A 57,671-nucleotide genomic window follows, 5' to 3' on the forward strand; every position below is an offset into this window, starting at 1 on the left:
TATAACTGCTCAAAGCTCATTCCGCTAACTTTTGCAATCAAGTCCCCCAAAATCTCGTAGCCTATATTACTGTAAGCAAAACAGGTACCCGGTTCGCTCAAAAGCTTGTAGCGACGAATATTTTTTACATATCGTTCAAGACTTTGCTCGTCGTATTCCGGGCGGTCCCAAGCATAATCTTCTTCATCCGGCATGCCGGAAGTATGATTCAGAAGCTGTCTTACAGTGATATCCTGGTACCGCTTATCCTCCATCTGAAAGTAAGAGAGATATGTCGTAATCGGTGAATCCAGCTTTACTTTTCCACACTCAACCAATTGCATAACGGCCGTAGCAACGAATGTTTTGGAGACGGAGGCTTGATGGAACAGCATGCTGCGGACAGCAGGATCACCAGTCGTTAAATTCGCTGTTCCGTATTCACCAGTAAAGTACACCTGGTTATCCTTCACTATGCCAACGGCTAATGCCGGAAAAGGTCCATTTTTAATAAAATCAGTTATCATTGTGTCAAGTGGAAGATCTTTCTTCTGATATGTATGCATATGTTGTCCTCCAATCAGTCAGCATCATCATTTCATATGTCCACGATATCATTTCCTGTATTCCTATCAAATAGAAAAAATGGTTTGAGTTAAACTCATCCGTAGGATGCCTGGGCACAACAAAAAACCACAAATGAACGTCGTTCATCTGTGGCTCCAAAATCTGCTGAAGAGTCTGTACCGTTAACATACATATGTAGCTGAAAAGGCGTGTGATGTCCTAAACTTTAACCCTCCTCATCATTTTTGTATTCTAAAATATCTCCAGGCTGACAGTCTAATGCCTTACAAATGGCCTCTAAAGTGGAAATCCGGATTGCTTTTGCCTTTCCATTTTTTAATATGGAGAGATTCGCCATTGTAATTCCAACCCTCTCGGATAGTTCGGTTACGCTCATTTTCCTCTTCGCCAACATTACATCAATATTAATTATAATCGCCATGTGATTCACCTCAAACCGTTAAATCATTTTCTGATTTTATATCGATGGCACTTTTTAATAATTTTTGAAGAACAGCAGCAAAAACCGCGATTACGATTGCGGCAAAAACAATGACGAATCCAATTGCCAAAATACCTGGAGCGTCATCCTGATCTGCCATGAAATACAAGAACGGGAGAGCAGCGATGTACAAAGCGCTGATTGCAAGGGCACAGTATTTAATTTTCTTGAGGGCCTTTACAGATAACTCAGAGAAAGCGTTGTTGTTGTCAATATAGCTTAACAGTCTTAAAGCCTGATACAATGCAATGAAAAACGGAATCGCTGCTGCATACATAATGCTAAAAACAGGATATAGCCAGTAAGCCGGAAAATGTTCGGCTGCTTCACCAGCAATCGATGGCAAGCCAAAAATACATAAGGCAAGAACCGGAATGGCTATAAGAAAGACGGTTACCTTTAAAAAGAGTGTTGTACCTCGTTCCATAATGCGCACCTCACTTGATTGTTTATCTATTTGAATGTAACACATTATTTATCGTTTTACAATATATTTTAACTGTTATCTAATATATTTCGATTGTTTTTGAAGTGTCAATATGCTGTGCGCCCGCTACACACATGGAGTCCTTTCGCGTCGCATTTCAGCGACACAAAAGGACTATTGTGACAGTCTGATCAAATGCGATCCAATTGATTTTTAAGACGTTCTTCCTCCTCCTGAATCTTATCCGTAGAGATTCGCTCGAACAAGTGAATGACGTTTTTAATCGCTCTCCCTGCCGGCACTTGAACAGTTTCCCACTTTGGATCATACAGAGAGAGAAATGATCTAACTTTTCCACTTGATTCCGGTATAAAAGGGTCCAGCAGATTTCCCAGGTTGGCGATGATTTGAGTACAAATGAATAAAGTCTGGCCGCAGGCTTTGGGATTTTCCCGGTAAGTCACCCACGGCCGTTCCTCGTCAAAAAATTTGTTCGCCTTTCGGATGAAGACAAAAATGAATTCCAACGCTTCCTTGAACCGACCGCCTTCTATCCGTTCTCCCGAATCACAGTATAGGGCCTCAAATTCCGCTGACCATTCAGAATCAAGGATTCCCTCCGGTACCCGGGAGTCGAAAGATTTTACAATAAAAGCTAGCGTCCGGTTCACGAAATTGCCGAATGCTCCGAGCAGCTCGCCATTGTGGCTGTGTATGAACTCTCTCCATGAAAAGTCGGTATCCCGTTTCTCCGGCCCGTTGGCAATCAGGAAATAGCGTATAGAATCTGACGGATAGCGCTCCATAATATCGGGAACCCACACAGCCCAATTGCGGCTTGTAGAGAACTTTTTGCCCTCCAGTGTCATATACTCGCTGGAAATGATTCGATCAGGCAGATGCAAACCACCGACTGCTGACAAAATAGCAGGCCAAATTAAGGAATGAAACGGGATGTTGTCCTTACCGTGAACATAATAGGCAACAATATCCTCCCCGTTCCCACTTTCCCAAAATGGCTTCCAGTCCTTTCTCTGTTCTTCTGCCCATCGAATGCTTGCCGACAAGTAGCCGCTCACGGCTTCAATCCAGACGTAAATCTTTTTCCCCTCGAAGCCTGCAACCGGAACGTCAACTCCCCAATCCAAATCCCTGGTTACTGCCCGATCCTGGAGTCCTTCATGCAAATACCTTTCGGTCAAATGAAGAGCATTTTCCCGCCAGCCGGCAGCGCTTCTATAATAGTTCTCAAGTTCCCCCTGCAGCTTGGATAAAAGCAAATAGTAATGCTCAGTCGGCCGGTCAATTGGTGTATTCCCACAGAGCTTGCATCTTCTGTCTTTCAGGTCAGAAGGGTCCAGCAGTGTAGAGCAGAAGTCGCATTGGTCTCCGCGTGCTTGCTGGCCACATACAGGGCAGGTTCCCTCTACATAACGGTCAGGGAGATACCTGGCATCTGTTTCACAATAGGTTTGCAGTACATGCCTTGTCTCCAGATATCCGTTTTTCAAAAGTCTCAGGAATAAATCTTGTACGATACGGTGATGTTGTTCTTCATCTGTTCTTGTATACAAATCAAATGTGAAGCCTAATTTGGAAAAGCATTGGACAAACTCATTATGATACTGATCTGCAATTACCTTCGGTTCAACCCCATTTTGTGCAGCCTGAACGGCCACTGGAGTACCGTGGCAATCGCTGCCGGATACGTAGAGCACATGGTCACCTTTTGCCCGATAGTACCGGGCCAGTACATCTCCAGGCAATATGCTCGCCAGTCTGCCCAAATGAAGCGATCCATTGGCATAAGGCCAGGCGCCTCCGATAAAGATATTTGTCATGGTTATGAACCTCCTAGTGTAATTGAAATAAAAACAAAAAAGACCCTCATCCCAAAAGGGACGAGAGTCTATAGCTCACGTGGTACCACCCAGTTTCATCAATGTCTTGCGACATTCACCTCTTCAAGTACGCCGCGGAATGCGGATATACTCTAGCACGATAACGGGTGCAGGTACCCGGCGCAGCCTACTTCCTGATGAGGGTTCGATGCGCGGCTCAGAGACCATATTCACAAGAGATACCTTAACTCCTTTTCACCTGACGGAGCTCTCTGGATAAGTTACCTTCCTGTTACTCTTTCTCTTCCATGCCTTTATTTTATTGTTATTTATTGGATAGTGTAGATTATATAAAATCATTTCAGGAAATGTCAAGTTGTTATGTTATATCTCCTTCCTATCCCGCTAAATATTCGGATTGTAAACTACCATCAAACTTAAACTGGTAATCTTCGTTGATCCGTATATATCCAAGAACGCAATGCTTTCTATCCCTGCGAAAAACACTGGAGTAGTTCTTATTATCTCTATTACCTTCTGCAACTAGAATTTCGTTTTCATCACAAGCTAAAATAATTCCGATATGATCGTGAGCGTGGTCAGATAAAAGCTTCTCATAGATAACGATATCGCCGCGCTCTGGTGTGAAGTCCTCCTGCCCGTCATAGCTGAAAAATTGATTTTCAGGGAGTTGAGCCCACTCCAGCCATGCGCCTACGCCAGCAAACCGGCAAAAACCGTTTGGATAACGAATGGGCAATTTAATCCCTGCTTGCCGGGAACAATGATACACGAAGGCTGCACACCAGCTGCCTCTAATGGCTTGATAGATGCCGGTATCCGGCCAGTACTTGCATATTTCACGATATTGCTCGTCTCCCGGCAAGCCGATAATGTTGCTCCCCGCGAGCTCTTCTGCTATATCCGCCAGCTTACGGCGTTTGTTGCCCAAATGATCAAGCATCCCTGATTTCTCATTCTGACAAACTTCAAATTCGCCTGGAATATCCAACTCAGGGAGCAGTTTTTGCAGTCTTGGTGCATCTGGCCCGGATATGTTCTTGCCCGCTGTCTGAAAGAAGCTTTGCAGTACAATCGCATCTTTTATGATTTCTTCCTCTGGCCCGTGAACTTGATTTCTATCGTCATGATAAAAAATGGCCCGAAGAATGATTATGCGTTCTTCTTCTGAAAAAAGCTGGCTATCCCTTAATAAAGGTCTCACCGCTTCTGCGCTATTAGCGCCTGCAAAATCGGTAATTCCTGTCTTATAGCCATAATACCGGTGAAGCAAGCCAGCGATTGCAGCGAGTTCGGTATTCTGGCCCCTCTTCATTGCAAGCATAGAAGCAAAAGCGGATACCCCGTAAAGATAAATACCCGCTTCTTGTCTTTCAGTAAGGCTATCCATCGTTTGCAGCATTTCATGAACAAGCACTCGAATACTTTCAAGCCTTGTTGCAGCATGATGCTCTAATTTTCTAATCGTATCCATGTCTGCCTCCATCTTTAATTTCATCCGTCAGGTATGAACGGCTAATCATTCAACACTTAATAAAAATACGGGAAATTTTGGAGAAAGTATAGACTTATAATTTTCTGGCGGTTATAATACTATTATGGATGTCAAGGACACCCTTGTTGTATTAAATTATGCCAAAATTAGATATGTACGAAGCTGTAGTGCCAATGGCATTGCAGCTTTTTGTGTTTTTCAAGCGAAACAGCGACAGCCCTGGACACATAAATCAAGTCCTGGACCATCGCTGTTTTCTTCATTTTTCGCCACGTTTCCAGCCTGGGTTACCCATCCCAAACATTGCCACCGTCACTTACTTGAATTCATCGAACCGGTTTATTTCGTTTTATTTACACCGCCCGTTAGAAACGGCAGTATACGATCCGTCAAATTGATAAGAACATGACCATATTCATGCAGAAGATTAATGTTGGCATCAGGCAATATTCTGGATAGTCTCTCGACTGTCTTTATGGAATCGAGCATAACGTCTTTGGCGCCAACGATCAACATTACAGGCATATTCAAGCCACTAAGCTCTTCATCTTTAAAGATAGGCACAGTTTCAGACCGATAATTGAAGTTAGCCGCGATTACTTTCGTATTTTTTATCGCTTCTTCCGGAACCTCCGGGTTGCCATTTACGAGACGTGAAAGCTTATCTCTTCCTTTTTCTCCAAACAGCATATAAGGGATAGCCTTAAAAATAAATGAAGCTCTCTGGGGGCCAATCCCCGAAGGAGAAATGAGCACGATTTTCTCCACTTTCCCAGGGTGCTTCACAGCATAATTTACAGCCATCCAAGCTCCAAGAGAAATGCCAATAAAAGTTGCTTTTTCAAGCTGCAACGCACGAAGAACATCATCCATCCATTCCGAATATGCCGTACTTTTGAGGGAATATTGTTTTTCTTCACTCTTTCCGGGATCGCCGGGGATATCTACGGCAAAAACGCTGTAATGTTTGGAGTACTTTGCAATATCTTTAATCCACATCGTTGCATTTGAACCGGAGCCATGCAATAGAATGAGCGGCGGCAATGAGGGGTCCCCGCTTGCCAGGACATGAGTTGCTCCATAACCCGTGTTCAAAACGAATTCTTCATATGGAACCGTAAATTTTGCTAACAATTGATTATATTGATTTAGAATGGCTGCTTTCCCTGCTTCTGATTTGTACAGCGATTTTTGATGCATGATGTATATCATTCCTTAAAAATTCAAATTTGATATCAATACCATATGTTAAAGATAACATATGGTATTGATAATGTAAATGAATAGAAAGAAAAAAATTACCGGACGCCGGGTGCCCACCAGTTCCATTTGCCAAGCAGCTTCATTAAAGATGGAACCAGAATCATTCTTATTACCGTTGCATCAATAAAGATCGCAATTGCAATGCCGATCCCCAATTGTTTCACGCCAATCACCTCTCCGAATGCAAACGGCACTGTAACTGCGATCATAATGGCGGCTGCCGAACTGATAATCCGGGCAATTGACGCTAGCCCTTCCTGTACTGCATAATCATTATCCCGGGTTTCCTGATAGATCTCGAAGATCCTCGATATCATGAATACTCCGTAATCCATGCTGATTCCAAACACCAGGCCGAAAATAAATACAGGAATCATGATTGCAATGCTGCCCGGTTCGATACCAAACTGCCCCTCCCGAAATATCCAGCTCAAGATACCGAATGATGCCCCCAGGCTCAGAAGATTCATGGCTATCGTTTTTAACGGAATAAGTATGGACCGGAAAGCGATAAACAGCACAATATAATTGGAAACTAAAATAAACAGGAGCACGTACTTGATATTTTGAAAGATAGCATCAAAAACCTCCTGCTGGTATTTCGCTTCTCCCCCTAACAGAAAATGAACGGCGGAAGATGCTGCCTCCCCCTCCCAATGTCTAAGCCAATTTCTAACCTCTTTCGATGACGGTTCTCCCTTTAAAGTGACTTGAATGAGCATTTGATTTCCCTTGACATATTGCTCCATGGCCGGTTCATATTTCATTTCAGAAGGTTGGCGAAGGCTCGAAAAGATAGAATCCACTTTGTCTACATCGGGATCGATCTGTAATTTACGGACAAGGGAATGAATATTCAACAAATCCTCTTTATTCAACGCATCTCTTCTCCCTTGTACAACGATATACACATCAGTCTGGTTTGGAGACACGAATCCTGTCTGATAAGCTTCAAAGGCCTGCCGTGAAGAATAGCCTTGCGGCAGGGAGGTTGCATCCGGTATAGCCAGTTCCATCTTGCTCAAAGGCAGGAGCCAACAGATTAACAATATGGAAGCGAGCGCCCCCATTCGTACAGGCCTTCTCATCACATACAGGGAAACGGTGTGCCAAACGTTCTTTTTCTTCCGGTTATATAATGTTTTATTTTCTGCCAGAATAGCACGCCAAAATAGGAACAAGAGTGACGGAACTAATGTTAAACTTAGCAACACCGAAACCGTTAACACCATCATGGCTCCTAAAGCAATGGAAGAAAACATAGGAAGCGGAATCAGCAGAATTCCCGTTAAACCCAAAAAGACACTAAGTGCTGAGAATAGGACAGCTCTTCCGGCCGTCTGCATCGTGGTCACCAGTGCTTGTGTCGCAGGCTGTTTATGCAGTTCTTCGCGAAAACGGCTGACCAGTACTAACGCAAAATCAATACTAAGTGCAAGTCCCGCCATCGGAATGACATTCAACACAAAATTAGACAACTCGATCTCTTGGCCCAGCCAATACATCATTCCCATTGTACCGCTAACTCCAATCACCCCAATAAATATGGGGATCATAGCGGATACCAGGCCTCCAAAAGCAAGCCAAAGGATAATGAAAGCAGCTGTGATGCCTATCCATTCTGCTTTTTTCAGATCATTTTTACTCGCCTGGTTCACATCTGCCTGAACGACAGCTTTCCCCGTCATATTCACCGAAATTTCATTATGCATCGGCAGTCGTGTTTGCATATCGGCAAGCACAGGGTTCATCTTATGGGATTCTTGTTGAAAAGCAAGCAGCGCATAAGCGAAATTGCCTTTGAGCATCCCTTCCCTTTGCAGCGGTGTTATGATTTCGGTCAGACCGTCCATTCCATGGAGTTGAGATAATGTGTGCAGAATGTAGCGCTGAAATTGTTCCTTAGATATGAAATCTTTTTTTTCAAACACAAGAATTACAGGGTCCTCGGGAAAGTGGAATTCAGAAGAAAGGATCTGTTGGACCTTGGCATAAGATCCATCCGGAAATAAGCCATGATCCTTCAGGACGGTAGACAATTTCGGGGCAGAAAAGCTGAACATGAGGACAAACAAAGTCCAAAACAGGATAATCGTTTTGGGATATCGAAGCGAGATATGAAGAAGATTTGGAAATCTCATCACGATGCTCCTTTTACACTGTTCTGGACACTTATGATCCGCTTTCTTTTAGCCTCGTAGCTTGAACCAGTTTATATGCGAGTTCCGGTGCAAAGTGTGCGGCTCCTAAGAGCAGCCTGGGCAAAAACGGTACGCCGAACAGCCATTGAAGCCTGCGTCCCCATTGTAAGGGACCGTTAAACTGGTGCTGAATCGACCGCGAATACGATTCCTGCCACCCTGCGAGTGTCAGGTTCCCGGATAAAAAACTGTCTGCCAGCGGAGCGCATAATTGGGCTGACCGGAGCGCCATCGACATTCCATCCCCGCACAACGGCGGTAGCATTAGCGAAGCGTCCCCCACTTGAGGAATCAACTCCCAGGAAAGCGGCTTACGGTTCAGCTCGACCGGGGCAACGGCTGCCTGCGTACCGGGAACGGGAATGGCATGAGCCAGCTTTTGAGCCAGCTTCGAATTTCTGCGGCAAGCGGCTTCAATCAGTCCAGAGACAGACTTCCCAGTTTGCTCTAGTGTATTTCGTTTCAGTAGCGCAGCAACATTGACGGAACCATCTTCGACCGGAGATATTCCCAAATAACCGCCATCAAACAAATAAAGCTCAACCACCGGCTCCATATCTATCCCTTTAAAATGAGATTTCACACCGATATATGTAGGCTTCAAGTTGCCTGAAGGACGGTGGCCAGGAAGTCCGGCACGGCAATTCGCGCCCCATGCAGCAATAACAGCCCGCGCTTCGTACGTTTGGGTTTTCTTCCCCTGTTTGGTCTCCACGGTGAATCCTCTACGGCTGGGATATACCGAAGTTACCGTTGTCCCAGTCTTCACATGCACACCGGAGCTGGTTGCCGCTTTATGAAGCGTGGAGTCCAGCGCATACCGGCTCAAGCCCAAAGCAGTGCCCGGCAGCGGAATTTCCAGCGGCGTCCCATGATCGAAGATTAACCGTGCCTTATTGATCAAACGGGGCTGAAGCGATCTCACAGCTTCATGGAGTCCAAACTGCTGCAGCATGCTTTGGGATTCAGGAGAAAGGAACTCTCCGCATACCTTATGCCTGGGAAAATGCTTGCTGTCGATTAGCACGGTCTCCCAACCGCGGTCCGCTAATGATTTTGCCAAACTGCTGCCCGAAATTCCTGCACCGAGAACAGCTACATCTTGAATGTGATTCATCCGATTCAACTCCGATGGTTTGAATTGGCTTTGCTTTTCCGAATGACAACCGCATACCGGAACAAAGGCCTCCAGGCATAGAACAGGCTGGATACCCCCGGAACAGTCTCGAGATTCTTCCAGTCCTCTGATCGAAAGCCTTTGGCAACGGACAGCGGGCCGTCGTTCAAGATATACCGGTTATTGGAGATCAATCGTGTGGTCAGCCATACTGCAGTCCAGGGAATCCAGTGCCGGTGGATGTCATTGACTACGATACCCCATCGGGACGCCTTGAGCATGCTTTCGATAACGCTTGGAAGCTCATGATCAGCAAAATGGTGCAAAAATTGCGTCCCCGTTACCACATCCACATTATTTTCCGGAAGCTCAAATAAATCACTTTGCATCACATGGATTCGCGGCTCGTTATGAAAAAGCTGTCTCGCCTCATCGCAGGCTTCTTCTGTCATGTCGGCCAGCGTAATTTTGAGGTCGATCCGGTTTCGGTCCGCCCATTTCAGGATGTGCCGGTTTACATCTCCGGAACCTGCTCCAATATCCAGGATGGAGAATTGACTTGGCTTGCCTGCCTCCACCCATAAACGCCGCACTCCGTATAAGGTAGGCGAAGCAGCAGCAAAAATCCGGTTGAGCCTGCGAAGATGCTGCAGTGCTTCCCGCAGCTCCAGTTGGCCTGTTGAAAAATCATCCATTAATTCATGCTCTACTGCACGCTGCTTAAGACGATTAAACATAGGCTTTACCCAGAGGCTGATGCTGAATCGTCATGGATGGCAGATACGTGATTTGGATCATCTCACAGGTAAGGCCCGGCCCGAATGCAATGGATACACCGTGGACGGGTCCGGATTCACGCTGTTTAAGCTGCTGTCTCATTTCATGAAGTACAAATAATATCGTAGCAGACGACATATTCCCATAGTTGCGCAGCACGCTGCGGCTGGGGCCCGTTTGTTCATCTGTTAGTCCGAACATGTCTTCAAGTGTATCGATGATCCCCTTGCCGCCGGGATGAATGGCCCATAATTGAGGCTTCTGATCTTCGGTGATCAGGTGTGCAACTTGCTCTGGAATAAATTTGCCTATCATTTTAGGAATGTTTGGGGAAAGGTATAAATCGAATCCATGATTTCCCACCTCCCAAACCATTTCCCCCGCAGAGTCCTGCAGAAGCACAGAATGTTCCTTGCCTAATTGAAAGACGCCATTGTGCCCAGCTCCGACAGTACCGACAATACAGGCTGACGCTCCATCACCGAAAAAGGAAGCGCCGAATAAAGCCTCACGCTCTGTAGACGGCTGAATGTGCAGCGTACATAACTCCACGCAGACGATTAAGATTTTGGCTGCAGGGCTGCCCGATACGATTTGACGTGACATGCAAACAGCTTTAAGGCCCGCAGCACATCCTAAAAAAGTAAGCGGAATACGGTTAACGTTTACAGATAACCCCAAACGCTGCACTAATTCTGTATCCAATCCCGGGAGGAATTGTCCTGTACAACTAACCGTGATCAGATGCGTAATCCCGGATGCATCCACATTCCCGTCCAAGAGGGCTTGTCTCGCAGCATGTAAACCAAGCGGGACAGCCTCCCTCTTATAGACCTTCATTCGATCAGCAGTTGATGGAACTTGCCGATTGGATACCCGGGGGAAATAATGACAAGCGTCAGCAGGCTCCAACAAGTTCGATTCACAGGTATATCTTGTCTCCACTCCACATTGCTTGAATATACGCTTTGCCCAACGCATGGAGTCGGGATGCTCACTTAAAGCTTGGGCTAATCTTTGTGAAGTATCCGTTTGATCCAGGCGATAGTCCGGTACAGCAGTTCCGATTCCGAGGATCGCAGTCAGTTGATTGGCTTGTTCCATCCCTGATATTCAACTCCTTTTACAATCATCTTGGCTTAATTGGACAATCTTTACTTAACTATATCTATTCGTATATTCATATCAATATGATAGGAAACAAAGTGATTTATAGTAACACATCCGCAATATCACGCCGCGGGCTGGGCAAAGCCTCCGCTTCAGGATATCCAATGCGGAAGGTGAACACGCTCTCTTTTCCTGTGTGCCCCAATAATTTGCGATAATCTGAAGCAACTGCCTCTGCCAGCCCCAGCTGTCGCTCACGGTCTATTCTCTCATTAGGCTGGTTCATAGGCTGCATGGCCAAACCGTTGGCTGTCCCCCACAAATGCATCCGTTGCCATAGTCTGCCCGTCTCGATCAACTGCCTGCGGTCTGATGCATCCTGGATCGTAATGCTTCCAAATGCTGAAGCTGTCGGGATCTGTATGTCCTTTGTTGCCCTATACCAATATTGATTGGCGGTCTGCTCCGAGACGGGAATCATCTTGCCAAAAGCACGGATCAAAAAAGAGTTCCCCGTCGCATCCAAAGTTGTACCATCTCTGTGAATCTGTAATTCGTCCCAATTTTGCCGATACCAGCGATGGCTGTCTCTTGCCTGATCCGGATCATTAACTATCGTTTCTGTAGCCATGTCAATAAGCTTGCCAATATTCTCCTTGTCAGCTTTCTCATGCCACCAGATTACCTCAGGATCATGGTTTGCAATTTTAAGGGCACTTAACTTATTTAAAGTTTCCAGGTTGACCTTCTTATCCGTATAAGCGCCCCGATTCGTATGGCGGAGCGGAATGGCTTCATACAATTCAGGATGGGCTCCTTTGCCAGGCTTCATCGTTACGTTCCCCACGTGCACCTCATTAAAGGCCCCATTATAAAGAGATTCATCTAATATGTAGCCATGTGCGGCAGCTGTTATATGCAGATTTTCCAAAAAGCATCCCAAGCTGATATACATCTCTCTATAAAATGGATCCATCGTTCCAATGTTACGGGAGAGGTCTGCATACAAATTGAGTTCATTCTCCTCTACTTTTACTAGCCATGGTTGCGTGTTATGGGCATTGGATGCCAGGATTGAAGGATATATAAAAGACTTGAGCAGACTGTCATCACCAGTTTCCTCTGGCCTCCAGTTTGCCCAGCCTTTATAAGCAGGTCCCTTGCCTGTCGAAAATACCCCTTTGCCAACCGCACCCCATAAACCTCCAGCCGCAAGTAAAATACCCCCGCCCGTCAGTGCTTTCATAAACGTTCTGCGGGACATCTGCTGTTCCGTCTTATGCTCAGGCTTTCCCATTATTGTCCCCTCCTTTTTTCAAATAGGGACGCAAAACAGTCATAAGAACTGCAATGCCTTCATCCATTTGTTCTGTAGTGATCTCTCCTCCATTCATCTCTACAAAGGCAAGCCAGTTATTCGTAATCAGCCAGCACGCAGAGAGCAGCCTTTCCCTCTCTTTCGGGTCTGTAGGTCCTGTCAGGATACCCGCTCTAATAATGTGGGTTGCAAATTGATCCTGATCAATTAATCGCTGTTTTGTGATCGACATGTGGCGGTATTTAAGCTCTTCATCCATTTCAAGCAAAATCACAGCTTCCCGGTAAAAAAAGCGATACTCCCATAACAAACCAAAGTTGTGTTTTAATCTCTCAAAAAAAGATTCCAGCGTAAGCGGTTGATCCTCCGCAAAGTACCATACTTCATCCCATCGAACATACATCTGTTCTAATATGGAATGAATAATCTCCGCTTTATTTTTGTAGTGGTAGTACAAATTTCCCGGACTGATGCCTGCTTCGCGTGCAATATGATTCGTGGATACCTGGGCAGTTCCCTGTTGGTTAAATAAATGTATAGCCGCGGCAAGGATGCGTTCTTTCGTATTCATAAAGCCCTCCAAATCAATTAGAGTAATTGCTCTAATTCTATAGAGTAACATTTTGATTGTCAACAGGCTATTCCTCCACACTTTGGATGAATCAAGACGACTTTCGTTAATTTAACGTAAAAAAGCCCTTAAACAGAGGGCTTTTACATACAGATTCAAGCGAAGTATTCCCTTTACGGGATTCCGCTGCTCCGCCTTCAAAGTCGATCCAGCATGTACCTTCTCTCACCTAACTTGCAACAAGCAGCAATAAAAATAAGCAGCCGCTTCCCGATTAGCGTCGGGAAATGGCTGCAGTTTTATTTATGTTTTTTAATGATCGAATTTAGAGTTTTATGAGACGTCTTTCTTTTTCAATAAATGAACATACCACTTCAATCCTGCATGATGATTGAACAGGCTTACCTTGTCCACAACATCAAAATGCTCATACTGTTCGATTTCTTCAATTTTGCGCTCAATCATTGTATAATCCGGATCTTGCTTATTTTTATGAGAATACAGAGAAGAAATGATTACGCCATCGGGGGTTAAAAACCGGGAATATTCAAGCAACTTCTGTGGGGTGTTTGGTACATACTGTAAAGATTCATTAAAAACAATGACATCGTAGTGCTTCTCAGGGATATATTCATTAATGTCTCCGCAGCGAAAATTTTCGGCCGAAGACTTGGCAGTTGCGATTTTAACGGCCTCATGAGAGAGGTCCACACCCAGATACCCTTCCTTTTCCTTGTCCAATAGCATATCAAATAATATACCCGTGCCGCAGCCCATATCTAGAATTCCTTCACTGGAAAGGAATTTACGGATATATCCGTAAACGACCGAGTATCTGGCATACTCTGTTATGCCGGAAAGATAATCCCACATTTGCGACTGATACTCCTCATCCCATTGCTGCTGCGTGCTTTCGATATAATCGGGTACTTTCATGCTTTCCATTACGATTCCTCCTGTCTGATGGTGAAATGAATTTTTCATGATACCAATGAAATAGAGAAAAGATGGGTTGAAGCATACTGTCGAAGAAAATTGGAAGGTAAATGAAAAAATGGGGTGTTAAGATTATAGTTCTAAATTCTATGATAGATACATAGTCATGCTTTGTCAAATAATGGGTAGATTTGAACGGATATAAAAAGACGCAGTTGCTCGCCTTTGGCGAAACAACCGCGTCTTTTTTTAAGTCAGGACTATCGTGTATTCATAATACGACGAATAATTTCATGCTCCTTCTCATTGTTCAGATTCTCAATTCGTCCGTTCAAAAAGATCGCATCAACCCAACTCCATATTACAGAGCCAATCAGCATAATAACGGATAGCCACAGAAAGAAAAGGGCAGGTCCATCCCCGCTATCTTGCATAATCAATATCATGATAATTACGATTGGGGCAGCACTAGTAAATAACATCCAGGACGCATAAACATAATTTTCAGTGTAAAATCTGTGCGCTCCAAAAAAGGACATGCAGAGCCAAAGTGCCCACGCAGCTTCCTTAGTCTTTCTTAACTTATGCATCTCTGTGTCCAAAATACCTAATTCTTCTAATGTAAATGTACGTTTGTCATGAATATTATCTTTCATATGTCTACCTGATTATACTTGAGCTGCAGCTCTGGAATTAGCTTCAGCACGCTTAATCAGACGGAGTTCTGATATAATTTCATTCTCAATCTGTTCATTAGCGTTCCGAATCATGCCGGACAACAAGAACAAATCAATCAAGGACCAAATTCCCAATAGGCCCAGCGTCAATAACATCAGTACGCCAGTCCCGTATTTTCCAAGATAAAAACGATGTCCCCCAATACCGCCGGTGAAAAACCAAAGCAACCAGGCAACACCGTTTGATTTTTTTCTCTTGCTCATTTCAGATGCAAGCAATTGAAGCTGCTCTGAGGTTAAATTCTGCTTTTGCAACAAAGATGACATGTTAATAAAAACTCCTTTTTATAAAGTTATCCATATTATACATGCAATAGTTTCCAATAGAAAGGAATATTTTACAAAGTATAAAATGTTCATAAATTCGACAAATAATCCACAAGGTCTGTTCTTATATACCTAATTTCTCTTGCTATTTATCTTATTATTATTCTTTAGAACTATAATATTTTTATCTTTTTCATTCTTAAACTATTTATTTGATCTTAAAAGATTAGTTCTTTAGAATTATCGGTAAAGAAGAGAAAAGTTCTCAATTTCCAGTTAGTAATTTATATATAAACTAAAATTTGATTAATATCAATTTAGTCAGTATGAGATGAGAAGTTCAATCTTTTTATTATATGCCGCGGTTCAGTTATTACCAACAAAAAAACCATAGCTCATGAAATTCATGAGACTATGGCTCCTATGGTTGTGGGCATCTTTTCGATTTCTAATGTCAGCGAAGACATCTTTATATTATGCCGCTCATTTCTTGTTCCAAAATGACATAAACGCACCCGAGAATGAGTTATGCCCCGGCCTCAACAACCCGATTCTTCTGAAATCCATCAATAATCATCCGAATGGAAGCAATTCCGCAGCCGCGTTCTTGCCAATGCTCTGCATCCTTTATACTTTTGAATCCCTGCAAATCAGCATGATTCAAATCAGCCTGCTGCGTGTAAAACTGGAACCGGATAAGAGACTTTTATGATTTCTTGCTGTCCATTCATGCCCAAGATGATAAATGATGACCTGCGCCGCGGCGGTATACACAATCATGTTGTGAATAACACGAAAATCAGGTATGTTAAGGGGATATAACTCTTTTATCTATCATCCAGAGAAATTGGAGGGATCACTTTGTCATTTTCAGTCATTTTTGATATGGACGGTACGCTGTTTCAGACGAATAAAATACTGGAACCGGCGCTTGATGCAACCTTTGATCATTTAAAAAGCTTGAATATGTGGGATCAGCCTGCGCCCATCGAAATCTATCGTCAAATTATGGGAGCGCCGCTGCCTTTTGTCTGGGAACGCTTAATGCCGGATCACTCCGAGACAGACAGACAAGCCACAAATAGTCTGTTCCATGAACATCTGCTGGCCCATATTTCGTCAGGCAAAGGGGATTTATATCCGGGTGTAGAGGAAGTGCTGCAACACCTGGTGGATAAGGGATACCCGATTTATATTGCGAGTAATGGACAAATCGAATATTTGAAGGCAATCATAGATTATTATAAATTGGACCGATGGGTAACGGAAACATTCAGTATTTCGCAAATTGCCTCATTGAGCAAATCAGATCTGGTCCGCTCTATCAAGGATAAATACAAGATTGATAACGGCGCCGTTATTGGAGACCGGTTGTCAGACATTCGGGCAGGACAAGATAACGGATTAATATCGATCGGCTGCAATTTTGATTTTGCGCAAGCGGATGAACTTGCACAGGCTGATGTTGTCATCAACCGCATTGTGGAATTAAAAATCGCCATAAAAGAATTGACCCGCAAATCGTCGTGATTCTCCCCAAGCCAAACGGCCATACAATAAAACAGGAACATCCGGTATGAAGTCTCCGCCATTAGGCAGATCATCTCCGTCAGAATGTTCCTGTTCGTTAATATAGAGCGTGCTGGCTCACATTGCACTTCTTTATCATGCAGTGCTTGAATGGCTCAGTAGCCAGGCTCCAGGTCTTCTTTTATTCCTGTATAGCGGGAAGAATATGGTCTCTGATTAGCGTCCACCTGTCGTGTGGATTCAACATAAACGTTGATGAAACAGCAACGACTAGCTCCTTTTCCGGGATGCAGCAAATGACATGGCCGCCGTCGCCGAGTGCCAGGTATGCCGATACGCCGTCCTCTTGGCGCAGCCACCAGAGATACCCGTAATGATTAGCGTTCATTGTCGTTGATTCGTCAATCCAGCTCTTCGGGATAATAGACTGCATACCCCAGACCCCACGGTTCAGATACAACTGTCCAAACCGCGCCATGTCCCGCGTACAAAGGGTAAGTCCCCATCCGCCTGTGGAATGGCCGCCGGGATCATGAACCCACCCTCTCACGTATTTTCCGAACAAATCCTCGAATCCATAGGATTGCATCTCATAATCCGGAATTTCCCGCATGCCGACCGGCTTGAACAAGTGTTCATTGGCAAATTCACGGGCATTTTTTCCTGTACTCCGGGAAATGATGGCTGACAGCAGATGCGCGCCGGCAGAGGCATATTTAAAGGCTCCGATGTCTCCATCTTCACCAAGCATATCCAGCGCATAGTCCACCCAGTCAGGCTGCATGCACATCTGATCCAGCGGTTCTCGCCAATCCTCAAATGAATAGGGAGCTGTCATCGTAAGAAGATGGCGTATTGTAATTTCATGCTTTTGTTCATTTGCTGCGTCAGGCACATATTCAGGGAAGAAATCCAGTACCTTTTGATCTACATTCGAAATGTATTGCAGATCAATGGCAATGCCAATCAAGGCAGATATCACACTCTTCGTTACGGACGCTACATGATGGACATCATCCGGACCGCAACCGTTATAGTAATTCTCATAAGCGATAGATCCATGTCTCACAATGACAATGCCGTTTATATTGCTATATTCGGAATGGATGACAGCTTCAAGCTCTGCAAGCTTCCCGGCATCCATTCCCAAATTTGCAGATTCAGAGCAATTCAAGCTGATATTCGGCTTCTCGTTACGATTCATTTCGTTCCCCCTATTTCTTCTTTACCGGAAAATAAACCTCGGTTACCATAGCATCAGGATCAGCGGCTTGCCCAGGGTCGGTCATATAGACTTCATAGGGAGATTTCACAAGCGTATATCCTTCATGCTCCACCCATTCCCTCAGCTTTGCATATACCGAGGTCAATCCGGAATACGGCCCCTTGTGTACCGATTTTGCACAAAGGCCACCGGGTAAATCCCTCGTTCCTTTTACGGCCTCCTGAATGGGGATCGCGAACTCCGTATCATTGCCTGAAGGATTGTATTCAGCGCTGTGATAGATCGTCATCGGTGTACCGAGAAGGGTAAGTTTTTCCGTTGCAATCCGGACATAAAGCCTGCTGAAATACAGTCCAAAGCCTTCAGAATAATGATCACGGCTCAAGATCTGGCGAACATATAAGATATTCAGAGGCTCTGTGTCCACAAGCTGCACTTCGATCTGGTCCAGATATGCCATAAGGTGAACACCCTGCTCTACTTTGAAAATATCCTGGCTAATCTGCTGCAGTTTAAAATCCAATGCATTGCGCTGCTCCTCGATTTCCTGCCGCTTGCGGTTCAAAGCAGCATGCAATCGCTCTTCATGTGCATCATCTTTCGTCTCCATAATGTCTTTGATTTCATCCAGAGAAAATTGATAGCCCTTCAAACGATTGATAAAAAGCATGTTCTTAAGCTGATGAATGGAATAATACCGGTAACCATTGTCCGGATTGATATCGTCCGGATGAATCAGGCCAATTTCGTCGTAATAGCGGAGCGTTTTTGCAGATACCTCGCAGATCTTTGAAAATTCCCCAATCGACAGCATGCGTTCACCTCCATTGCTTTGCTCCATTTCACTATACACATTGCCCTAAGGGGAAAGTCAATCCGAAAATATGCGCAGCTTTGCTCGACTTTCTTTTCCTGCTGCTGCACGCCAAACTGTGAAAAAGCCCTCCCATCCCGTTTTAATTCAATGAAAAATGACTGCCCTCCGGTTATAAACCGTTGAGCAGTCATCTTGAAAAATCATTCGCTTATTTTTTCTCCAATACCGCAAAGTAATTGTCTTCGTGATCTGCGAAGTTAAATACTCTGCCTGATGGCATCGTTATGATGTCGCCAACTTTAATATTTTTATTGGACAAATCGTGATGCAAGTCATCCAGGTTGTCCGTAAAGAACATTAATGACGGTGTACCCAAATTTAAACCGGGTGACATTTTCGCCACAAAGTCCTTATTGTGCAGAATGATGCTTGTTTCGGCAGCCTCAGCCGGGGCAACTTCAATCCATCTCATGCCCTGGCCGTTGTTTTCTTCGGAGATTACCTGGAACCCCAGCTTTGTTGTCCAGAAATCCACTGCTGCATCCTGGTCATTCACGTACAGCATCACTTGGCCAAGCTTGCTAATCATAGACCTGTCCACTCCCTTGAATGAATTCATTTCCAGCTCATACCCCTAACTTGTCCAACAAGAAGGGATCTGATACTTTGACAGCTTTTTCACATGTGTTATGAACTCTACAGCCGCTGCCATTCTATTATACGGGATTTGTGTGGATTTATATAGCGGCTTGCTGTGAATGACTGGCCCGTCAGCCTTATCAGGTTTTCCACGCCATAATCTGCTCCCGGAAGTAACGCCCGATCTTTTCCATTTCGTTCCCGCCATCATAGGTTGAATGCCTGTAGCCTTCAACACCTGATTTTTCTTGCTCTATTATCCTCTCCTGTCTTTTAAATTTCCTGCACAAATCAAGCCAATATTGACATTTGATATTGAAATTGTTATTTTTAAAGGGAACGTATATTCGCTTTTGATGGATTTGTACGACGCTGAGGCACTAAGCCTTCTTTCGGGTATGTATGATGAACAATATTTCAGCAGGTTCAGTTTTTAGGAGGAAACAATTGTTGGAGACCAGGTTAGCAAGGGCTTATGAGGCTCCGGAAGTGTTGCGTTTTTTTCAGAGCTATATACATGCCCATACAGAGGGGATCTATAGCATGGAGTTCGTCTGCCCGGATGGAATAAGAGCAGCAGTGTACAGACAACAGATTATTGCTGCTCTGGATAACGGAATTGTAGTTGCGGCGCTGAGGTTTTACATCAAGAAGAACAGAGAAACAGCCTCCCTCTACCAATTTGCTATACAGGAACCATACCGGGGGAAGAGGCTGCTGGCACAGATGCTGGGATTGCTTGAGATACCTCATGTTCTTGCTCAATGCAAGGAAGATTCAATCTTTAATGACTACTACATGAAAACCGGCTGGACACGAATAAAGACGGAGCGAAATTTGACGACCTGGTCATTGGATAATACAAGTAAAAGTATAATGACTACATCCCCTCAGGGTACAAGGCTCCAAGAATGATATCGGCGCATTCATCCGCTGTATACACGCTGGTATCGACAGAGCAGCTGTACATAATGTTTTCAGACATAATTTGATGTTGTTCTTCAGATTGATTTAACCCGCGGTCACCACGCGCAATGTTCCGCTGGCGGCAAATGTCCAAAGGACAATACACCTCGACGATTTCTAACGGATATCCTTCAAAAATGGCTTTTACTTGTTCATAATGAGGCTTCAATTCAGGCCTCTCAACAATTATTCCATCAATAAGAACGGGCTTTCCTTGGTCGGAAAACAGCTTTACCGTCTGGTACATCATCAATATAATTTCACTTAGATATTTCCAGTAGTCCTCATGCAAATATTTATCGCCTATCATTTGTTCAAAAATGTCGTTTGCGGCTACATGAAAAAATTTCTTGGACTGGATTGCATCCACGATTGATGTCTTCCCTGAACTTGTCACTCCATTCAGGAAGATGATTTTTCCTTTTTCCATTTGTCGTATTCTCCTTATCAAATGCATACAAATCACACCTATATGGTGAAATCTGATTTCAGTCTAGCATTGGTGAGCAAACAGGTACCAGATACACTTTATTTTTAATCATTTTTTACAATAACTCTTCTATGCAAAAGCACAAGAAAAGGTACGTCACCCGTCGTGCCCTTCTTGTGCTTGATATCTATTTTTATTAAGTTTTTGCTTCTCTTGAAGCTCTTCCCTACTCATCTGAGTTCCTTGATCATTCCTTACCTGTTTCTCATTCGAATTGCTTCCCTTGCGACTTCACGGTCATCAAAATGGATCGTTCGATCTTTTAAAATTTGATACGTTTCGTGGCCTTTGCCTGCAAGGATGATGATATCTCCCGCCTCTGCCATCTCCACCGCATGAATAATGGCATGTCTACGATCCTCTATCATCATATAAGAGCTGTCAGAGGCTCCATAATCCAATATACCCTGTTCAATATCCGTCAGAATTTGACGGGGCTCTTCGTTGCGGGGGTTATCTGACGTCACAATAACGAAATCGCTATATGCAGCAGCAAGCTTTCCCATCAATGGCCTTTTCGTCCGGTCCCGGTCTCCGCCGCAGCCAAATACCGTAATGACCTTGCGTTTTGCCAATTCATGCAGTGTAGAGAGTGCTTTCTCCAGACCGTCCGGCGTATGGGCATAGTCGGCAAGCACAAGGAAATCCTGCTGCTCATTAATAACCTCCATCCGTCCGGCAACGAATGCAAGACCTGCAATTCCTTGCCGGATAACCTCCAGCGGGATTTGTTCTACAAGTGCTGTGCTGATAGCAGCCAGAGCATTATAAACATTAAATGTGCCTATCATCTGAAGCTCTATCGTGGTGGAACCAGCAAAAGAATGCAAGGTGAAGCTTGTTCCCTTGGCAGTAAGCCGGATGTCTTCTGCCCGTATATCTGCCGTGTTCTTGATTCCATAGGTCACGACTTGCGCTGCGGTAATTCCAGAAAGATAAGCAGATGCCCCATCATCGGCATTTAAAATCGCGAACTTTCGCTTGGACGGTTCGGGCGTGAAAGAATTCCCCAGACCGGAAAAAAGCGTCCCCTTGGCAGCCAGATACTGTTCCATTGTCTGATGGTAGTCCAAGTGATCTTGCGTCAAGTTTGTAAAAACGGCAGTCCGAAAATTACAGCCAAGCACTCTTCCCATATGCAGACCTTGTGATGTTACTTCCATCACGCAATAATCAACCGCTGAATCCTTCATCCTTCTTAGATTGGATTGCAGCCTGTGGGGGCTTTGGGTATTTATATCGGTTTCAAATTGTTCAGAGCCGATCTTTGTGCCGATATTCCCCATTAAGCCAGTGCGATAACCGGCATGCGCAAAAATTGCTTCAATCATATGACTAGTTGTTGTTTTACCGTTGGTTCCTGTAACCCCAATCAGTGGAAGCTCTATGCTTGGGTATCCATAGAATTGTGCCGCAAGAAGTGCTAATGCATAGCGTGCATCCGGTACCTTGATCGTTGGCACATTCGTGTATACATCCTGCTCGACAATCAAAGCGGCTGCGCCGGCTTGAATAGCATCATTAATATAGGGATGACGGTCCTCCTGAAAGCCTGGAATGCCGGGAATACATACGAATAGCTCGCCATGTTTTATATGCTTGGAGTTTGTATGAATCCCTGTAATCTCAATATTCAGATCTCCATGTATTTGGGCAATGGTTAATGGTTTGATAAGCTGACCTAATTTCAAAGCGTCATCCCCTTTATAATTCACTCTTTGTTTTATAGTATTCTATGATATGGGGTGTTTTTCCTTGTTTTTCAAACCACACAACAGTCCTTAGATGCTCAAAATGAGTGAAGCATCGCTATAATACATAAAAAACTTTATGTAAACTAAAAAATCCCGAGAAAAGGCACAATTGATGCACTCTTCTCAGGATTTTCAGTAGTTACTAATCTCTCTCAGCAGATTTGAACCCCAAACCTACTTTCCAGCCAGCATCCTCTTCATATCCTCCACAGAGTCTTTGAAATGGGGATGAAGCCTGAATTCAATCTCCATGTTAACGATTCCTTGATAAGGCGCCAGCCACTCCATTACGTCCTCGTAAGGGATCGAACCCCAGCCTACAGGCAAGTGCAAGTCCCCATACCCGTAAGGGAGATTGCTCATATAAGCTTTGGCATCGTACAAATTTCCGAAGTTGTCGTGGATGTGCAGATGCTTGACATACGGTAATGCCGCCTGGATCGCCTCTTGAAAGTCGTAGCCGTAAGCTATGGATGTCAAATAGCAATGTCCAACATCCAATGTCATGCCGACGTTGTCCAGACCAATGCGGCGGATATGCTGGATGACCGTCTGCGGCTGAATCCCGTAGGTATAATCATTCTTCATGTCATACCATATATTATTTTCAATTCCAATCGAAATGCCCGCTTCTTGCGCCATAACACCCAATTTGCGAAGCTTCGCAGCATCCTCTTCAAGCAGCTGCTTGAACAGCTCTTCCCGCTTCAACTGCCCGTATTGAGGGTAATAATGCTGCACAAGATTTTGATCGGTCAATTCGGCGTAAGAGCTATGGTACACAATCATATCGGCGCCAATAGCCGCAGACAGATCAATTCCTGCTTCGAAGGCGGCATAGTATTCGGCGCCCTTGGTATACGATAACAAATTCAACTCATAGGGCAAATGCATCGTATAGCGAAGCTCGTATTTATCCAGTACCTCGCGCACCTTCTCCAGCCGCTTCGGATGAACGCGTCCCCCGATAACAACATCAAGCCCGTGCATGATCAGTTCGGCGAAGTCGCATCCGGCAGCATCGATGTATCCGAGATGGCGCTCCAATGCCTCCAAATCCCCATTTACCAATTCCGCGTTGAGACTAATCCCAATTCCCCTTGCTTGCATGCATCCGCCTCCCGGCTAATCATTAATGGAGCTTCTTATCCTGCAGCTGCGGACACGACTGTCTCCAGCCGATTCCGCAGATCAATACCCTGCTTATTTCCATTCACCAAGAATGTCCACATAAGCTTCCAGATAATCGTTCACGAGGCTCTTCGCCATCGAATACGAATTAACGAGCGGATGTACCATCAATGCTTTGATTGCAGTTTCTCTGGATTTGTTCAATACAGCTTCAACAGTCAGGCTTTCGAACAGCTTCACGTTTTTCATCAATTGGTAAGCATGCTCCGGGAGCTTCTTCGGTGTCACCGGAATCGCGCCGTTTGCCGTCATCTTGCATGTGATTTCAAGCACATCGTTTTTATCGAAGCCTTCTACATGCTCGCCAGCCGGAATATTGAGCACAATATGCTTCTCAATGCCCTGGTTCATCGCCCTGGCAAAGTCCAGCATAACGCCGGCATAGCCGAGTGTATTTGGCATTTCCAGCTTTTCATCCTCAGACGGCTGATGGATTGGTCCTTTGCTGGTCTCAATTGCCATATAAGAAGACTCACGCTTGTGCATGAAACGCAGGTAGGTTTGAAGTGCCGTTTCAGGATCAGCGTCGATGTCCATTCCTGCCAAGACACGCAGCATTTCTGCATTGTTCGCTTCGACGAACTTGGCACGGGTATCGCCGTTATTAATAATGTTCTGAACGGCTTGCTCACGGTTGTAATAATAGTACAGGTATTCGTTCGGCAGCAGCTTCAGCGTGTTGATCAGTTCCGGATCGAACATTTTGAATTCTTCTACCTTGGCGATAAATTCCTTGTTGGACACGAGCTCAGGCAGCAGCTCCTTGCCTTCATGCACAATGCTGGTAATCCAGGACAGATGGTTGAGGCCGACAAACTCCACATACAGTTCATCCGGATTGGCTCCAATCGCTTCTGCAATTCTGATTTTGGTCGAGCTTGGCGTGTCGCAAATGCCGATTACACGATCGTAGCCGGCAGTATGCAGCGCTTGCGATACGAGTCCTGAAGGATTGGTAAAGTTGAATACCCAAGCATTTGGCGCAATCCGCTTGATTTTTTCACAATAGTCGAGCAGCACAGGAATCGTACGAACTGCCATGGAGAATCCTCCAGGGCCAGTTGTTTCCTGACCGATAACACCATGTTTCAGCGCAATTTGCTCATCGATGACACGGGAGCGGTCATTGCCGACCCGAATCGTCGTAATCACATAATCCGCGCCGACGAGTGCTTCTTCGATGTCGTTGCTAAATTCCAGCTCCATATCAATACCTCTCTGCGCGATGACATGCTTGCACAGCTTGCCGATGATTTCCAGCTTCTCCTGATTGACGTCATACATCACAAATTTCTTAATGCCGATATCTTTTGCCAGCATAGTCAAGCTTTTTGTAAAGAATACTGCGCGAACACCCGCGCCTCCGATTAATACCAGTTTCATTGTAAGTCCTCCTCAAGAAGTTAAATTTGTTAAGTTATATTTGATCAAGAACATAGCGCATCAAGCAAAATTGCTTATGGCGTGCTCTTAGACAAAAATGTGGTCAATTCAGCGATTGTAGGAAATCCGGCACTTCCCCCATGCTTTGTAACCGAAAGCGAGCCGCAGGCGGTGCCATATTGCAGACAGCTTGCAAGATCATCACCCCGCAGATATCCATAGAGAAATCCGGCGTTAAAGGAATCCCCGGCTCCAGTCGTATCTGCTACAGCCATCCGGTATGCAGGATGACCGACGATCTCTCCCCCACGGGCAGCTATCGCTCCCAGTTCTCCAAGCTTAATGACGACAGTTGGCGTATGGGCAGCAAAGGCGGAAAGGGCTGCCCTCACATCAGACTGGTGGGCATAATGAGCGGCCTCGGGCTCATTGGCGAAAAATACATCCACATTTTGAATGAGCTCGAAAATGCCCATATACCATTCGCCTGTTTCATCCCAGCCTGCATCCAGGGATATCGTCACATTATGCTGCTTCGCCTTTCGTACAAAAGCCATGTATTCCTCATGATTGGAGCGGCCATTGTAACCGGTCAAGTGAATATGCCGGACTTGAGAGAGCAATTCCTCTTTAATATCCTTCAAGGAAAACTCTGTGACAGAACCGTCATAAGTTATAAAGCTTCTGTCCGTTTCCGGATTAAATGCAATGCTGATTCCCGTGCTGCGGGTTTTGCTGAATTCAATTTCTGTAGCTGCTCCGTAACGATGCAGTTCATCGATGATGAACCTTCCACAATAGTCGTCACCGACCAGTCCGGTAATAAGCGGACGCATGCCGAGCTTGGCTATGCCCAGCCCGCTAATGGCAGTACCGCCGCCAATGTGGAATGAGATACCCGGAACCCGAATTTCCTGCCCGGGCTCCGGAATGGCATTGCAGCCACTGACGACGATATCAATATTTCCCGCACCGGCAAGCAGGACATCGTATTTTTTTTCAGGTTCCAAAGCTGTTCCCTCCAATCATTCAAATCCTTCAAGTCTGGCAACGTTACCAGAAGTAATTAAAAGGATTTAACAAAATATTAACATTCGATTTCCTGGCAACGTTACCAGACTGAGCGAAAGAAAAGGGGATGACCCTTACAGCAAACTTCTCAAGCTGTCCCTTTCTACGAGCTTATGATGAAGGACGATTTCCTTGACACCCGGAGCATTCCCTTCAATCATCTTAATCAAAATATCCACGCTCATCTCCCCGATTTGTTGGATCGGCTGATGCAGCGAAGTCAGCTTTGGCCGTACCGTCTCCGTAATACCGGAATCATCGAATCCGACGAGCGAAATATCTTCAGGTACGCGCAGCTTATTATCCACAATACAATTCAGTGCGCCAACCGCCATATCGTCACTTACTGCGAAGACAACACTAGGCAACTGCTCCCTTGCAAGAAAAGAACACATAATGTCGTATCCATCCTGCATTTTGAGATTGCCGAACCCGATCCAATCCGGATTCACTGCAATTTCAGCATCTGCAAGTGCCTCCAGATAGCCGGCATATCGATGCTGTCCCGTGGAGATTTCCCGGGTATCTCCGCCAATAAAACCGATGTTGCGGTGGCCGAGGGAGACCAGATGTTTCACTGTGTCATACGCTGCCTGCTTATCGTTAATGTTGACCGAGGGGCAATTGACAGACGCGCTTGGCTTGGCGCTGCAAAATACGACCGGAATCGTAAGCGTACTAAGAAAACGCTCAATTGGCTTGTTCATCATCTCGTGCATAATGATCATGCCGTCTACTTGCATTTCCTTGAACACTTGCAAGTAATTCAATTCCTTATCCAGATTCTCTTTAATATTCCCAACCAGGATGTTATAACGATTCCGGCTGGCCTCTTCCTCAATATAACTGAGCGTGGAGGAAAAGAAGCTGGTCGAAATGTCCGATGCGATGACGCCAATCAAATTGGTCTTCTTGCGCACCAGGCTGCGGGCAATGCTATTCGGAACAAAATCGAGGTCTTCAATCGCTTGCTTGACCGCGGCTCTCACTTCCGGCTTTACATACTTTCCGTTATTCAGCACCCTGGATACTGTTGAAATGGATACTCCTGCTCTCTCGGCTACATCTTTGATATTTACAGGCAACAGGTTTCCCTCCTTTTCTTTAAGTATTTGGTTTGATTAGCTCTTTGCACACTTAATATATCAAAACGTTTTCAGAGTCGTCAACATTTTTTCAAATGATTCGTACATGGATAGAATCCCTAACCGTGGCAGGCAATTTGTCACATTGCCTGCCCTACAATTCTATTCAATGACATGCAAAAATAAAGAGTAATCTATATTCTGGAAATCAAACTGCGTAAATCCGGACGATTGCCAATTCGTTGTGTTCGTGGTCTAAGCGGGGCATCCTGTTGTACAGAACCCGTTTCACGTAAAAGTTCACGCGCCTTGGCAGGAGTTAACCGCGGCTTTCTTTTCGCAAGAAGTATTCCCTGTAAACAGCCTACAACTCCCACTATTATAGGAGATGCGCTGGAGGTCCCGTTAAACTGGTCCGTAAATTGCTGATCTTCTCCACTCCCTCGATGTAAATCGCCATACCCCGTTGTCGTGACTTCTTCTCCCCATCCTTGAACATCTACTATTTGGCCGTAATTGGAAAATCCAAGCCTGGAACGATCTGGCCCGTGAAAACGGCCATGCGTTCTTTCGGGAGGTGCCCCTGCACCTACGACAATAGCTCCTGAATCCCGGTTTTGACGATTAAACGGGTTCCTCCACGAAACAGGGAAGCCTGAGTCTGGCGTATTGTACACAGGATCATCCAAATTTTCGCCACCATTGCCTGCCGCTTCAACAACGATAATTCCTTTTCTGGTAGCAAACTGTATTGCAGCAAAATCATCGGGCCACCATTCAATAGGAATAAAACCCATTTGTCCATTCCCAATATATTTGGGTCCAGGCCGATGGATTTCAATTAATAGAATGTCTCCGCGTCCTAGTAAATTGGCCGCCTGAACAATTGCACGTGCCGTATCCATGTTTCCATCTGCGTCAAAAATTGAAACTGCTCGTACTTGGGCATCCGGGCAAATTCCTGTGACCCCCAGTGAATTTTGATCTCCGCTCACAACTCCCAATACAGCTGTTCCATGATTTCTGTACCTGATGTCAGGTGATGGAAATCCTCCGGCAACGCCACCTTGATTTTGTACAAGATCCTCATGAGTTAATCGCCAAGCACCCTCAATATCAATAATTTGAACCCCGGATCCCCGTCCACCGGGAACTGTCCATGCATAAAAGGCATCAACTCCTTCCGGAGCCGGATGGAGATAGCCTTGTCTTGCCATGAATTCCGGTATGTGGTCCTCCGGTATAGTTTCAGAAGCCCTTGCCAGTTCCGCCTCCGGCTTAATAAATGCAGCCTCTACAGATGAATGTTCCCTAAGGGTTTTCGCTAAAGCATCGAGCTTTTCATCCGGTGCAAGAACTCGATGGAAACGTAAAAGATCAGTAACAACCGACTGATCGGCATCCATCATGATATCTTTGCTCCCTGCCTGCATCTGAAATTGAAATACTGGCTCTATATGTGATTGCTCTACTGCAAGCAAATCCACTATATCTGCCGGTATAATTAAATATCCAGAAATATCCATATCATCCGATAAGTCTGGCTTAGTCATGACAATAAGCTGTTTTCCCATTTTTTATCCCTCCAATTTTCCCGCTTTTTATAATTATAATTGGGGACTCATATTTCTTTTATCTGACTAACCGTATTGATTTAAATCAGGTGGGTGTTTCTGAATGAAATTCTCTAAAATGTCATTTGCGGTCAAATAAAGCAGCCCATTACCTTCTATTGTTTTATCACTTCCCAGCGGGATGGTTCGCTTTACAATTTGCGCATAAAGCTCTGCTTCTGTCAGTTTTCGGTTGAACTGAGAAGTATCTTGACAATAGTTAAGCAACAAAGCAAGCGCCCCTGTAACATGAGGAGCCGCCATGGAGGTACCCGATAAAACTTTGTAAGGGTTATCCTTATCCGGAACCAGATCCAGAGGGAATGTCGATAAGACGTTGACTCCAGGTGCAGTCAAATCAACCTCATTGTTCTGCGTTAAAAAATAAGGAGCCTTCCTCGTGAAATCAACAGCACCCACAGATGTAGATTCATTGTAGCTTGCGGGGTATCTGTATTCTTCACGGCCGCTGTTTCCGGCTGCACATACAACAATGATATCAAGCTCTACGGCTCGTTTAATTGCATCGTGCATGGCACTACTATAGGCGGAGGAAGAAAGTGACATGCTAATTATTTGAACACGGTGTTCAATCGCATAGTCAATTGCCTGCGCAATCCACTCCGCTTTCCCCCGGCCTTTCCGATTGAGTACCTTCAATATTAATAAGCCTGCTTCAGGCGCAACACCTACTACACCTTGATCATTTTTGGTTGCTGCAATTGTTCCGGCTACGTGTGTACCGTGTCCATTGTAATCAATAAACTTTTCAGGATCTCCACTATCATCATCCGTAAAATTCCTGCCGCCTACGATTCGTTCCTTCAAGTCCGGATGTTGAATATCGCAGCCAGTATCCAGAACAGCAATGATAACCCCCCGTCCATACTGGCCCTTTTCCCAGAAGAGAGGGGCTTGAATCATTTGAATTCCTTTTGGTATTTCCCTTATCGGATGTGTGACATCCTCTGCTTTATAAGGCAGCAGCTCGACAGACTTTTCATTGACATTTATAGTGTGCATCCTTCACCCCGTTTCAGTTTTTCTTGCATTAATAGTTTTTACAAAAGAATTACGGGTGCACAGGTTCTCTTCCATCGGCTGCTGCCATTTGCAGGCCTATTGTGTGGTGCTCGTTATGTTCATCTTGAACATCACCGTACAGTGCATTGATTCCTGCAATATCCAGCTCGCTTAAGCCGTTCCGCTGTCCGATTTGAACATCGATTTTTGGAATAATGGTTTGCTCGCCGTTTTTAGAAAAGGCAAAAGCACCATAATGCATAATGGAATTATAATCATAATCTCCAATAGTTCCGGCTTCTAGGAAGGTTGCCTTGTCAAAATTAAACTTTGCTTCATCTTTGATGTTCTCCATTTTGATTTCTACAAACTGATCGCGGTTTGGTGAACTTTGTTCATGATACATTCCAAGTGCATGGCCAATCTCATGAATGGCATTACCTCTCGTGCAGTCGCTGCCCAGTGTAATAAACTGCTCTCCCCCTTGCATTCCCATCGGAGAGGAACAACCTGATCCAGGTATAAAGCGGATGTGGTTGGTTTCTCCGGTATGTGGAACTAATCGGATAATGGTATTTGTATTCCAATGCTCAATGGCCATTAGCACACGTTCGGGCTCAGGAAGCGCAGGATCAATTAAATAGGGAACGATTCCGTCGGGCCAGCGTGCGCCCACTTCCATCACAAACGTAAATTCAGCACCAAAGTCCTCTGTTGTATCCCTTTCCTCCTTGGATCTTATTTCTTCTACTGGTGCAATTACGATGTCTCCTTCCATGATTGCCAGTCCTTCAATTTCTACATACTTAACCTTTTGTGGACCTTTACCTGCGAAATGGATCGTCGCTGTTTTCTCCGCCTTCTGTTCTGCAACTTCCGGGGAGTATAATTCTGTTCCGTGCTGGATACTGCCATGATTTTTACTCATCATGTTGCCTCCTTAACAATTATTTTGTGTAACCAGTATAAATTTCACTGAACTGTTGAAGATTATGCATTCATCACCTTTATTGATGGTATTACTCCATAAAAATGACAGCCTAAAGTAACTTGAGTTTCTTTAGGCTGTCATTAGACAAGCTTTGCTCTTCATATGGCGTCCATGAAAAACGATATGCGGTTGAAAAACTGTTTATTAATATCTAATTCTGATGAGCAGCCTCCGGAGTCGTGATATGTTTGTATGAATCTGTTAACTACTTTGATCCATACAATTGACCGCAGGCAGCGTTAATGTCGGATCCGAATTGGGTTCGCACGGTGACATGAATCCCTTTCGACTTCAAAATTTTAACGAATCGATTCATATTTTCCCGGTCAGATTGCCGATAGCTTTCCGGCGTCTCATCTGTTGTATTGTAGGGGATCAGATTGACGTGATACAGATGCTCCCTCGCTCCCCTTCCCCGTAATAATTCAGCTACTGCCTGCGCATGCTCGGGTGAATCATTGACTCCCCGAAGCATAATATAGGCGATATAGACCTTTCTCCCCGTATGCCGGATATGATCATCCAACGCTGTTAACACATCCTGTAGCGGAAAATGCCGATTGATCGGCATCAGTTGGCTTCGCTGATCGTCAAATGGCGAGTGCAGCGAGAAGGTCAGGTTCACCTGAGGAAACTCCTCCTTTAGCCTTGGCATCCCCGGGAGGATGCCGATCGTAGAAACTGTAATTCTGCGGTGCGACAGCCCGAACAGCTTGGGGTTCGTTAAAATATGGAGCGCATCAAATAAATTCGGGTTGGCAAGAGCCTCCCCCATACCCATAAAAGAAACACTATCCAAGGGATGTCCGTTCAGGTGAAAATACAATAATTGATCGGTAATCTCATCCGCTGTCAGGTTTCTCTTTAACCCGATCGTGCCTGTAGCACAAAAGCTGCAGCCAAATCCGCAGCCGCATTGCGAGGAAATACAATAGGACTCCCATCCGCGCTTATAGCTGAGTCTCACAGCCTCCACACGTTCTGTGCCCGAGACGGCAAACAAAATTTTAGACACTTGATTCGATGTCTTTTCTATTACCGGCTGGACACTCAACACATTATTCCCCAGCTCCTTGATCAAGGCTTCCCGCAATACCTTGGGAATCATCGTCATCTGGTCAAATTCCCCGATTTTTTGCTTGAAAATGGCGTCCATAATTTGCGTATATCTGTAAGCTGGTTGTCTCAAATTGGACACTGTATGCTGAATCTTTTCATATTTGGATTTTGGCTTCATGTTTTTCTCCTTTACAGCTGACGGGAGAAAAACGCCACAGAGCACGGGCTTGAATCCGTGGCGCTTTACATTAACCAAACTATACGATACATAACATCAAGTGATGGCCGTAGGCCCTCACTTCGCGTACTGATCTATAGAAGGATAAAGTTCCGGCAGCCGCTTCCTTTTTTTGTGAACCATGCCAACAAGCCAATGAGATGACAGATCCACATAATCAGCTACAACTTCCATTTCAAACATATCTTTATCCCTTCCTTTCAATCCGCTTCTTTTGTTCGAAGCAGACAATCATATTTTAATTTTTGAATCTGTAACGATGGATTTAAAATTCTACCACTTTGGTCGCTATATTGCTGCAAAACTCTTTGTCATGCTCAACAAACAATATTGTAGGCGAATGCTCCAGCAGCAAATCCTCAATTTGCATGCGGGAGATGACATCAATAAAATTGAGCGGTTCATCCCAAATATGCAAATGTGCACGCTCACAGAGGCTTTTTGCAATCAGTACCTTTTTCTTTTGGCCCCCGCTAAAGGACGATATATCCTTCTCAAACTGCAGCCTGGAGAAATCGAGCTTGCGCAGAATGGCCTTAAACAGGCTTTCGTCGATATCATGGCTTCGTGCATAATCGGTCAGGTTACCCTGCAAGTGGGAGGTATCCTGCGAGACATACGAAATTTTAAGCTGGCTTCCCTTGCGGAATGTCCCCTTATAATCAATCTCCTCGCCACAGATCAGCTTGATAATACTCGATTTTCCCGAGCCGTTCGCTCCTGACAGCACAATGCGGTCCCCCTGCTCAATCGCAAAGCTGATATCCGCGCATACCTTCCGGTCCCCGTAATAAACCGAGACATCATCCAGTTCAACAAGCTGTTGCTTGTGAAATGCAAGCTGGGTAATCTTCAGACTTTCCGAGCTTTCGATATTTTTGAGCAGCCTGGATTTTTCGTCAAGCGCAGACTGCTGCCTTTGTTCAATGGATTTGGAGCGTTTCATCATTTTTGCAGCCTTATGCCCGATGTAGCCCTTGTCAACCTTGGAGCCGGAATTAAGCGTTCCATTTTTGGTCTTTTCCACCTCATGCGACCAGTTATTCGTTCGTTTTGCCGCGTCAGACAAGCGTTTAATATCTTTTTTGAGCCTGTCGTTTTCCGCAAGCTCGAAGTTATCCTGTCTCTCCTTGTTTTCCCGCCATTCCGAGAAATTGCCCTTCTGAACCTCGATATTGGTCTTGTTGATCGACAGAATATGATCGACGCAATGATCCAGGAATGCCCGGTCATGGGAGACGAGAATAAATCCGCTTTTCGAACGCAAATAATGGCTGACCAGTTCTCTGGCCTTCATATCCAGATGGTTGGTAGGCTCATCAATGAGAAGGAAGCTGTTTTCCTTCAGGAACAATGCAGCCAGCATGACCTTTGTTTGTTCCCCGTTCGACAAGGAACTGAAAGGCCGATACAGGACATCATCGGAAACCTTTAGCAATGAAAGCTCCCGCATGAGCTCCCAGAGGACATAGTCCGGGTAGATTTCTTCTACAATATCAATGGTGTTATCATCCTTGTTTCCGATCTGAAAAGGGAAATAATCAAAGCTGACATTCGCAGATATTGTACCGCCGTACTCATACTTTCCGAGCAGCAGATTCAGAAAGGTCGTCTTACCCCTTCCATTTCTTCCAGTAAAGCCTAATTTCCAATCCGTATCCAGCTGAAAGCTGACATTTTCAAATATATTATCGTAGCTGCCGTCATAGGCAAACGTTAAATTCGAAACATTAATTAATGACATTAAATAGGTCCCCCTTGGCTTTGCCGTCCCTAGTCAGACAAACAAAAGCTTCTTTTAGCGTAGAAGTATAAGATATTTTATTACGGAAACTTATACATCTTATATTCCAAAAAAAATGAGCTACAAGAAAGTTACATTCTTGTAGCTCAAATAAATACAATAAACCCAGCTCAATACAGAATTGAGGAACTGGATTTCATATTCGCTTGAGTTAACCAGAATAAGTAACTTTCTTGCATTGGAAATAACAAAACAATTAAATAAGCGATGATTAGTCGCCACTCAAATATGTCTTATTATTTAATACCAATTAGCAAGAAATATCCATTATTCCAGTCAACCCCTGTCATTAAATTACCGTAATCTTACCATATCGTTTTTTAAAATTCAACCTTATAAGTGAAAAAACAGGAATTTTTGAAATAAAAGCAGTTCTAAAAGGGAGCCGCTCCAGTCTGTCTACGTTAAAGTCGCCCAGTAACGCCACGGTGCAACGATATGTGTACCGGAGCGGGTGTTCAGTGTTACGGTCTCAGTTGCCCAAGCCTTGCTCCCGCCCAACCCCATCGGCCCAGAATAACAACTCTTCGTCCTTATTAAAACTGCCAATAAGCTGGAAGCCTAGCGGCAGACCGTTGATTTTCGCAGCAGGGATGCTGATTGCAGGCAAGCCGGCATACGACCAGACAGAGGTCATCCCGGACCATCCTGTACAGTCAAATCCTTTTGGAGCCACTCCTCCTTGCGCAGGAGATACCCATATGTCGATCCCTTGCTGCCTTCTCACCTCCTCCAGCTTCAAACGAAGCTCTAATTGGCCTCTCCGGCTGTGCTCTAACTCGTCAGGCGGAATTTTTTGCCCGGATCGTATAGCATTTTTGACGGAGTCCCCATATAAGTGCCTGTATTCATTGAACCAGTCTTTATGAACCTGGGCCATTTCTGCCTGGACCATTCTCAGCATTGCATCACCCGCAATAAATGAATCCTCCCATGGCATATCCACGCGGCAAATAATATAGCCGGCTTTAGCCAAGGCCAGAAGCTGATGTTCAAAGATTTGCCTTACCTCGTCAAACATAAAGCTCATATAGACGCCATTGGGAACACCAAGTACAGGTTTACGATCGGAATAGAAAGAATGCCAACGGGGAATTAAATGCGAAGCTACATTCTCTAATCCCGCAATATCTTGGGTAAAAAAACCGATGGTATCCATTGAAGGCGATAATTGTATCGTACCATCAATAGGAACGCGCCCGTAACTTGGCTTGAAGCCGACCACCCCGCAAAAAGACGCCGGAGCGATAAGCGAACGAAGCGTTTGTGTCCCAATCGCCAACGGACATATCCCGGCTGCTACAGACGCAGCTGAGCCCGCGCTCGATCCGCCTGGCGTATGCTCAGTATCATGGGGATTACGGGTAGGAATAACGCTATGATAAGCAAATTCTTCTGTGACCGTCTTTCCGGCAAATAAAGCACCTTGGGTCCTAAGAGCAGCTATCAAAGAACCCTCATGCGAAGTGAGAATTTCCGGCGGAAGATTAGACCCCGCACGAGTGGGCAAGCCGTCGACATGGATTAAATCCTTGACTGCGACAGGCAGTCCCCATAAAGGGGGCAACTCTTTCTTACTGTTCAACCCTGCCGATAATTCAGCCGCATCATGTAAAAGACGATCTTTCAGATTTTCTTCGGGAATAAAAGCGCATATTGAGGGTTCTGCTTCCTGATATCGATCTTGAAAACGATTACATTTCATGTCCGGAACTTCTTCCATTTGTTGGTAATCAAATATGGACGCACGATGAAGGTACAATCGAATCTCCTCCAAAAGATAGAATCTTTTCAATAATACACTAACATGAAAAGAGCGCCATACTCCCCCGGATTTATGATGATTTCACGACAATAAAATCACCCGCAGCCTGAAGAGCTGCCTGCTCCATCACTGCGGGTGATTATTCTACTAATCTGAATGCTGTGCGCTAGGATACCGTTCCATTCCACTTGTACGTCATAGCAGATTTTCCTGGAACCGTAACATTAAAGCTCTGGCTTCCCCATTGCACTTTCACGTTGCGGGAGGAGCTTGAGGAGTTGTATGCTACAACAACTTTGGACCCGTCCGGATTGCGGAAGGCAACACTCTTGATTTCAGAGCCTGTATTGCTGTCAATACGGTAGGCTCCCGGCACAACAAATTTGCTGAAGTGTCCGAGCAGGTAGAACTGCTTGTGATACGTCACATTGTTTTCCGGTGCATCATTGCGATTATCGGAATTTCGGATCGTGATCATTCCTTTATTTCCGCTGTTTGGGGACAGCAGCGCCGGACCGTCTCTTTGGTCAAGGGCCGCATTCCAGGTAATAATGGATTTGGACCAGTTTCTCGTAATATTAATGAATTCGTTCATCATATTATCAAAGCCTGAGTGTGTACCGTTCTGAGGATCATTCCAGTTGCCGAAGCCGCCCTCTGTGAACCAAATTTCCTTATCCGGATGATTATTGCGCAAGGACGTCATTTGTGACCCGTTACCGCTGTCATAATGGTGGAAGGCGCTGCCTGAAACATACTGGCCTTTCCCGTTATTTTTCAGGGCGGTAATCACAGAGTTAGGGAAGTTCCAGTCGAGGAAGTTGTGGTCAAAGGCAATAATTTTAGTATTGATGCCTGAATTGCGAAGAGTTGGCCCGAGGTAGTCGCCGATAAATCCAATTTGATCCTGAACGTTCATTCCCATAGACGGATAGTGGGATGGCTCATACAACGGCTCGTTTTGAATCGTTACTGCATAGATTGGAATACCTTCCGCCTGATAAGCTTCAATATACTTTTTGAAGTAGTTAGCATAGGTTCCATAGTGCTCGGCTCTCAGTTTGCCGCCATTCAGGCTGTTGGAATATTTCATCCAGGCCGGGGCGCTCCACGGTGATCCCATTACTTTGATTCTCGGGTTTTTGGCGATTGCTTCCTTCATCATCGGAATAATATAAAATTTATCGCGGTTAATTGTAAACTGGCTTAATGATGTATCGTTTGCCGTATCCGCATACGTATAAGGGAACCAGGCAAAATCCGAGCTTCCGATCGGCTGCCTGAGCATGCTCATTCCAATACCCGTCTGTCCGAACAGCCTTTCCATTACTTCAGCACGCTTGCTGCTGTCCAGCTTGTAATTGAGCAGCCAGGCCGACGAATCTGTCAACGATACCCCGAATCCGTCCATTTGCTGATAGGTGGTTCCTTCATTGACTGTAATCGTGAAGTCCGCACCCCCGGCATTACGGCTGAAATTTTGATCTGCAATCCGATTGAGTCTGGCATTGGGGCTTAACCCTACAGCAGGCTCAGAATAGGGATCAGACGTAGAAATCCATACCTCGGCTTGCTCATTGGCTGCGTAGACGGACAGGGAACTATAGGATGTCCCGGAAATCATTACAGCTGCCAGCAATGCAATTGCGCTTTTTTTCCATCGTTTCACTTCAAAAACGCCCTCTCATTTTGGATTTTTGACAATCAAACTTCCGATTTCTCTCCTCTCTTGCTGCTGCCACCTCCTCTATCCAAGAAGGTTCTGCCTGTCCAAACATAAAATGAAATCGATTTCTTTTTTTATTATATGAAAGCGCTAACAAATATAGTTATACAGGATACTGCCAATAATTGCAATAGGAGTATATAACTATTTTGAAATCGATTTCAATTACAGTTATTTGTTGCAAGAAATGATGATCAATATGTCTGACAAAACTTGTATGTGAATATGTCTAAAGGAGTGTAATCTATGAGAGAGGTGAATGTAAATGTCCAACTTCTATACTGAGGACGGTGACAATCCCTATGTACAGGCGGTTCAAGCATCTCAGCAATCCGCTGCCCCAGCCCAAGTCGCCAATCTGACCTTTTTCCCGGGCTTTGAGCAGCGGTTTATTCACACAAGCGGTGCAACGATCAATACGCTCATTGGAGGAAACGGCCCGCCGCTGCTGTTGCTTCACGGCTTCCCGGAATCACATGTAGCTTGGCATAAGGTAGCCTCTACCCTCGCAGAAAAATATACCGTGGTGCTGACAGATTTGCGGGGATATGGAGATTCCAGCAAACCGCCCGGAGGTCCGGATCATATTGCCTATTCTAAGAGGGAAATGGGACGGGATCAGCTGGAGGTCATGCAGCAGCTCGGATTCAAGAAGTTCCAGGCGGTTGGCCATGACCGCGGCGGCAGAGTGCTGTTCCAGATGATGCTGGATGCGCCGCAAACCGTTGAGCGCGGAGTGGTCATGTCCGTCGCACCGATCAGGGAACTGTTTGCCAATCTCAGCCAAGGCTTTGCGACCGCCTTCTTCTATTGGCTGCTGCAAATTCAGCCTGCTCCTCTCCCTGAGCGAATGATTAATGCCTCACTCGAACTCTATATCAGTACCCTATTGTCTGAAATGAACCAAACAACTGGAGCCGTTACACCAGAAGCATACGCCGAATACCTTCGCGGCTATCGGAATCCCGCCAGCATTCATGCGGTATGCGAGGATTACCGCGCATCTGTAACGATTGACGCTGAGATTGAAAAATCGCTTAACGGGCAAAAAGCAGCGCAGCCGCTCCTGGTGTTGTGGGGGCAGAAGGAAACGATCGGCCTGTATTTTGATGTGCTGGGGATGTGGAAGCAACATGCCAGCCATGTTCAGGGCTACCCGCTGCCATGCGGGCATCTTATTCCGGAGGAAGATCCGCAAGGCCTGCTGCAGGCGCTGGACCAATTTTTACAATAGCAGGAAGCGAAGCCAGCGAGCGGCCTGGGGCCGAAACCTGCAGATTCTTCTCCAGGTCAAAGCCGGGAACAGGTACCAATATCCGGCACCAGACTCAGGTCGCTTCTCACTTGGTCATACAAAATTAGGGTCATCATACAAAACATTATACAAAAACGGATAAGGCCACCTCCCGCCTTATCCGTCCCTATTTGCTTATATTCTAACAGTTTTTGTCGTTTTTACGAACCGGAATGCTCTCTGAAGCGCAGCAGCTATTTGACTCCGTTGGAACAGCAGCAGAAGTGGTGCACGACGTACCCGCCGGATTGGCAGTGGTATTGCGAATGCTGCATACCCCCGTTTCAGGCAATTTGAGTTCAACTCGTTTTGCAGCCTCATAATCCCCTGCCAAATAGGCAACTACAGACCTGACTTGCTCGTAGCCGGTTGTCATCAGGAAGGTTGGAGCACGCCCATAGCTCTTCATTCCAACGATATAGAAGCCTTTATCTATATGGCGCAGCTCATTTTCCCCGTGCGGGCGTACAGTTCCACAGCTATGAACATTGGGGTCAATAAGAGGAGCCAGAGCGGCAACGCTTTCAGTAGCCTGATCCAAGCTCAATCGGAGTTCGCTTAAAAAGGAGATATCCGGCCGGCTGCCTGCATTCACAATCACTCTGTCGATGTCCCTTATATCCAATAAGGATTGATGATGCAAGCCGCTAATCGTCATTTTCTCATCCTGCAGCTTCACTTCACGGATTCTAAATGGAGTGACCACCTCAATCTGCCCTGCATCTACCAAGTGGTGAATTCGGGCCCCGAGCTCTCCCCTTGCAGCAAGCTGATCCTGCTCCTCTCCGCCATACGCATCTTCCACTTTGTTCTTTCGCATGATCCAGACAATTTCTGTTGCCGGGTCAGATTCCTTCAAATCAGCAAGCTCAAGCAGCGTATTGATTGCAGAATGCCCTCCTCCGACAACGGCGGTACGTTTGTTCAAGTAGCGGGACTTATCCTTCCCTCTGAGATCCGGAATGCCGTAGAAGATACGTTCTCCCGCCGAATACTCTTCACTTGTCCACACCCCGCTGGCATACAACGGGTTCGAGTTGCCCCAGGTTCCTGAGGCATCAATGACAGCTCTGGCCTCAAAACGCTTAAGCTCCCCCTTCGCTTCCGCATAGATTTCAAAAGGCAGCAGATCACGATTGGCAGACTTCATCTTGTCGGTATCTTTTTTGCTTACAGCTATAACTTTGGTATTGAGCAAAATCTGAGATTGGATGCCTGGCAACCGGGACAAAGGCAGCAGGTACCGGTCCCGCAATTCCTCCCCTGTTGGCAGCTCATCCGGTTCAGGAGCCTCCCAGCCCCGGGATGACAAAAGCCTTGCAGCAATGGCATCCACGTTATATTGCCACGGCGAGAACAGGCGAACGTGTCCCCACTCCGCAACATGATGACCGATTTGAGAGCCTGACTCAAGAAGAAGAAATTCTATCTGTCTGTCCGCCAAATGTGCGGCAGCGGCAAGGCCGATCGGTCCTGCACCAATAATAACAACTGGCAAATGATCCATTGTTTGTTTGTGTTCTGTTTTATTCATCGTGTTCCTCCAATTTATAATCTAATGAAATATGGCCATAATCATAATTCCCAAGAATACGAGCATGGAGTATGCAGCACGCCGTAGACCTTGCCCCTCTTTTAGAACGAACCAGCTTAGCAGAGAGCCAAAGACAATGCTCAATTCCCGAATCGGTGAAATATAGCTTAGAGGCGCAGTCTTCATGGCTATAAGAAATAAGAAGTAAGATCCGGGAGCAGCCATGGCCCCCAATAGAACAAACCACTTGTTAGTCCGCCATTCCTGTTTTACAGTTCTGCTGCGCAGAGCCGGGATCATCAATGCAGTACAGCCGGCAATATTATAAATTTGCAACAGTGCCACAGGGGACATTACGCTGAGAAGAGACTTGTCGATTAACGTATAACCTGTTATCGCAACACCAACACCTCCTGTAAGTAGTAATAGAAGCTTATCCATGCGATGCTTGAAGATGTCGCTGATCGCAATCAGGCCGGTTACAATTAGACTTAACCCCAGCCAGCCGGGCCACGATAAACGCTCATGATATAAAATGATGCTTGTCAATGGGATCAGCAACGCGGCAGTCCCGCGCATCAACGGATAAACTTGCGACATTTCTCCTCCCTTATACACGTAAGCAAGGAGGAGCAAATACACGCTTTGAAACAAAAAGGAAATGAATATGAATATATAGTTTTGAAAATCGAGTTCGGCTGTCCGCAATTCGGATACCAAGAAGGGCATAAAAGCGATGGTTGCAATGACTTGAATGAGCCACAAAAAGCTAATTTTATGAACGCTTCTTTTGATTAGCAAACTCCATACGGAATGCATGATTGCCGATGCAAGAACAAGCAGAAGTGCGTATGTGTTATTCATGGGTAACCTCTTTAATTACAGAGTCATTATTAATAATTATTTGTAAAATGCAAGTATTAATTTTAAAGTGTGGAGTAATGATTTCATTACCCCATCGGTGTACAGCACATTTTGGATTTGAGCATGCTTGTGTTCAGAAGCTGAATGGAACGTAGAACCGTCTCTTTTTCAAATTCATTCATATGGGAAAAGACATCTTCCAGGTAATCATTCATGATTTTATCAATCGTTGATGAGACAGATTGGCCCTCTTCCGTCAATTGAAGAATATAAACTCTGCGGTCCTCGGGCAAAGCAGTCTTTTTAACTAATTTCTTTTTCGTCAACGTTTGGATTTGTCTGCTGAATGTTGTAATATCCATGCCAATTTCATCTGCAATCTGCTGCATCGAAGGCTCATGCTGCCGGTTAATTTCGTACATGATATGACTCTGGATGGTTGAAATCTCATACTCCCCAATATTGCAGCAGTTTTTATTTAACAGGCCGAAGAGCCTTGCAGTCATTTGGAGCAACTCTCTTGGATTACTTTCCATAGCACGCCCTCCTTCATCTGTTAACCAATATATAATAAAAACTTGCAAAATGCAAGTATAAATTCAATCATACGTTCCAGTCAAAAACGGAACATTCGATAGGCATCTGCATACATATAACTTACAAATATTTCAATTTTAAGGAGCGATCGTTCTGGAACATCAAATTGCATCATCGCATGCCTGTCAAACAAGCACCATCGGATGGCCGCCAAATTACACGCCCAATGCACCCTTTATCCCCACGCCCCCGACACTGGAGACCATTTGTTACCATGCATGGAATTACGTGTGGACACATTCGAACTGGGGGGAATTCTGGATCTATGTCAAACATAAAACACAAGGCAAACCGAACACCGTAACCGGCTGTGTATTATTCGGGGAACCAAGCGGCAGATTGTATTACCAGGAGGTTGAGATAAATCTGTCCTACGTCACCATGTATATTTGTGATTCTACACAAGAATCAAATACATCTGTAGAAGGAGGGAATTTAGAGAAAGTACCGCCACGGGCAAGACATGTCAAGCTATGCCTGTACCTTGTGCCCCTGACGAACAAGTATGAGTATGAAATTACGGAACTGAATATGGAATGCCCGTCCAAGCCGTGGGACGAACGTGTCAAACTCGGTTCCATCGAAATTTTGTATGATCCGCTTATGCCTGAAAAGGGCGAATTTCAATAGCTGTAACCATCCTTTTATTTAGCCCCCATAGATCCCATGGAGAAGTTAAGATTGGACCTGTCATGGTTCATCATTACGCTCCATGGGATTGTTTGTATATATGAAATAAGAACAACACTATAAGCTATTTTGATTTATGGATAATAATGTAATATATGTATGTAAAAACGCTATTTTTGTCGTATCAAAGTGTTGCTACACCCCTTCTTCGAGTCCTCTCTACATAAATTTTCCTCATCTTCTTTTTCTCGATTCTTATTTTTATCCATCTTGACAATTCAATTGCATAAAAAATCCCAATGAAATTGGGGTTATAAAATTTTAACAACCCGTGTCCAAAGTTAACACAAAGTCTATTTCTATTTGTTAGTCTATATGGTATAAATTATATTAAGTTTCACCCATATTTTTGAAGAGCTACTAGAATTAGAGGAGGAGGATTATTGAGAAGACTGTTTGTTTTAAGCTGTGGATTCTATCTGCTTATCGGAATTACAAGTGTCATTTTGGGTCCTTTACTGCCTACGCTGCTGAAGCATTACGGGCGTGATTACAGTGATGGGGGAACGCTATTGTTTTTGCAATTCATCGGCTTTCTGGTTGGCGTTCTTGTGTCTCCGATGATATCCGCCCGGCTCGGCAGAAAGTCCATGCTTCTGATTGCGCTGATCAGTATCACGGCTGCCTGTGCGGTCATTGGCTTTCTGCCTATGTGGATCTGGGTCGTGTGCATGACGATCATCATCGGATTTGGCTCCGGCATGATCGAATCTTCCATTGGGGCATTCACAATTGAGTTCGCCGAACAGGGTAAAGCGGTCGCCATGACCAAGCTGGACGTCTACTTCGGTGTCGGTGCCCTGCTTATCCCGATCGCAGCCAGTCTGTACATCCGCTTTGACGTCTGGCAGTTTACGTTCTTCAGCACTTCAGTGATTACACTTGTACTTATGCTTCTATGGATTACAATGCCGGCTGAGAGCTCTAAGCTTCTCCGCATTCAAAGCATTGAAAGCCCGGAGGCTCCTGCACACAAGAAACGCTATCAGCGCAGACATCTTAGTCTGCTGACTATCTTTGTCTTTTTCTTCTTCATCTACATGGGCCTGGAGCTCGGGCTTATGAATTTTCTTCCGTCCATTCTCATCGAAACTGCTTCTGTCAATGAATCTGTGGCGTCATTAAGTGTGACCATGCTTTGGGTTGCGATGGTTATCGGCCGTCTATTTGTCGGGAAAATCGCAGAGTCCATCCGGTATATCCCATTTCTGCTGTGGAGTACAATAGGCACACTTTTCTTTACGATTGCCATGCTTTTGATCTCCAATGTAATTGCCACCTACCTGCTTATCTTCGCAATTGGAATTTGTATGTGCGGCCTCTTCTCGATCACCCTTGTCTATGCCAACTCTCTCATTCCCGGAATGACCGAACGAACAACCAGCATCCTCATTGCAGCCGGAGGAATTGGCGGAGCCGTCCTGCAGTATGGAATCGGCTGGGGAATGGCAAGATGGCCTGCGAGCAGCGCGATCTGGATTTTAGCAGGTTTTAGCCTTGTATTGCTTCTGGCAATCGGGTTGTCTTACCAATGGAATATGCGGAGCAAAACGTCAGGGAACAGTCTAACCATTTAACCATTTGGAGGGAAGATTATGCAAACAATAACGAAAGACCGGTTCAGATATGGAAAAGGAATCAAGTTAATTGACGATTCAGGTGTAGAGTATATCGATGGCGTATCCGGAACATTTAATCTGTCCTTGGGCTATAATCATCCTCATGTTGTCGAGAAAGTGCAGGAGCAGGTTGGCAAGCTCGCTCACATGTCCTCCACGTTTACCGAGCCTTATGTGAATGAAGTGCTTGCCCATCTGACCGAATATGCGCCCAACGATATCAACGCAGGCTGGATGCGGGATATTACGGGATCAACCGCCAACGAATGCGCCACCAAAATTGCCCAGAAATATACCGGGGCCAGCGACATTATCAGCCTCTTCCTCTCCCACCATGGCCAGACCCAATTTGCGACCGGCATATCCGGCAACGCCTTCCGTCGCAAAAAGTTTCCGAACTCATCTGCTCCCAATTCTCTTCATGTACCTGCTCCCTACTGCTACAGATGCCCATTTAACTCCTCCAGACCCGATTGCGGTTACCAATGCATTGAAGCGATCTCCGATTCTATTGAATATGCAAGCTCTGGCTCCGTTGCCTGCATGATTATTGAGCCGATTCTTGGCAATGGCGGCAATATTATTCCGCCTGAAGGGTATTTCCAGCTTCTGCGCAAGCTGTGTGATGAACATGATATCATTCTCATTGCCGATGAAGTGCAGACCGGAATCGGCCGAACCGGGTATATGTACGCCAGCGAGCTGTTCGATATTAAGCCGGATATTATTACACTAGCCAAGGGATTGGGCGGGATCGGCGTTCCGGTCGCTGCCGTCATCATGCAATCCCGTCTGGATGTTCTGGAGAAGCATGAGCACTCGTTCACATCCGGAAGCAATCTAATTTCGGTTACGGCTGCCAAATCAACATTGGAGGTCGTAACCGAGCCGGGCTTCCTCGATGCTGTCAAATCGAAAGGAGAGATATTAGGTCATTTGCTGGAGGAACTCGCGACGAAATACAGCTGCATTGGCGAAGCCCGGGGCGTGGGATTAATGTGGGGCCTTGAAATTGTCGATTCCGACGATGCTCCAGATGTGGCAAAAGCCAATTCGATTATCGATCGGGCCTTCTCCGATCAGCGCCTAATTTTGCGTGGGTCCCGCTACGGCTTCGGCAACGTGGTGAAGGTACGCCCTTCCCTTACCGCAACCGAAGATGAAATTGTCGAGATTGTCGGCAGACTGGAAACCGTTCTTCGTAACGTCGGCTAAAAAACTTTGAGGAGGTTTTGACTATGCAAGCATTGGTATATAAATCGGCTTGGGATGTTGCGCTGGAGGAAAGGCCTGTTCCCGAGATTACACAGGATCATCAGGTGCTTGTCCGTATCCGGGCAACTGGAGTATGCGGAACGGATCTTGGCATTATAAGCGGAAAATATCATGCGGTATCATCCATTATTCTCGGTCATGAATCAGCCGGTGAAGTCATCAAGATCGGTTCAGCAGTCAGCACCTTGCAGCCCGGAGACCGTGTCGTCATCGATCCGACGTACTACTGTGGACATTGCTCCATGTGCCGGACCGGCAGACAAAACCATTGTACCCATAAAGCCGTCACGGAAACAGGGGTCAGTGCAGATGGAACATTCACCGACTACTACATTACCGAGGACCGCTTTCTCTATAAATTGAAAGATCATGTCACCTATGAGGCAGCGACATTAACCGAGCCACTGAGCTGCATTCTTACTGGCATCAACCAGATTAAGCTGCTGCCCAATTTCAGAGCGATTATCCTCGGGGCCGGACCAATCGGCATTCTCTACAGCTACGCGCTTGCTTCCAAAGGTGTGGCCGGAAGCCTCGTGGATATTTCCAGTGAACGGCTTGCCCTGGCCGAAAGGATAGCCCCTGAACGCTGGGAAGTGCACGGTTCATTTGACTCTGCGGTTCAGGCTGCCAATCCGGATGGCCATCAGGTGGATCTCATTGTGGATACGACAGGTGTCGTCGGTACTCAGGTGCTGTCCAACCTGGCGCATGGCGGCTACTTGATGCTTGTGGGCTTGAGAGACGGAACCAGTTCCTTTAATCCGAAGGAAGTTGTGGACCGCAGCCTGAAAATTATCGGCTCCATTGATTCCCTGGGCACATTCGCAACTGCATTGTATATGATTGAGCAAAACATTGTTCCAGCGCAAAAAATTATTACGCACACGTTCCCTCTGGACCAGTATCAAGAGGCATTTCATGCACTGGGGTGCAATATTGGCGAGCGTACGCTGAATCCTTCTTCCCAAGCCATTAAAGTCATTCTTCAATCCGGCTGAGTTTTTGCAGCACCAGCGGTTCCAACATTCAAACTGTCAAGGAGAGATGAGCATGAAGCTTCAGAATGAAACTGATTGGAAAGAAGCTCCGATAAAAGCGGTCATCTTCGATATGGATGGAGTCCTGATCGACAGTGAGCCAATCTATTTTGAAATTGAACGAAGCTCCTTTAACCATTTCGGTGCAGATGTAACCGAAGAAGAGCATCATACTTTTGTTGGTGTAACGCTGGAATCGATGTGGCAGCAGGTGCTGGGCAAAAAGCCTTTGGACTGCACACTGGAAGACGCCTTAAGCTATCACAAGGGTAATGTCATGACCACGATGTCAGGCTATGAACGTCTGGAGCCTATACCCGATGTCGGGAAGTGGCTGAGCTGGTTGAAGACACAAAATATTCCGCTTGCGGTCGCTTCCTCTTCACCCAAGGCGCTTATTGAGCTCATTATGGATAAAACCGGACTTGGCATATACTTTGATGCTTTCGTCACCGGTGAGGAAGTTGCGCACGGCAAGCCTGCTCCGGATATTTTTCTCCATGCAGCCGGTCTGCTTGGCGTAGAACCTGCTTCCTGTCTCGTAATTGAGGATTCGCGTAATGGTGTGCGGGCTGCCAAAAGTGCAGGCATACGCTGTGTCGGTTACCATAATCCCGGTTCCGGAAATCAGGACTTGTCCCTTGCTGATGAGGTCGTACGCAGCTATGAGCAATTGCTATCCATTCGGGATTCCTTGAGAATTGGCACCCGTTCCGAATTTGCTTTAGAACTGGAAAGCTGATTATATAATAAAAAATGGCTATAAGCTCATGTTCATCATGACAAGAGCTTATAGCCTCTCTGTGAATACCGGTTCAGTCAACTAAAGTTACTACTGTTGAATTAGTGGATATAATCGCACAAGCCGGAATTTAAAGAATTTTTCCATCCTTTGTTGTGCCGTTTCGCTTCTTTCTCTGTAGAAAAGTTGGTGTGATTCAGAATAAGCTCCGTTTGACCTTCCTTATCCAGAAATTGAATCGTGACCAGTGTTTCTTCAGCATCCACTTCATTTACCCAATGCCAGGTAAATGAAAGCTTTTCGTTCGGGACGATTTCCACATAATGACCCTCCAATACGTGAGCGAAGCCATTCGGCGCCTGCATGACAAACCTGTACTTGCCCCCTGGAGAAACGTCCATCTGTTCAATCGTTGTCTTGAATCCTTTTAGCCCCCACCATTGCTCCAACTGCTCTTTGACTATCCAGGCCTGAAAAACCCGTTCCCGGTCAGTACGGTAAATATGGTGGACGGCAAGCAGAAACTTCCCGTTTTGCATCGTTATCATGAATAGCGCCTCCGTTAACGGTCTTTAGAGTTTTGGTTCAGAAATTGCTCAAGGTTATTGAGCTGCTCCGGCCAGAACTTGCTCAAATCCATTAACCATTCTTTAGCGCTATCCACAATGTCAGGGTTCACATTGTAATAACGAAACGTCCCTTCCTTTCTCTTGGAAACAACCCCTGCAGTTTCCAATACTTTGAGATGCTTCGAAATAGCGGGCAATGACATTTCGAATGGTTCAGCCAGGCTCATGACTGTCTTTTCACCATCCGCCAAACGCCGGATGATTTCTCTCCGAGTCGGGTCGGAAAGAACATGAAACACATCATTTAATAATTCATCGTTATATTTAACCATGTGTTTAATTATAAAACGGGTACATTTCACTGTCAAGCTGGCCTGCGCCTGCGAAGACTATTAGTAGACATATCAGAAGCAGCTGGCCATTTGACGGGCTTTTTGAATGGCATTTTCTTTGATCGTCTGCGCTTGTTCCGGAGCAGTTGCTGTGCCCTCCACAAAGATGCCCTCAAAGCTGGGCACTCCGAAGAAATCCATGATGATGCGCAAATACCGGTGTCCCATTTCCCAGTCGGCATTGATGGAGTCTCCTGATAATACACCTCCGCTTGCTTGAATATGAATCGCCTTTTTATCTTGCAGCAAGCCGACTCTGCCTTGACCGGAAACATATTTAAACGTTTTGCCCGCGACACATAAAGCATCCAGATAAGCCTTCATCACAGTGGGAAAAGAAAAATTCCAGATCGGGCTTATAAATACATATTTATCTGCAGCAACAAATTGGTCTACAAGTTCAGTTAGACGTGATAGTTTAATCTTTTCTGTATCTGTCAACTCATTAAAATCTATTCCTGACCCCAATTTCCCCCATGCTGCAAAAATATCGCTATCCAAGTGCGGAATCCCCATTTTGAACAGATCAAGATGAATGACTTCATCCTCCGGATTAGCACTCCGGTACTCCCTTACAAACTCTTGTCCTACTCCCAAGCTGTAAGAAGTCTCTTCATTGCCCGGATTTGCCGTGATATATAATACAGTTGCCATATTGAATTACCTGCCTTGTATAGTTTTTTTGAAGTGCACAAACATGATACTTTTTTTATTCGTTCAACTGATGATGCAAGTTCCTCCCGTCTGTTTTTTAAAAGGGTTCCGCAAATATTTAACATAATGGTTAATTAACCACTTTGTTAAGTATATGTTTGTCTCAAACATCTGTCAACAAAATCTTGACCCTGAAAGTCAAAACTACAAGCATGCATACTTTTTGGAAAAGTCCGGCATGTTAAATAAAAGAAGTTTTGGATATTTAGGCATGCATTGCTTATGGAGACAAGGAGAGGTTAGGATGAGTGAGCTGAACTGGAGCCGCTATTTGACAGAAATGACACTTGCGTTTCATATTCTGTTCGCAACAATCGGAGTGGGCATCCCCATTTTTATATCTATTGCCGAATGGATCGGCATCCGCAAAAAGGATCCCCATTACACCCTTATGGCAAGACGCTGGACGCGGGGATTTGTCATTACGGTTGCAGTTGGCGTTGTAACCGGGACATGCATTGGACTTCAGCTTAGCTTGCTGTGGCCGGAGTTTATGCGTTTTGCAGGAAATGTGATCAGTCTCCCCCTCTTTTTGGAGACCTTTGCATTTTTCTTCGAAGCGATTTTTCTTGGCATCTATCTGTATACCTGGAACAGGTTCTCCAATCCGTATCGGCATTGGCTGCTGACCCTGCCGATTATTATCGGGTCATCGGCATCGGCATTGTTTATTACAATGGTTAATGCTTTTATGAATACGCCACAAGGCTTTACGCTTGAGAATGGAAGGCTGATTAATCTTGACCCTCTGGCAGCCATGTTCAATCCGGCTACGCCCTCCAAGGTAGCGCATGTTTTATCCTCTGCCTATCTGACGTCCGCCTTTATACTCGGCATGATTGCAGCCTTTTCCATGCTGAGAGGACGAAATAACGATTACAATAAAAAATCGATCCGCCTCAATATGATAACCGGACTTATTCTGGCGGCAGCTACGATATTGTTCGGGGATATCTCCGCCAAATTCCTGTTTGAAAAGCAGCCTGAGAAGCTGGCAGCAGCCGAATGGCATTTTGAGACCGGCAGTCAGGCAGCCTTGGTCATTGGAGGCCATTTGGACCCTATTACTCATGAGATCACGGGGGCCATTAAGATCCCTTATGGCCTTAGCCTGCTGGCCTCGCATGATCCGAATGGAGTTGTTGTCGGTTTGAATGATTTCCCGCGGGACGAGTGGCCTCCGCTTTATGTCCATTATTTATTTGATGCCATGGTCGGCATCGGGTTTTACTTGCTGGCCGTGCCTGTTCTGTTTCTGTTAATCAGCAGAGTAAAGCGATGGAATACATACAACCGCTGGATACTGGGAGCTATTCTTGCAGGCGGGCCCTTCTCCCTGCTTGCGATCGAGCTTGGCTGGTTCTACGCCGAAGTCGGCAGACAGCCATGGATTTTAAGAGGTTATATGCGTGTAGCCGAAGCAGCTACGACGAATCCCAATACCCCGATTACGTTCTGGCTGTTCGCCGCGTTGTATCTCCTGTTAGGCATTGTTTGCCTCGTGGTGCTCGGCCGGCTGTTCCGCAATAAGCCGGCTGAGCTGGAGCTTGAAGAACGCCGAATTATTTTGTAAGGAGGAGATGCAGATGACGATTGAGCAGATTGGGATCACGGTTTTATGGATCTTCCTGTACGGCTATTTGATCGTGGCATCCATTGATTTTGGAGCCGGATTTTATGCCTATTACGGCAGGGTTATCGGGATTGAGACTGTGATTGGCCCCGTGATTTCCCGATATTTATCACCGGTATGGGAAGTGACCAATGTATTTCTGGTCTTCTTTTTCGTGGGGATTGTCGGCTTCTTTCCAGAGACGGCTTATTACTACGGAACCGCCCTGCTCATTCCCGGCAGCATTGCGCTGATTCTCCTGGCGATTCGGGGCTCCTTCTATGCTTTTGCCAATTACGGGGCCAGAAAAAGCAACCTGTATCTGTTGGCTTATGGAGCAACTGGACTGTTCATTCCGGCTGCCTTATCGACGGTATTTACCATTTCGGAGGGCGGTTTTTTGACGGTTCACGAAGGCTCCGTTTCTTTGCTTATGGAGGAGTTGTTTTTTAGCGACTATTCATGGGCGGTTGTATTTTTGGCTGTCTCCAGTGTTTTGTTTATCAGCTCGACATTTTTAACGTATTATGCGCATTATGCAGGTGACAAGCGGGCGCTCGAATGGCTGCGGACCTTTGCGATTTGGGGCGGTGTACCTACGATAATTTCCAGCTTGTTCGTCTTTATTGCGCTGCGCAACCATAACCTGGATCATTTCCGGCACACGCTTGATGTATGGTGGATGTTTGCACTTTCACTGGCCAGCTTTATCGTTGCCATCTGGCTGATTTGGCACCGTAAAAATTATGGAACAGCCTTTATCTTGGTCATGCTCCAGTTTGCCTTTGCGTTCTTTGGCTATGGGATATCCCATCTCCCTTACCTGCTCTATCCGTATTTGACGCTTTCAAGCAGTGTCACCAATCCGGTAATGGGACGCGCTTTGGTCATTGCATTTGTGGCAGGACTTGTATTGCTGATTCCGGCATTGGCGCTGCTGCTTCGGTTATTTTTGTTTAACGCGAGTTATGTGAAAGGAGAAACATCATGAATATATTTGACCGTCAGGATAAATGGCTGATGAGGTTATGTTTTGGCATCGCAGTGATTATGCTGTTATCTGCTGTGCGTTATTTCGTCTAAGGAAGGGATGGCGAGGCTGCACCACCCGCAATAGATGAACCTAAAAATAGGCTGCACAGCAACAGAAATCTGCTGCCATACAGCCTGGATCATAAACTAGGCAAAGCGATTAAAATAACTTGAATTCGATTCAATCGACTTACAGCCGATGAGCGGCATGAAGTGTCGGTCCTACGAATTTATTCAGCGGAAAGCCGCCTTCGATCGCCTTCGTAATGAAGACTTTGCCTTCACGAACAGCATCTTTAACCGATAGTCCTTTTGCCAGCCCTGCTGTAACTGCCGCGGATGTCGTGCAGCCTGCCCCATGCGTATAGGTCGTCTGTACAACATCAGCTTCGTGCCAGTCAAAGGTGCTTCCATCATACAGCAGATCAATAGCCCGGCCTGGCTCAATTACACCGCGGTCCTTGATCAGTACGTGCTTGGCGCCTTGCTCCTGAATAATAGCTGCTGCCTGCTGCATTTGCTCGCGCGAACGGATTGGACCGGTCTTCGCCAGCTGCGAAGCTTCGAACAGGTTAGGTGTTACCAGATCTGCACCCGGAATCAAATATTTAATCATCGCATCCGTATTCTCTGGCTGCAGCACTTCATCTGTACCTTTGCATACCATAACCGGATCAATGACTATGCCTTTTCTTTCAGTCCGCTTCAGGTGGGAAGCCACAAGCTCGATAATATCGGTTGATCCGAGCATTCCGGTCTTCATTGCATCGAAGCCGATGCCGTCCAGCACAGTACGAAGCTGCGCTTCTACAATATGAAGCTCAACAGGATACACCAGATGGTTCCATGTCTCAGGCTCCATAGCTACGATAGTTGTCAGTACAGTCATGCCGTAAACGCCAAGCTCCTGGAAAGTTTTGAGGTCGGCCTGAATGCCAGCCCCGCCGCTCGTGTCCGAACCGGCAATTGTTAATGTTTTTGGAATACTCATGAAGCCTAATTCTCCTTTTTATTGTACATCCTACTGCTAAATAAGCAATTTGTCAAAGTCATAATAGAAAATTTTCTCTAAATATGTATGTTCATATAGGATTATGAGGAATATTAGGACTAGTCTTGCTTTAATTCCCCCGAAGCAGCTTTTTTCTAAACGCCTTTTAAGGCATATTCGTCAATTTGCTTGCCCATTCCTGTCTCACAATTTACATTCCTATTCTAAAATGGGTGCTAACCTGTTTAGCATATGAAAGGACTAAAGCACTATATCATGTAAAAAATTGTCTTCAGTTTTAGGTATTTTGCTGTATAATCGAAAAAAAGAATTACTAATGGGGGTTAATAAGTGCAAAGGATCCATGCAAAGATTTTAAGTTTCCTTATAGTGTTCATACTGTTATTCGGTGTATCTGTCCCTTCAACCATTTATGCTGCACCGGAAGTCAAACAGACCATCTCCATTAAAACTGGAGAAGAGAAAAAAATTAAGCCCTATGAATATATAAATAGTGGCAACAAAACGATGAAAGTTCAAGCCACTGTCAAACTTGACGGTTGGGGTCAGAACTATGAATCTGCAACTAACTTTAGTAATGGCCAGGCAATCGTATATAAAGGTAAAGAGGCCTATTATATTAATACGAAGGGTAAAATCATTAGCAAAGCGACAAATGTGATAAAATGGGAGTATGATGAATAATTGAACCGTTGAAATTACATACACAGGTAGCGGGAAGCGAATCTTTTATGGTTCGCTTCCCTGTTTTTTAGAGATTCATCACTTCAATCTTTCAAGCGGATTGTTTAATGGTTCAAGCCCTTCTTAACTTTGCAGCAAGTATCTCCTATTTCCAATCCTCCACCCGCCACACTGCGGTTATCCATTCCTCATAAAATTCAGGCTCGTGAGATACCAGCAAGATTGTTCCCTTATAACTGGCCAACGCCTTGGCAAGTGCTTCCTTGGCTGGAACGTCCAGGTGATTGGTCGGCTCATCGAGAACGAGCACATTCAAAAAGCGCTCATCATGCGAAACCACGACATAAGCATTCTCATACCGCTTCATGTACGCAATCAGCCACTCAATATGTGCCACATCAAGATAGTTCGTCGGCTCATCCAGAAGCAGAATATCCATATCCTCCGTCCGCTGACTGAGCTTCTCCGCAATATCCATCATGCTGCGTTCAGTCTCATAAAGTGAAGCGAACGCTCCCTGCAGACATTGCAAAATTGTTGTGCCAGGCTGAAGCTCTGAATGCTGGCGCAAATATCCGCACCGGACAGTCGGCAGCCACGCAATACTGCCGGCATCGGGGAGCAGTTCCCCTGCCAGCATCCGCCTTGTATTAAGCCCTGTTTGCTCTCCATCAAAATTTCGACATTGCATCCGTGGTTTGCTATCATGGCGGATTAAGTAATGTAAATGTTAAGGAACAGTTATTAGGACTTAGCCAAGGACTATAAAGCCAGAGTTTCAGCAATTTACTCACCAATGACAGCCAGCGCTGATTAAACAAGCCATCCCCTTTGATTCAAGTCAAGGGAATGGCTTGTTTTTAAATTGTTCTCTTCCGCTATTATAGTGCTCTCGCTGATTGTTCAATTGGAAAACAATCAATTAAAAAAAGGAGCATTGTGCATGTAAATGGTCTCGATCTTCTCATATAATGGACCTGCCTGTTCGGTTCGCTCCTTGAGATCCAGCCACTGCTGATCCTCCGTGAATGCCTTGAAATTATGTTCACGAGAAGCTGCATCAGGGTGCTCCAACACGTAATACAGCCGGTTCTTCGTCTCGTCCGCATCTACCCAAAATTGGGTAACCTTCATCCCGTGCTTGGCAAAAATCTGAATGGTATGATCCCGGAAGCGGTCCAAAATCGTTTGCATTTTTCCGGGTACCACATCATAAATCCGCAATTCATACAGCATCTTCGTCATCCCCTTTACGGAATATTTTTTACCACTGTCCTGCGCTTTGACCGCCATCAACATGAAGAATCTCTCCGGTTACGAATTTCGAAGCCTCCAAATACACAATCGCTTCAATAATATCCTGATTTTCACCCATTCGGCCCACCGGATGCAGTTTGGCCAAAAAGTCATGGGTTTCTACCGGATGCATGGGAGTTTTAATAACTCCCGGGGCAACTGCATTTACACGAATTCCTTTATCGGCATATTCAATCGCAAGCGATCTTGTCGCTGCACTCAGGCCGCCTTTGGTCAAGGCTGCAAGAACGGAAGGTACAGCTTTGATCGGCTGCTCGGCTACACCGCTGGCCGTAATGTTGATGATGTGGCCGGAACCCGCCTTCAGCATCACATCAGCAGCGCGTTGTGTCACATGGAAGAACCCGGCCAGGTTAACGGATAATACCGAATCAAACTCGGCTGCCGAGTAGTCTGTGAATGATTTTGCAATAAAAATGCCCGCATTATTGATGAGTGTGTCCAGGCGTCCGAAGCGTGAAAGAGCTTCAGCTATCAAACGTTCCGCAATTTGAGGATCGGCTATATCCCCTGCAACATACGCCACATGTGCGCCTGTAGGATCGATTTCCTTCGCAGCTTCCGCCAGCAGATTTTCACGTCGTCCATTGATTACGACATTTGCCCCTTGTTTGACCAGTTCAATTGCCGCTGCTTTCCCGATACCGCTGCTTCCACCTGTGATGACGGCCACTTTATCTTGAAAATTCATATCGATTCTCTCCTTTGTTTAGTATATCTATTTTTTCCATTCCTATTTCCAATACCTATCGGCAAACTGATTGCCCCCAGAAAAACGATAATTGCTGCACCAATCAGAGCGGTCATGTAGCTGCTGCTTCCCTCAATCAGTATCCCTGCAACGAGTGGTCCTACGATCTGCCCGAGTCCAAAGCAGGCCGTCAGCAAGCCCACAATTTTGCGGTTATCTTGCGGGTACAGCTCTTTCCCATACGACACGAACAACATCGTAATCCCCATAAATGTTGCACCAAATAAAATCGCCCCTGCGATGATGGAAGCTGTAGAAGGAATCACCACAGGAATTGCAATGCCTGCAGCTTGCAATATCATAGCCGCAGTCAAAGTCCATTTCTTGCCCCACCGGGAAGCGAGCGCAGACCAGCCGATGCAAGAAGGAATTCCGGCAAGCCCGACAAAAATCCAGCTAAGGGCTGCAAAATTAGGGATGGTTGAAACTGTCTTGGCGTATGCTACAAGATAAGTCCCGGTCACAATGTAGCCCAGTCCTTCCAGGCCATAGGCAATGCTCAGACAGATTAGAATGCGGCGGACACCTGCAGGATGAATGCTCTTCGGGGCATCCGGCGCTGCTGTAACTGTACGGCTGTCCCGCAACAAATACCATGCCGCCAATCCCAGAATAAGGCTAATGATTCCGAGTCCCTTCCATACGATGACCCAACTTCCGTCATATGCAAGCAGCGGAACCGCTACTCCGGTCAGCAGTATACCGGCTCCCACCCCGCCGTAAAAAATGCCGGTTTGAAGTGCTGACAGCCGTTCCAGTACAATGCCTGATGCAATCACAAAGACAACCGCACTGGCACAACCGGATAAAAAACGGAGCAGAATCCAGGGCTCAAGGGTATGGAATTCACCCATTCCCCAAGTCGTTGCTATGCTGGCGATCAGGGCTGCGAGCAGCAGCGCGGACCGGTTTTTTACTTGGATCAGCGTAAGCACTAGTGCCCCGATCAGATACCCCAAATAATTGCTTGCTGCCAGATAACCTGCACCTTCGGCAGAGAACAGACTGTGATCCATCATCATCGGGAGGACGGGCGTAAAGGCGAACCTTCCAATTCCCATAGCAACCATGAGAGAAGCTATGCCTCCCAGCAATACAGTCATCGTCCGTCCCTTCATGGCCTTCCTCCTTTCTGTTGTGTGCCCATTGATCATACAACCATTTCTGCTATCATGTATAATACAGAATCATGATGTCGGATATCTAAATAACAGATAGCCAAACATTGCAGGAGGCCAAGATGGATATTCAATTACTGAAAGTGTTCTTCGCTACAGCCCAGGAAGGCAGCATTTCCAAAGCTGCGCAACGTTTGAATTTTGTCCAATCGAACGTTACGCATAAAATCCAACAGCTGGAGGCTGATTTGCAGACACAGCTCTTTTATCGCCACAACAGGGGCATTACACTGACCCCTTCCGGGCAAATTCTGCTCTCGTATGCAGAAAAAATATTGCATGTAACAATGAGGCCAGAGCAGCCGTCGGAGACTCCGCCATCCCCTCGGGGCCGCTCCATATCGGATCTATGGAAACGACCGCTGCAGTTCGGCTGCCGAAGCTGCTTGCCCATTACCATACAACATACCCGGATGTTGAATTGTCTTTGGCCACAGGCCCTACTGAGCAAAGCCTTCAAGCGGTGCTCCATTATGAGCTGAACGGGGCATTCGTAGCCGGTCCTGTGGAGCATCCTGAATTGATTCAGGAAAATGTGATCGACGAGGAACTGGTGATCGTCACTCCGCTCTCGCATTCGTCGGTCAACTCCCTCCATGATGTGAAGCTGTTAAAGCTGCTCGTCTTTAAAACCGGCTGTGCCTACAGAGCCAAATTGCTTCAGCTGCTTCAGGAAGAAGGGCTGTTGCCGATAAAAATGATGGAGTTCGGCTCGCTTGAAACCATTATTGGCTGTGTAGGCGCAGGCCTTGGGATCTCTCTGATGCCCCGTTCCATCGTAGCCGAGGCGGTGCAGCAGGGCAAAATCCGCTGCCATGAATTACAGGATCGGCAAACGATTGTTACAACCGTCTTTATCAGGCGTAAGGATACCTTAATGACACCAGCCTTATCCGCCTTTTTATCCGAAATGCGCACCCATTTCAGTTAGAATACAATTCGCAAAAGAGCTTCCCCCAGTCACCATGACTGTCGGGAAGCCCTTGCTTCACGTTCTATTTGGTTAGACGTATCACCGGAACAGGCTAATTCGTAGCGACTGCCAGTGGCAGTCAACTCCTTGTTCTGAACCTGGTTAAGACGAAACCGCTTGACTTAAAGTATACAAGTAATAACCGTAATCCGTAGGTATGCCGGGAAGGCTATTTTGCCGTAGCATGGCGGTTATGTTGCCGCGATGATAGGTTCCATGATTGACGACATGCTGAATATAATCCTGACAGCTTGCCTGAAATTCTCCGGAAGGATAGATGGCT

At 45.7% G+C, this 57,671-nt stretch carries 53 protein-coding genes, 5 pseudogenes and 1 other annotated feature (2 of these 59 only partly in view); of the genes and pseudogenes, 13 read left to right on the forward strand and 45 right to left on the reverse strand.

Features of this window, described 5'->3' with window-relative positions:
- From H583_RS34655 to H583_RS0128750, 15 genes are all read right to left on the reverse strand, one after another.
- On the reverse strand, positions 1-545 hold the start of the coding sequence (locus H583_RS34655) for a serine hydrolase domain-containing protein (RefSeq protein ID WP_051237178.1). It extends 700 nt beyond the left edge of the window; only the first 545 of its 1,245 coding nucleotides appear in the window; its start codon is at positions 543-545; its stop codon lies off the left edge, out of view.
- Positions 546-772: 227 nt separating this feature from the next.
- Entirely contained in the window at positions 773-988 is a 216-nt protein-coding gene (locus H583_RS0128685; RefSeq protein WP_028563490.1) for a helix-turn-helix domain-containing protein, read from the reverse strand.
- Between the two features lie 10 nt (positions 989-998).
- Positions 999-1,475, reverse strand: coding sequence for a DUF2975 domain-containing protein (locus tag H583_RS0128690; protein ID WP_028563491.1), 477 nt, complete (start codon positions 1,473-1,475; stop codon positions 999-1,001).
- Positions 1,476-1,666: 191 nt separating this feature from the next.
- Positions 1,667-3,316, reverse strand: coding sequence for a methionine--tRNA ligase (gene metG, locus H583_RS0128695; RefSeq protein WP_028563492.1), 1,650 nt, complete (start codon positions 3,314-3,316; stop codon positions 1,667-1,669).
- A 53-nt stretch (positions 3,317-3,369) separates the two neighbouring features.
- Positions 3,370-3,634: a binding site (T-box leader), on the reverse strand.
- A 79-nt stretch (positions 3,635-3,713) separates the two neighbouring features.
- Positions 3,714-4,811: a CHAP domain-containing protein gene (locus H583_RS0128700; RefSeq protein ID WP_036711372.1), complete on the reverse strand. Its 1,098-nt coding sequence runs from the start codon at positions 4,809-4,811 to the stop codon at positions 3,714-3,716.
- Between the two features lie 360 nt (positions 4,812-5,171).
- Entirely contained in the window at positions 5,172-6,032 is an 861-nt protein-coding gene (locus tag H583_RS0128705; protein ID WP_028563494.1) for an alpha/beta fold hydrolase, read from the reverse strand.
- A gap of 98 nt (positions 6,033-6,130) precedes the next feature.
- The gene (locus tag H583_RS0128710) at positions 6,131-8,236 is read right to left on the reverse strand and encodes an MMPL family transporter (protein ID WP_028563495.1); all 2,106 of its coding nucleotides are present in this window, start codon (positions 8,234-8,236) and stop codon (positions 6,131-6,133) included.
- Between the two features lie 31 nt (positions 8,237-8,267).
- Positions 8,268-9,413 carry an NAD(P)/FAD-dependent oxidoreductase gene (locus H583_RS0128715; RefSeq protein WP_028563496.1) on the reverse strand — a complete coding sequence of 382 codons (1,146 nt, stop codon included), beginning with the start codon at positions 9,411-9,413 and terminating at the stop codon, positions 8,268-8,270.
- A gap of 5 nt (positions 9,414-9,418) precedes the next feature.
- Positions 9,419-10,150 (reverse strand): methyltransferase domain-containing protein, encoded by a 732-nt coding sequence (locus tag H583_RS0128720; protein ID WP_028563497.1) that lies wholly within the window; start codon positions 10,148-10,150, stop codon positions 9,419-9,421.
- The gene (locus H583_RS0128725; RefSeq protein ID WP_028563498.1) at positions 10,143-11,294 is read right to left on the reverse strand and encodes a type III polyketide synthase; all 1,152 of its coding nucleotides are present in this window, start codon (positions 11,292-11,294) and stop codon (positions 10,143-10,145) included. The genes H583_RS0128720 and H583_RS0128725 overlap by 8 nt, the downstream gene beginning before the upstream one ends.
- 106 nt (positions 11,295-11,400) lie before the next feature.
- On the reverse strand, positions 11,401-12,597 hold the full coding sequence (locus tag H583_RS35765; protein ID WP_051237179.1) for a nitroreductase family protein: 1,197 nt from the start codon (positions 12,595-12,597) through the stop codon (positions 11,401-11,403).
- Positions 12,584-13,189, reverse strand: coding sequence for a TetR/AcrR family transcriptional regulator (locus H583_RS0128735; RefSeq protein ID WP_028563500.1), 606 nt, complete (start codon positions 13,187-13,189; stop codon positions 12,584-12,586). Before H583_RS0128735 ends, H583_RS35765 begins: the two co-directional genes overlap by 14 nt.
- A gap of 333 nt (positions 13,190-13,522) precedes the next feature.
- Entirely contained in the window at positions 13,523-14,134 is a 612-nt protein-coding gene (locus tag H583_RS0128740) for a class I SAM-dependent methyltransferase (RefSeq protein WP_028563501.1), read from the reverse strand.
- A 251-nt stretch (positions 14,135-14,385) separates the two neighbouring features.
- The gene (locus H583_RS0128745) at positions 14,386-14,781 is read right to left on the reverse strand and encodes a TM2 domain-containing protein (protein ID WP_028563502.1); all 396 of its coding nucleotides are present in this window, start codon (positions 14,779-14,781) and stop codon (positions 14,386-14,388) included.
- 12 nt (positions 14,782-14,793) lie between these two features.
- Positions 14,794-15,129, reverse strand: coding sequence for a TM2 domain-containing protein (locus H583_RS0128750; protein WP_028563503.1), 336 nt, complete (start codon positions 15,127-15,129; stop codon positions 14,794-14,796).
- An 885-nt stretch (positions 15,130-16,014) separates the two neighbouring features.
- Between H583_RS0128750 and H583_RS0128760 the strand changes: the two genes are divergently transcribed.
- Positions 16,015-16,659 (forward strand): HAD family hydrolase, encoded by a 645-nt coding sequence (locus H583_RS0128760; RefSeq protein WP_036711439.1) that lies wholly within the window; start codon positions 16,015-16,017, stop codon positions 16,657-16,659.
- A 181-nt stretch (positions 16,660-16,840) separates the two neighbouring features.
- On the opposite strand, the gene H583_RS0128765 is transcribed toward H583_RS0128760, so the two are convergent.
- The 3 genes from H583_RS0128765 to H583_RS0128775 all read right to left on the reverse strand — a co-directional run bounded on the left by H583_RS0128765 (position 16,841) and on the right by H583_RS0128775 (position 19,290).
- Positions 16,841-17,863: a serine hydrolase domain-containing protein gene (locus H583_RS0128765; protein WP_028563505.1), complete on the reverse strand. Its 1,023-nt coding sequence runs from the start codon at positions 17,861-17,863 to the stop codon at positions 16,841-16,843.
- A 10-nt stretch (positions 17,864-17,873) separates the two neighbouring features.
- The gene (locus tag H583_RS0128770; protein ID WP_028563506.1) at positions 17,874-18,698 is read right to left on the reverse strand and encodes a MerR family transcriptional regulator; all 825 of its coding nucleotides are present in this window, start codon (positions 18,696-18,698) and stop codon (positions 17,874-17,876) included.
- Between the two features lie 211 nt (positions 18,699-18,909).
- Positions 18,910-19,290: a VOC family protein gene (locus tag H583_RS0128775; protein ID WP_028563507.1), complete on the reverse strand. Its 381-nt coding sequence runs from the start codon at positions 19,288-19,290 to the stop codon at positions 18,910-18,912.
- Positions 19,291-19,883: 593 nt separating this feature from the next.
- On the opposite strand from H583_RS0128775, the gene H583_RS34660 reads away from it, so the two are divergent.
- Positions 19,884-20,255 carry an N-acetyltransferase gene (locus tag H583_RS34660; RefSeq protein WP_211228364.1) on the forward strand — a complete coding sequence of 124 codons (372 nt, stop codon included), beginning with the start codon at positions 19,884-19,886 and terminating at the stop codon, positions 20,253-20,255.
- On the opposite strand, the gene H583_RS0128785 is transcribed toward H583_RS34660, so the two are convergent.
- From H583_RS0128785 to H583_RS0128850, 14 genes and pseudogenes are all read right to left on the reverse strand, one after another.
- Complete coding sequence (locus tag H583_RS0128785; RefSeq protein ID WP_028563508.1) at positions 20,221-20,736, reverse strand: phosphotransferase-like protein; 516 nt, start codon at positions 20,734-20,736, stop codon at positions 20,221-20,223. The genes H583_RS34660 and H583_RS0128785 overlap by 35 nt on opposite strands.
- 254 nt (positions 20,737-20,990) lie before the next feature.
- On the reverse strand, positions 20,991-22,487 hold the full coding sequence (locus H583_RS0128790) for a UDP-N-acetylmuramoyl-L-alanyl-D-glutamate--2,6-diaminopimelate ligase (protein WP_028563509.1): 1,497 nt from the start codon (positions 22,485-22,487) through the stop codon (positions 20,991-20,993).
- A 237-nt stretch (positions 22,488-22,724) separates the two neighbouring features.
- Positions 22,725-23,660: a sugar phosphate isomerase/epimerase family protein gene (locus H583_RS0128795; protein WP_028563510.1), complete on the reverse strand. Its 936-nt coding sequence runs from the start codon at positions 23,658-23,660 to the stop codon at positions 22,725-22,727.
- A 93-nt stretch (positions 23,661-23,753) separates the two neighbouring features.
- Complete coding sequence (locus tag H583_RS0128800; RefSeq protein WP_028563511.1) at positions 23,754-25,124, reverse strand: family 4 glycosyl hydrolase; 1,371 nt, start codon at positions 25,122-25,124, stop codon at positions 23,754-23,756.
- A gap of 74 nt (positions 25,125-25,198) precedes the next feature.
- Complete coding sequence (locus H583_RS0128805) at positions 25,199-26,134, reverse strand: carbohydrate kinase family protein (protein ID WP_036711376.1); 936 nt, start codon at positions 26,132-26,134, stop codon at positions 25,199-25,201.
- Positions 26,135-26,269: 135 nt separating this feature from the next.
- Entirely contained in the window at positions 26,270-27,280 is a 1,011-nt protein-coding gene (locus H583_RS0128810) for a LacI family DNA-binding transcriptional regulator (protein ID WP_028563513.1), read from the reverse strand.
- Positions 27,281-27,474: 194 nt separating this feature from the next.
- Positions 27,475-28,854, reverse strand: coding sequence for a S8 family peptidase (locus H583_RS0128815; RefSeq protein WP_028563514.1), 1,380 nt, complete (start codon positions 28,852-28,854; stop codon positions 27,475-27,477).
- Positions 28,855-28,920: 66 nt separating this feature from the next.
- Positions 28,921-29,916, reverse strand: a complete 996-nt coding sequence (locus H583_RS0128820) for a S8 family peptidase (RefSeq protein ID WP_028563515.1) — start codon at positions 29,914-29,916, stop codon at positions 28,921-28,923.
- A 49-nt stretch (positions 29,917-29,965) separates the two neighbouring features.
- Positions 29,966-30,844, reverse strand: a complete 879-nt coding sequence (locus H583_RS34665; protein ID WP_051237184.1) for a M12 family metallopeptidase — start codon at positions 30,842-30,844, stop codon at positions 29,966-29,968.
- Between the two features lie 268 nt (positions 30,845-31,112).
- Positions 31,113-32,144 (reverse strand): Cfr family 23S rRNA (adenine(2503)-C(8))-methyltransferase, encoded by a 1,032-nt coding sequence (locus tag H583_RS0128830; protein ID WP_028563516.1) that lies wholly within the window; start codon positions 32,142-32,144, stop codon positions 31,113-31,115.
- Between the two features lie 325 nt (positions 32,145-32,469).
- Positions 32,470-33,948, reverse strand: coding sequence for an Lsa family ABC-F type ribosomal protection protein (locus tag H583_RS0128840; protein WP_028563517.1), 1,479 nt, complete (start codon positions 33,946-33,948; stop codon positions 32,470-32,472).
- Between the two features lie 468 nt (positions 33,949-34,416).
- Positions 34,417-34,497: pseudogene (locus H583_RS37745) on the reverse strand (cyclase family protein); the annotation flags it as partial.
- Positions 34,481-35,731: an amidase gene (locus H583_RS34670; RefSeq protein WP_342663563.1), complete on the reverse strand. Its 1,251-nt coding sequence runs from the start codon at positions 35,729-35,731 to the stop codon at positions 34,481-34,483. The gene H583_RS34670 and the pseudogene H583_RS37745, both read right to left, overlap by 17 nt.
- 208 nt (positions 35,732-35,939) lie before the next feature.
- Entirely contained in the window at positions 35,940-37,442 is a 1,503-nt protein-coding gene (locus H583_RS0128850) for a glycoside hydrolase family 30 protein (RefSeq protein ID WP_028563518.1), read from the reverse strand.
- 322 nt (positions 37,443-37,764) lie between these two features.
- Between H583_RS0128850 and H583_RS0128855 the strand changes: the two genes are divergently transcribed.
- Entirely contained in the window at positions 37,765-38,733 is a 969-nt protein-coding gene (locus H583_RS0128855) for an alpha/beta fold hydrolase (RefSeq protein WP_051237187.1), read from the forward strand.
- A gap of 202 nt (positions 38,734-38,935) precedes the next feature.
- Here the strand turns inward: H583_RS0128855 and H583_RS34675 are convergent, their stop codons facing one another.
- From H583_RS34675 to H583_RS0128870, 3 genes are all read right to left on the reverse strand, one after another.
- The gene (locus H583_RS34675; protein WP_081667645.1) at positions 38,936-40,327 is read right to left on the reverse strand and encodes an NAD(P)-binding domain-containing protein; all 1,392 of its coding nucleotides are present in this window, start codon (positions 40,325-40,327) and stop codon (positions 38,936-38,938) included.
- 21 nt (positions 40,328-40,348) lie between these two features.
- Positions 40,349-41,191, reverse strand: coding sequence for an EamA family transporter (locus H583_RS0128865; RefSeq protein WP_028563520.1), 843 nt, complete (start codon positions 41,189-41,191; stop codon positions 40,349-40,351).
- Positions 41,192-41,277: 86 nt separating this feature from the next.
- Complete coding sequence (locus H583_RS0128870; protein WP_028563521.1) at positions 41,278-41,727, reverse strand: MarR family winged helix-turn-helix transcriptional regulator; 450 nt, start codon at positions 41,725-41,727, stop codon at positions 41,278-41,280.
- Between the two features lie 289 nt (positions 41,728-42,016).
- Here H583_RS0128870 and H583_RS0128875 point away from each other — a divergent pair, with 289 nt between their 5' ends.
- The 5 genes from H583_RS0128875 (at position 42,017) to H583_RS0128895 (ending at position 47,154) form a co-directional block, all read left to right on the forward strand.
- Positions 42,017-42,418, forward strand: a complete 402-nt coding sequence (locus H583_RS0128875; RefSeq protein WP_028563522.1) for a hypothetical protein — start codon at positions 42,017-42,019, stop codon at positions 42,416-42,418.
- A gap of 443 nt (positions 42,419-42,861) precedes the next feature.
- Entirely contained in the window at positions 42,862-44,055 is a 1,194-nt protein-coding gene (locus tag H583_RS0128880) for an MFS transporter (RefSeq protein WP_028563523.1), read from the forward strand.
- An 18-nt stretch (positions 44,056-44,073) separates the two neighbouring features.
- The gene (locus H583_RS0128885) at positions 44,074-45,312 is read left to right on the forward strand and encodes an aspartate aminotransferase family protein (RefSeq protein WP_028563524.1); all 1,239 of its coding nucleotides are present in this window, start codon (positions 44,074-44,076) and stop codon (positions 45,310-45,312) included.
- Between the two features lie 23 nt (positions 45,313-45,335).
- Positions 45,336-46,373: a zinc-dependent alcohol dehydrogenase gene (locus H583_RS0128890; protein WP_028563525.1), complete on the forward strand. Its 1,038-nt coding sequence runs from the start codon at positions 45,336-45,338 to the stop codon at positions 46,371-46,373.
- 52 nt (positions 46,374-46,425) lie between these two features.
- Complete coding sequence (locus H583_RS0128895) at positions 46,426-47,154, forward strand: HAD family hydrolase (protein ID WP_028563526.1); 729 nt, start codon at positions 46,426-46,428, stop codon at positions 47,152-47,154.
- A 101-nt stretch (positions 47,155-47,255) separates the two neighbouring features.
- Here the strand turns inward: H583_RS0128895 and H583_RS34680 are convergent, their stop codons facing one another.
- The 3 genes from H583_RS34680 to H583_RS0128910 are packed head-to-tail and all read right to left on the reverse strand — an operon-like array spanning position 47,256 to position 48,769.
- Positions 47,256-47,702: an SRPBCC family protein gene (locus H583_RS34680; protein WP_051237189.1), complete on the reverse strand. Its 447-nt coding sequence runs from the start codon at positions 47,700-47,702 to the stop codon at positions 47,256-47,258.
- Between the two features lie 14 nt (positions 47,703-47,716).
- Positions 47,717-48,085, reverse strand: coding sequence for an ArsR/SmtB family transcription factor (locus H583_RS0128905; protein WP_245586020.1), 369 nt, complete (start codon positions 48,083-48,085; stop codon positions 47,717-47,719).
- Between the two features lie 42 nt (positions 48,086-48,127).
- Positions 48,128-48,769 (reverse strand): NAD(P)H-dependent oxidoreductase, encoded by a 642-nt coding sequence (locus H583_RS0128910; protein WP_028563528.1) that lies wholly within the window; start codon positions 48,767-48,769, stop codon positions 48,128-48,130.
- A gap of 304 nt (positions 48,770-49,073) precedes the next feature.
- On the opposite strand from H583_RS0128910, the gene H583_RS0128915 reads away from it, so the two are divergent.
- On the forward strand, positions 49,074-50,402 hold the full coding sequence (locus H583_RS0128915; protein WP_028563529.1) for a cytochrome ubiquinol oxidase subunit I: 1,329 nt from the start codon (positions 49,074-49,076) through the stop codon (positions 50,400-50,402).
- 13 nt (positions 50,403-50,415) lie between these two features.
- Complete coding sequence (locus H583_RS0128920) at positions 50,416-51,432, forward strand: cytochrome d ubiquinol oxidase subunit II (RefSeq protein ID WP_028563530.1); 1,017 nt, start codon at positions 50,416-50,418, stop codon at positions 51,430-51,432.
- Between the two features lie 231 nt (positions 51,433-51,663).
- Here the strand turns inward: H583_RS0128920 and thiD are convergent, their stop codons facing one another.
- Positions 51,664-52,464 carry a bifunctional hydroxymethylpyrimidine kinase/phosphomethylpyrimidine kinase gene (gene thiD, locus H583_RS0128930; RefSeq protein WP_028563531.1) on the reverse strand — a complete coding sequence of 267 codons (801 nt, stop codon included), beginning with the start codon at positions 52,462-52,464 and terminating at the stop codon, positions 51,664-51,666.
- 351 nt (positions 52,465-52,815) lie between these two features.
- Here thiD and H583_RS0128935 point away from each other — a divergent pair, with 351 nt between their 5' ends.
- Positions 52,816-53,169 carry a hypothetical protein gene (locus tag H583_RS0128935; RefSeq protein ID WP_028563532.1) on the forward strand — a complete coding sequence of 118 codons (354 nt, stop codon included), beginning with the start codon at positions 52,816-52,818 and terminating at the stop codon, positions 53,167-53,169.
- Between the two features lie 145 nt (positions 53,170-53,314).
- Here the strand turns inward: H583_RS0128935 and H583_RS38220 are convergent.
- Positions 53,315-53,482, reverse strand: a pseudogene (locus H583_RS38220) (P-loop NTPase family protein); the annotation flags it as partial.
- Positions 53,480-53,812 (reverse strand): annotated as a pseudogene (locus tag H583_RS38225) (ABC transporter ATP-binding protein); the annotation flags it as partial. The pseudogenes H583_RS38225 and H583_RS38220, both read right to left, overlap by 3 nt.
- Positions 53,813-53,844: 32 nt before the next feature.
- Between H583_RS38225 and H583_RS38015 the strand changes: the two are divergent.
- Positions 53,845-53,937 (forward strand): annotated as a pseudogene (locus H583_RS38015) (MBL fold metallo-hydrolase); the annotation flags it as partial.
- A gap of 150 nt (positions 53,938-54,087) precedes the next feature.
- On the opposite strand, the gene H583_RS0128945 reads toward H583_RS38015, so the two are convergent.
- The 3 genes from H583_RS0128945 to H583_RS0128955 are packed head-to-tail and all read right to left on the reverse strand — an operon-like array spanning position 54,088 to position 56,355.
- Entirely contained in the window at positions 54,088-54,468 is a 381-nt protein-coding gene (locus H583_RS0128945; protein WP_245586021.1) for an NIPSNAP family protein, read from the reverse strand.
- Entirely contained in the window at positions 54,434-55,177 is a 744-nt protein-coding gene (locus H583_RS0128950; protein ID WP_028563535.1) for an SDR family NAD(P)-dependent oxidoreductase, read from the reverse strand. The genes H583_RS0128945 and H583_RS0128950 overlap by 35 nt, the downstream gene beginning before the upstream one ends.
- On the reverse strand, positions 55,174-56,355 hold the full coding sequence (locus H583_RS0128955; RefSeq protein WP_028563536.1) for a YbfB/YjiJ family MFS transporter: 1,182 nt from the start codon (positions 56,353-56,355) through the stop codon (positions 55,174-55,176). Before H583_RS0128955 ends, H583_RS0128950 begins: the two co-directional genes overlap by 4 nt.
- 122 nt (positions 56,356-56,477) lie before the next feature.
- On the opposite strand from H583_RS0128955, the pseudogene H583_RS0128960 reads away from it, so the two are divergent.
- Positions 56,478-57,346 (forward strand): annotated as a pseudogene (locus H583_RS0128960) (LysR family transcriptional regulator).
- 144 nt (positions 57,347-57,490) lie between these two features.
- On the opposite strand, the gene H583_RS0128965 reads toward H583_RS0128960, so the two are convergent.
- A protein-coding gene (locus H583_RS0128965; protein ID WP_028563538.1) for a DinB family protein crosses the window boundary here: on the reverse strand, positions 57,491-57,671 show its final stretch. Its footprint extends 350 nt past the window's final position; the window shows 181 of its 531 coding nt (coding positions 351-531); its start codon lies beyond the right edge, outside the window; the stop codon is at positions 57,491-57,493.

Source organism: Paenibacillus pinihumi DSM 23905 = JCM 16419 (genome assembly GCF_000422505.1).
Lineage (GTDB): Bacteria > Bacillota > Bacilli > Paenibacillales > Paenibacillaceae > Paenibacillus_D > Paenibacillus_D pinihumi.

Excerpts from the sequence above, each read along its gene's own strand:
- H583_RS0128685 (WP_028563490.1), bottom strand. The coding sequence starts at position 988 with ATGGCGATTATAATTAATATTGATGTAATGTTGGCGAAGAGGAAAATG.
- H583_RS0128690 (WP_028563491.1), bottom strand. The coding sequence starts at position 1,475 with ATGGAACGAGGTACAACACTCTTTTTAAAGGTAACCGTCTTTCTTATA.
- metG (WP_028563492.1), bottom strand. The coding sequence starts at position 3,316 with ATGACAAATATCTTTATCGGAGGCGCCTGGCCTTATGCCAATGGATCG.
- H583_RS0128700 (WP_036711372.1), bottom strand. The coding sequence starts at position 4,811 with ATGGATACGATTAGAAAATTAGAGCATCATGCTGCAACAAGGCTTGAA.
- H583_RS0128705 (WP_028563494.1), bottom strand. The coding sequence starts at position 6,032 with ATGCATCAAAAATCGCTGTACAAATCAGAAGCAGGGAAAGCAGCCATT.
- H583_RS0128710 (WP_028563495.1), bottom strand. The coding sequence starts at position 8,236 with ATGAGATTTCCAAATCTTCTTCATATCTCGCTTCGATATCCCAAAACG.
- H583_RS0128715 (WP_028563496.1), bottom strand. The coding sequence starts at position 9,413 with ATGAATCACATTCAAGATGTAGCTGTTCTCGGTGCAGGAATTTCGGGC.
- H583_RS0128720 (WP_028563497.1), bottom strand. The coding sequence starts at position 10,150 with ATGTTTAATCGTCTTAAGCAGCGTGCAGTAGAGCATGAATTAATGGAT.
- H583_RS0128725 (WP_028563498.1), bottom strand. The coding sequence starts at position 11,294 with ATGGAACAAGCCAATCAACTGACTGCGATCCTCGGAATCGGAACTGCT.
- H583_RS35765 (WP_051237179.1), bottom strand. The coding sequence starts at position 12,597 with ATGGGAAAGCCTGAGCATAAGACGGAACAGCAGATGTCCCGCAGAACG.
- H583_RS0128735 (WP_028563500.1), bottom strand. The coding sequence starts at position 13,189 with ATGAATACGAAAGAACGCATCCTTGCCGCGGCTATACATTTATTTAAC.
- H583_RS0128740 (WP_028563501.1), bottom strand. The coding sequence starts at position 14,134 with ATGGAAAGCATGAAAGTACCCGATTATATCGAAAGCACGCAGCAGCAA.
- H583_RS0128745 (WP_028563502.1), bottom strand. The coding sequence starts at position 14,781 with ATGAAAGATAATATTCATGACAAACGTACATTTACATTAGAAGAATTA.
- H583_RS0128750 (WP_028563503.1), bottom strand. The coding sequence starts at position 15,129 with ATGTCATCTTTGTTGCAAAAGCAGAATTTAACCTCAGAGCAGCTTCAA.
- H583_RS0128760 (WP_036711439.1), top strand. The coding sequence starts at position 16,015 with ATGGACGGTACGCTGTTTCAGACGAATAAAATACTGGAACCGGCGCTT.
- H583_RS0128765 (WP_028563505.1), bottom strand. The coding sequence starts at position 17,863 with ATGAATCGTAACGAGAAGCCGAATATCAGCTTGAATTGCTCTGAATCT.
- H583_RS0128770 (WP_028563506.1), bottom strand. The coding sequence starts at position 18,698 with ATGCTGTCGATTGGGGAATTTTCAAAGATCTGCGAGGTATCTGCAAAA.
- H583_RS0128775 (WP_028563507.1), bottom strand. The coding sequence starts at position 19,290 with ATGATTAGCAAGCTTGGCCAAGTGATGCTGTACGTGAATGACCAGGAT.
- H583_RS34660 (WP_211228364.1), top strand. The coding sequence starts at position 19,884 with ATGGAGTTCGTCTGCCCGGATGGAATAAGAGCAGCAGTGTACAGACAA.
- H583_RS0128785 (WP_028563508.1), bottom strand. The coding sequence starts at position 20,736 with ATGGAAAAAGGAAAAATCATCTTCCTGAATGGAGTGACAAGTTCAGGG.
- H583_RS0128795 (WP_028563510.1), bottom strand. The coding sequence starts at position 23,660 with ATGCAAGCAAGGGGAATTGGGATTAGTCTCAACGCGGAATTGGTAAAT.
- H583_RS0128800 (WP_028563511.1), bottom strand. The coding sequence starts at position 25,124 with ATGAAACTGGTATTAATCGGAGGCGCGGGTGTTCGCGCAGTATTCTTT.
- H583_RS0128815 (WP_028563514.1), bottom strand. The coding sequence starts at position 28,854 with ATGGGAAAACAGCTTATTGTCATGACTAAGCCAGACTTATCGGATGAT.
- H583_RS0128820 (WP_028563515.1), bottom strand. The coding sequence starts at position 29,916 with ATGCACACTATAAATGTCAATGAAAAGTCTGTCGAGCTGCTGCCTTAT.
- H583_RS34665 (WP_051237184.1), bottom strand. The coding sequence starts at position 30,844 with ATGAGTAAAAATCATGGCAGTATCCAGCACGGAACAGAATTATACTCC.
- H583_RS0128830 (WP_028563516.1), bottom strand. The coding sequence starts at position 32,144 with ATGAAGCCAAAATCCAAATATGAAAAGATTCAGCATACAGTGTCCAAT.
- H583_RS0128840 (WP_028563517.1), bottom strand. The coding sequence starts at position 33,948 with ATGTCATTAATTAATGTTTCGAATTTAACGTTTGCCTATGACGGCAGC.
- H583_RS34670 (WP_342663563.1), bottom strand. The coding sequence starts at position 35,731 with ATGGAAGAAGTTCCGGACATGAAATGTAATCGTTTTCAAGATCGATAT.
- H583_RS0128855 (WP_051237187.1), top strand. The coding sequence starts at position 37,765 with ATGTCCAACTTCTATACTGAGGACGGTGACAATCCCTATGTACAGGCG.
- H583_RS34675 (WP_081667645.1), bottom strand. The coding sequence starts at position 40,327 with ATGAATAAAACAGAACACAAACAAACAATGGATCATTTGCCAGTTGTT.
- H583_RS0128865 (WP_028563520.1), bottom strand. The coding sequence starts at position 41,191 with ATGAATAACACATACGCACTTCTGCTTGTTCTTGCATCGGCAATCATG.
- H583_RS0128870 (WP_028563521.1), bottom strand. The coding sequence starts at position 41,727 with ATGGAAAGTAATCCAAGAGAGTTGCTCCAAATGACTGCAAGGCTCTTC.
- H583_RS0128885 (WP_028563524.1), top strand. The coding sequence starts at position 44,074 with ATGCAAACAATAACGAAAGACCGGTTCAGATATGGAAAAGGAATCAAG.
- H583_RS0128890 (WP_028563525.1), top strand. The coding sequence starts at position 45,336 with ATGCAAGCATTGGTATATAAATCGGCTTGGGATGTTGCGCTGGAGGAA.
- H583_RS0128895 (WP_028563526.1), top strand. The coding sequence starts at position 46,426 with ATGAAGCTTCAGAATGAAACTGATTGGAAAGAAGCTCCGATAAAAGCG.
- H583_RS34680 (WP_051237189.1), bottom strand. The coding sequence starts at position 47,702 with ATGATAACGATGCAAAACGGGAAGTTTCTGCTTGCCGTCCACCATATT.
- H583_RS0128910 (WP_028563528.1), bottom strand. The coding sequence starts at position 48,769 with ATGGCAACTGTATTATATATCACGGCAAATCCGGGCAATGAAGAGACT.
- H583_RS0128915 (WP_028563529.1), top strand. The coding sequence starts at position 49,074 with ATGAGTGAGCTGAACTGGAGCCGCTATTTGACAGAAATGACACTTGCG.
- H583_RS0128920 (WP_028563530.1), top strand. The coding sequence starts at position 50,416 with ATGACGATTGAGCAGATTGGGATCACGGTTTTATGGATCTTCCTGTAC.
- thiD (WP_028563531.1), bottom strand. The coding sequence starts at position 52,464 with ATGAGTATTCCAAAAACATTAACAATTGCCGGTTCGGACACGAGCGGC.
- H583_RS0128945 (WP_245586021.1), bottom strand. The coding sequence starts at position 54,468 with ATGTTGATGGCGGTCAAAGCGCAGGACAGTGGTAAAAAATATTCCGTA.
- H583_RS0128950 (WP_028563535.1), bottom strand. The coding sequence starts at position 55,177 with ATGAATTTTCAAGATAAAGTGGCCGTCATCACAGGTGGAAGCAGCGGT.
- H583_RS0128955 (WP_028563536.1), bottom strand. The coding sequence starts at position 56,355 with ATGAAGGGACGGACGATGACTGTATTGCTGGGAGGCATAGCTTCTCTC.